Source organism: Halomonas sp. ATBC28 (genome assembly GCF_005937175.1).
Taxonomy (GTDB): Bacteria; Pseudomonadota; Gammaproteobacteria; order Pseudomonadales; family Halomonadaceae; genus Vreelandella; species Vreelandella titanicae.
This window is the reverse complement of sequence record NZ_VCQL01000021.1, coordinates 1-57,671: the sequence shown is the minus strand read 5'-3', so window position 1 is coordinate 57,671 and position 57,671 is coordinate 1. Positions and strand designations below refer to the sequence as shown.

Annotated in this window: 40 protein-coding genes (1 of these 40 running past the window's edge); 34 read left to right on the top strand and 6 right to left on the bottom strand. The window is 55.3% G+C overall.

What is annotated here, in order from left to right; genetic code table 11:
- Positions 1-1,136, bottom strand: the 5' portion of a protein-coding gene (fliF, locus tag E0L35_RS20600; RefSeq protein ID WP_027958753.1) for a flagellar basal-body MS-ring/collar protein FliF. 655 nt of this gene lie to the left of the window's left edge; the window shows 1,136 of its 1,791 coding nt (coding positions 1-1,136); it begins with the start codon at positions 1,134-1,136; its stop codon lies beyond the left edge, outside the window.
- A 255-nt stretch (positions 1,137-1,391) separates the two neighbouring features.
- On the opposite strand from fliF, the gene fliE reads away from it, so the two are divergent.
- Positions 1,392-1,724, top strand: coding sequence for a flagellar hook-basal body complex protein FliE (gene fliE, locus E0L35_RS20595; protein WP_039860567.1), 333 nt, complete (start codon positions 1,392-1,394; stop codon positions 1,722-1,724).
- An 18-nt stretch (positions 1,725-1,742) separates the two neighbouring features.
- Here the strand turns inward: fliE and E0L35_RS20590 are convergent, their stop codons facing one another.
- The gene (locus tag E0L35_RS20590) at positions 1,743-2,108 is read right to left on the bottom strand and encodes a flagellar protein FlaG (RefSeq protein ID WP_039860569.1); all 366 of its coding nucleotides are present in this window, start codon (positions 2,106-2,108) and stop codon (positions 1,743-1,745) included.
- Positions 2,109-2,438: 330 nt separating this feature from the next.
- Here E0L35_RS20590 and E0L35_RS20585 point away from each other — a divergent pair, with 330 nt between their 5' ends.
- From E0L35_RS20585 to E0L35_RS20455, 27 genes are all read left to right on the top strand, one after another.
- A complete protein-coding gene (locus tag E0L35_RS20585) occupies positions 2,439-4,127 on the top strand; it encodes an HD domain-containing phosphohydrolase (RefSeq protein ID WP_041159380.1) in 1,689 nt (562 codons plus the stop codon).
- 199 nt (positions 4,128-4,326) lie between these two features.
- A complete protein-coding gene (gene fliS, locus E0L35_RS20580) occupies positions 4,327-4,743 on the top strand; it encodes a flagellar export chaperone FliS (protein ID WP_027958757.1) in 417 nt (138 codons plus the stop codon).
- A gap of 7 nt (positions 4,744-4,750) precedes the next feature.
- Positions 4,751-5,161, top strand: a complete 411-nt coding sequence (fliT, locus tag E0L35_RS20575) for a flagellar protein FliT (protein ID WP_022520934.1) — start codon at positions 4,751-4,753, stop codon at positions 5,159-5,161.
- Positions 5,158-6,573, top strand: coding sequence for a flagellar hook-length control protein FliK (locus E0L35_RS20570; RefSeq protein ID WP_249362167.1), 1,416 nt, complete (start codon positions 5,158-5,160; stop codon positions 6,571-6,573). Before fliT ends, E0L35_RS20570 begins: the two co-directional genes overlap by 4 nt.
- Positions 6,557-6,850 (top strand): EscU/YscU/HrcU family type III secretion system export apparatus switch protein, encoded by a 294-nt coding sequence (locus tag E0L35_RS20565; protein ID WP_027958760.1) that lies wholly within the window; start codon positions 6,557-6,559, stop codon positions 6,848-6,850. Before E0L35_RS20570 ends, E0L35_RS20565 begins: the two co-directional genes overlap by 17 nt.
- A gap of 106 nt (positions 6,851-6,956) precedes the next feature.
- Complete coding sequence (gene flhD / locus E0L35_RS20560; RefSeq protein ID WP_138801288.1) at positions 6,957-7,289, top strand: flagellar transcriptional regulator FlhD; 333 nt, start codon at positions 6,957-6,959, stop codon at positions 7,287-7,289.
- Positions 7,286-7,828 (top strand): flagellar transcriptional regulator FlhC, encoded by a 543-nt coding sequence (flhC, locus tag E0L35_RS20555; RefSeq protein WP_009288432.1) that lies wholly within the window; start codon positions 7,286-7,288, stop codon positions 7,826-7,828. Before flhD ends, flhC begins: the two co-directional genes overlap by 4 nt.
- A 246-nt stretch (positions 7,829-8,074) precedes the next feature.
- Entirely contained in the window at positions 8,075-8,944 is an 870-nt protein-coding gene (gene motA, locus E0L35_RS20550) for a flagellar motor stator protein MotA (protein WP_027958761.1), read from the top strand.
- Positions 8,941-9,888 carry a flagellar motor protein MotB gene (motB, locus tag E0L35_RS20545; protein ID WP_022520929.1) on the top strand — a complete coding sequence of 316 codons (948 nt, stop codon included), beginning with the start codon at positions 8,941-8,943 and terminating at the stop codon, positions 9,886-9,888. Before motA ends, motB begins: the two co-directional genes overlap by 4 nt.
- A gap of 42 nt (positions 9,889-9,930) precedes the next feature.
- A complete protein-coding gene (gene cheA / locus E0L35_RS20540) occupies positions 9,931-12,027 on the top strand; it encodes a chemotaxis protein CheA (RefSeq protein ID WP_138801287.1) in 2,097 nt (698 codons plus the stop codon).
- The gene (cheW, locus tag E0L35_RS20535) at positions 12,024-12,521 is read left to right on the top strand and encodes a chemotaxis protein CheW (RefSeq protein WP_009288435.1); all 498 of its coding nucleotides are present in this window, start codon (positions 12,024-12,026) and stop codon (positions 12,519-12,521) included. The genes cheA and cheW overlap by 4 nt, the downstream gene beginning before the upstream one ends.
- Positions 12,522-12,653: 132 nt before the next feature.
- Entirely contained in the window at positions 12,654-13,916 is a 1,263-nt protein-coding gene (locus E0L35_RS20530; RefSeq protein ID WP_244317779.1) for a methyl-accepting chemotaxis protein, read from the top strand.
- Between the two features lie 60 nt (positions 13,917-13,976).
- A complete protein-coding gene (locus E0L35_RS20525; RefSeq protein WP_138801286.1) occupies positions 13,977-16,124 on the top strand; it encodes a PAS domain-containing methyl-accepting chemotaxis protein in 2,148 nt (715 codons plus the stop codon).
- The gene (locus E0L35_RS20520) at positions 16,121-16,993 is read left to right on the top strand and encodes a CheR family methyltransferase (RefSeq protein ID WP_022520925.1); all 873 of its coding nucleotides are present in this window, start codon (positions 16,121-16,123) and stop codon (positions 16,991-16,993) included. Before E0L35_RS20525 ends, E0L35_RS20520 begins: the two co-directional genes overlap by 4 nt.
- A gap of 91 nt (positions 16,994-17,084) precedes the next feature.
- Positions 17,085-18,146: a chemotaxis response regulator protein-glutamate methylesterase gene (locus E0L35_RS20515; protein ID WP_009288439.1), complete on the top strand. Its 1,062-nt coding sequence runs from the start codon at positions 17,085-17,087 to the stop codon at positions 18,144-18,146.
- 59 nt (positions 18,147-18,205) lie between these two features.
- On the top strand, positions 18,206-19,903 hold the full coding sequence (locus E0L35_RS20510; protein ID WP_022520924.1) for a methyl-accepting chemotaxis protein: 1,698 nt from the start codon (positions 18,206-18,208) through the stop codon (positions 19,901-19,903).
- A gap of 102 nt (positions 19,904-20,005) precedes the next feature.
- Positions 20,006-20,395: a chemotaxis response regulator CheY gene (cheY, locus tag E0L35_RS20505; RefSeq protein ID WP_022520923.1), complete on the top strand. Its 390-nt coding sequence runs from the start codon at positions 20,006-20,008 to the stop codon at positions 20,393-20,395.
- Positions 20,396-20,436: 41 nt separating this feature from the next.
- The gene (cheZ, locus tag E0L35_RS20500; protein ID WP_009288441.1) at positions 20,437-21,132 is read left to right on the top strand and encodes a protein phosphatase CheZ; all 696 of its coding nucleotides are present in this window, start codon (positions 20,437-20,439) and stop codon (positions 21,130-21,132) included.
- A 104-nt stretch (positions 21,133-21,236) separates the two neighbouring features.
- Entirely contained in the window at positions 21,237-22,403 is a 1,167-nt protein-coding gene (gene flhB, locus E0L35_RS20495) for a flagellar biosynthesis protein FlhB (protein ID WP_022520922.1), read from the top strand.
- Positions 22,400-24,487: a flagellar biosynthesis protein FlhA gene (gene flhA, locus E0L35_RS20490; protein ID WP_022520921.1), complete on the top strand. Its 2,088-nt coding sequence runs from the start codon at positions 22,400-22,402 to the stop codon at positions 24,485-24,487. The genes flhB and flhA overlap by 4 nt, the downstream gene beginning before the upstream one ends.
- 58 nt (positions 24,488-24,545) lie before the next feature.
- Positions 24,546-26,729: a flagellar biosynthesis protein FlhF gene (flhF, locus tag E0L35_RS20485; protein ID WP_022520920.1), complete on the top strand. Its 2,184-nt coding sequence runs from the start codon at positions 24,546-24,548 to the stop codon at positions 26,727-26,729.
- On the top strand, positions 26,726-27,298 hold the full coding sequence (locus E0L35_RS20480) for a hypothetical protein (protein ID WP_138801285.1): 573 nt from the start codon (positions 26,726-26,728) through the stop codon (positions 27,296-27,298). The genes flhF and E0L35_RS20480 overlap by 4 nt, the downstream gene beginning before the upstream one ends.
- A gap of 25 nt (positions 27,299-27,323) precedes the next feature.
- Positions 27,324-27,755 (top strand): flagellar protein FlhE, encoded by a 432-nt coding sequence (locus E0L35_RS20475; RefSeq protein WP_022520918.1) that lies wholly within the window; start codon positions 27,324-27,326, stop codon positions 27,753-27,755.
- Between the two features lie 26 nt (positions 27,756-27,781).
- Positions 27,782-28,483, top strand: a complete 702-nt coding sequence (locus E0L35_RS20470; RefSeq protein WP_009288446.1) for an RNA polymerase sigma factor FliA — start codon at positions 27,782-27,784, stop codon at positions 28,481-28,483.
- A gap of 40 nt (positions 28,484-28,523) precedes the next feature.
- Positions 28,524-29,345 (top strand): MotA/TolQ/ExbB proton channel family protein, encoded by an 822-nt coding sequence (locus E0L35_RS20465; RefSeq protein ID WP_022520917.1) that lies wholly within the window; start codon positions 28,524-28,526, stop codon positions 29,343-29,345.
- A 5-nt stretch (positions 29,346-29,350) separates the two neighbouring features.
- Positions 29,351-30,025 carry an OmpA family protein gene (locus E0L35_RS20460; RefSeq protein ID WP_022520916.1) on the top strand — a complete coding sequence of 225 codons (675 nt, stop codon included), beginning with the start codon at positions 29,351-29,353 and terminating at the stop codon, positions 30,023-30,025.
- Between the two features lie 17 nt (positions 30,026-30,042).
- Positions 30,043-32,055 (top strand): sensor domain-containing diguanylate cyclase, encoded by a 2,013-nt coding sequence (locus E0L35_RS20455; protein WP_138801284.1) that lies wholly within the window; start codon positions 30,043-30,045, stop codon positions 32,053-32,055.
- Between the two features lie 8 nt (positions 32,056-32,063).
- Here the strand turns inward: E0L35_RS20455 and E0L35_RS20450 are convergent, their stop codons facing one another.
- Positions 32,064-32,666 carry a hypothetical protein gene (locus E0L35_RS20450; RefSeq protein WP_009288449.1) on the bottom strand — a complete coding sequence of 201 codons (603 nt, stop codon included), beginning with the start codon at positions 32,664-32,666 and terminating at the stop codon, positions 32,064-32,066.
- Between the two features lie 197 nt (positions 32,667-32,863).
- Between E0L35_RS20450 and E0L35_RS20445 the strand changes: the two genes are divergently transcribed.
- Positions 32,864-34,975 (top strand): adenosylcobalamin-dependent ribonucleoside-diphosphate reductase, encoded by a 2,112-nt coding sequence (locus tag E0L35_RS20445; protein WP_022520914.1) that lies wholly within the window; start codon positions 32,864-32,866, stop codon positions 34,973-34,975.
- 57 nt (positions 34,976-35,032) lie between these two features.
- Positions 35,033-35,827, top strand: a complete 795-nt coding sequence (locus tag E0L35_RS20440; RefSeq protein WP_138801283.1) for a ribonucleoside-diphosphate reductase — start codon at positions 35,033-35,035, stop codon at positions 35,825-35,827.
- A 5-nt stretch (positions 35,828-35,832) separates the two neighbouring features.
- On the opposite strand, the gene E0L35_RS20435 is transcribed toward E0L35_RS20440, so the two are convergent.
- Complete coding sequence (locus E0L35_RS20435; protein WP_022520912.1) at positions 35,833-36,576, bottom strand: Crp/Fnr family transcriptional regulator; 744 nt, start codon at positions 36,574-36,576, stop codon at positions 35,833-35,835.
- Positions 36,577-36,730: 154 nt separating this feature from the next.
- On the bottom strand, positions 36,731-39,577 hold the full coding sequence (uvrA, locus tag E0L35_RS20430) for an excinuclease ABC subunit UvrA (protein ID WP_138801282.1): 2,847 nt from the start codon (positions 39,575-39,577) through the stop codon (positions 36,731-36,733).
- Between the two features lie 193 nt (positions 39,578-39,770).
- On the opposite strand from uvrA, the gene E0L35_RS20425 reads away from it, so the two are divergent.
- Together E0L35_RS20425 and ssb are read left to right on the top strand one after the other, a co-directional pair.
- Positions 39,771-41,150, top strand: a complete 1,380-nt coding sequence (locus tag E0L35_RS20425; RefSeq protein ID WP_009288452.1) for an MFS transporter — start codon at positions 39,771-39,773, stop codon at positions 41,148-41,150.
- Positions 41,151-41,222: 72 nt separating this feature from the next.
- Positions 41,223-41,870: a single-stranded DNA-binding protein gene (ssb, locus tag E0L35_RS20420; protein WP_138801281.1), complete on the top strand. Its 648-nt coding sequence runs from the start codon at positions 41,223-41,225 to the stop codon at positions 41,868-41,870.
- A gap of 89 nt (positions 41,871-41,959) precedes the next feature.
- Here the strand turns inward: ssb and E0L35_RS20415 are convergent, their stop codons facing one another.
- Positions 41,960-55,063: a carbohydrate-binding protein gene (locus tag E0L35_RS20415; RefSeq protein WP_138801280.1), complete on the bottom strand. Its 13,104-nt coding sequence runs from the start codon at positions 55,061-55,063 to the stop codon at positions 41,960-41,962.
- A 696-nt stretch (positions 55,064-55,759) separates the two neighbouring features.
- Between E0L35_RS20415 and E0L35_RS20410 the strand changes: the two genes are divergently transcribed.
- Both E0L35_RS20410 and E0L35_RS20405 read left to right on the top strand, forming a co-directional pair.
- On the top strand, positions 55,760-56,650 hold the full coding sequence (locus E0L35_RS20410) for a sugar nucleotide-binding protein (RefSeq protein WP_022520898.1): 891 nt from the start codon (positions 55,760-55,762) through the stop codon (positions 56,648-56,650).
- A complete protein-coding gene (locus E0L35_RS20405) occupies positions 56,647-57,381 on the top strand; it encodes a lysophospholipid acyltransferase family protein (RefSeq protein WP_022520897.1) in 735 nt (244 codons plus the stop codon). Before E0L35_RS20410 ends, E0L35_RS20405 begins: the two co-directional genes overlap by 4 nt.
- The last annotated feature ends 290 nt before the right edge of the window (positions 57,382-57,671 follow it).

Below are 57,671 nucleotides of genomic sequence, written 5' to 3'. Positions count from 1 at the left end.
AACGCTTCGGGGGGCACATCCTCTTGCTGATTAGCATCCTCTTCCTCGCCCTCCGGCTGGTTGATGGGGGAGGGCAGTGTGCCTGGCGGCGTGTTGCTCAGCGCGCCTGGAATGCCGGTGGCCAATGGGTCTTCACCGTCAAATGTAAGGCTCAACTGGCGGCTACGTACGGCTGCTTCGTTGGGGGGCTGATTGGGCCCGTAGCGTTCAGAGGTCTGCTCGCGTCGAGAGAAGTCGATTTGCGCTGCAACCTGGGCGCGCACATTATCACGACCCAAGATGGGCGTTAGAATATGCTCAATACGCTGCTGGTAAGAGCGCTCAACCTCGACAATATATTCAAGCTGTGAACCATCCAGGTCATTACCGTTGCTTGTCTCGGCAGACAGCAGTCGGCCATCCTGATTAACCACCGTGACATCTTCAGCGGCTAGGTCAGGCACGCTGCCCGAAACCATATGAACGATCGCGCTGACCTGGCCTTCACCTAAAACCCGGCCCGGTAAAAGAGTCATCACAACGGATGCTTTAGCTGGCTCACGGTCGCGAATAAAGACTGATGGCTTGGCCATGGAGAGGTGCACTCTCACGCTTTCCACCGGCCCCAGCGATTCGATTGAGCGCGCAAGCTCACCTTCAAGACCTCGCTGGTAATTAATTTGCTCGGCAAACTGGCTAATCCCAAATGCCTGGCTGTCCATTAGTTCAAGGCCAAGGTTGCCCCCACGGGGTAACCCCTGCTCAGCAAGCTGCAGGCGCAGTGTGTGGACTTGATCACTAGGCACCATTAATGCCTGGCCGCCTTCGCTGAACTGGTAAGGAATGCCGCGGGTATCGAGCTCATTGATGATGCTGCCACCATCAGCTTCGCTTAGGTTGCTATACAGCACGCGGTACTCGGGACTGCTGGCCCACATAAATAGAGCCGCCACAATAGCAATTGAGGCGGCGCCTGCGATAAGCAGTGCGACTAGCGGATTGCCACGCAGCTGTTTCAGCGTACGCTCAAAAGCTGAGCCGCTGGTGTCGCGTTCGGTGTTTCCACTACCGGTGCTTCCACTATTGATATTTCCACTGCGGGGAGCGGCTTGATTCGTACTGTTTTGACGGCCTGCCGTTGCACCGGTTTCGCTCATGCGACCCTCCAGAGGGGCAGGCAAAACTGGTGTCGGCCCAGGCGCATCACCAAAGAAGGCATAGGCTATATCCGTCGATCGCGGTTATCCGCCAAAAAGATGAGGCGGAATTGTGATGACAGTCATTATCCGGTGACTAGTCGAGCATAAAGGAACGATAAGCTTCGCTTTTTATGCGCATTTGTCCGTATGAGGCGGGGCGCTTTGGTGTTAGGCTTTTTGCATTAGATATTTTTTGCGAATTGAGGTGAGCGTATGAGTACTCCCGCAATACAGGCTGCGCTACAGCAGATGCAAGGCATGGCGACCCAAGCGGCATCCACGCAGCCCCTTAGTGGTGCGCAGGCGTCAGCGGCTGTCGGGCAGGGCGGTTTTGGCGGTGAGCTGCAGGCCTCGATTCAGCGCATTAACCGACTTCAGCAGACGGCTAACAGTCAGGCGATGGCTTTTCAGGCGGGTGATCCTGATTTGCAGCTCAATGACGTGATGGTTGACATGCAGAAGGCCAGCGTTGCGTTTCAAATGGGGCTTCAGGTTCGCAATCGTTTGGTATCTGCATATCGTGATGTTATGAACATGCAAGTGTAGGGTTGTCTACGTCACGCATTAGGCTTCAATTGAGATTATTCGTCCCTGCATTTCTTCAAGTCGCTCGGCAATTTTGAGTACTTCTTCTGCTGGGATCTGGCGTATGACGTCGCCAGACTCCCTATCTATGACCCGCGTGATCACGCGTGATGTTACTTCGCTTAATTCGAATTCTAAGCCATGTGGGCGCATTGTCTCGTTAATGCGCTGGATGGGTTTGACGAGCTCTTCGGATGATATTTCCTGCTCATTAATGTCTATGTTTTTAATCTGAGTGTTCGTTGTTGCTAGCTGAGCTAGAGTGTTTTCGAGCCGTTGGCTTGGGTTCAGCTGGGCTAAGCCTGATGACTGCAGCGTTGTTGCTTCGGTGGGTAGTGAGCTCATGGGGCACGTTCCTCCTTTAAGATCAGCTCTGGCAGCCAGTTAGGAGTGCAACAGCGTGGAGCGGCAGCCATAGCTTGGAATTTTGCTTATCAATAAGTGTTTCTATATCAGTATCGGCAGTCAGCTAAAAAACTTTACTCTTGCCGACGTGGCGTTTTGTTTTCTGGTTCTTGGGAGTGTCAGCCATATAGCCTCCTCTCTTTGTTTGCTATGGCTTGCCTAATAATATGAAAATGGTGGCTTTTTGTGCATACGCCATGCTGTGGGCATCTGATATGCTTCTCGAGTTTGCGGTGAACTAATTAACGCATAAGAGTAAGCGAGGCGAGAATGGTGGCGCAGCAGGATGAGTTTGAAACAATAGTAAGTACAACAGTGATCGAGTCTCTGCTGAATACCTTGATCGAAACCGGTGGCGTCTCGCTCTGTCTTGCTGCGACGGGAGCTCGTCCAGAGCCCATTGTCTTGATGGAGCAGCACCAGGGCCAAGCATTGGTGATGGATCTTTCCTCTGTTGACTATTTACTTCACCATTTACAGGGTGGTGCTGCGTTTTACTTGCGCGGGCAGGCGCAGGGGAAAGTGCTGCAAACGCCGCTCCTGCAACTGACGGAGACGCGTCAGGCCGGGGGGCGCTTTTTGTGTTGCAGTGATTATCCTGCATCGTTGGAAGTGCTGCAGCGTCGTGAGTCCTTCCGTGCTGAGCTGCGCATGGGGATGGTGGTGTCGGCAGGTTTGTATGGTGGTGATGCCGAGATAGAGGGTGAGCTGCGGGATTTATCCCAGGACGGCTGCCAGCTTGAATTGCCATTGGCCGCTAGCGGGCTGCTAGCGGGAGCCGCTAGCCCGCTAAAGTTGGCGTTTACCTTCCCCGACGGCACCTACTTTGAAGTGCTTGGAGAGGCTCGTCATCAAAAAACCGACGCTGAGCGCCATCTACTGCGCGTCGGTTTTAACTTCGTTGAGTGTAGTGCGGAGCAAGAGCGGCAAATTTGGTATTTCGTGTGTGAAATAGAGCGCGAAGCGGCACGCTATAAAAAAGAAGAACAAAACGAGCGTCAGCCCTCTCCGCTGTTCGCGCTGCCAAGCAAACGATCCGGTGCAGGAGAGTTGCTTGGGCGGCGTGATGTCAAGCGCTACGCGACCCCTATGGCGCGTCGGCTTGTCAAAGTCGCTGCCTATCTGGATACACAGTTGTTGTCGTTACAACAAGGTAGCGATATCGATGGGCGTCAGCTCTCCCGCTATGCTGATCGCATATTGGGTCTTCATGAAGAGGATCGTGAGGCGCTGCTATTTGCTTCACGTTGCTTATCTCCCGAGCCTTTAATAGTGCGCCACGGTATTGCTGTGGCTGTGCATTTGCTCGATTTTGTGGGTGCCAGCATGCCCCGTGAGTTGCGCAAGGCGATAGTGGCCAGCGGTCTTATTCACGATCTTGGCAAGGCGCTTGTGCCTCAGGTGTTGTTCAAGGCGCCGCACTTTGAAGCTAAGCATCGAGAGGCGATCAGTGAGCATGTCCAGCTGTTGTTAGACCGTTTACATAACTGCCAATGGCTGTCTGCGGGTATTGTCCAGGCGGTGATTGGGGGGGTTAACGAGCGTATGGATGGTAGTGGGTATCCATGCGGGTTAAGTGGGGCTGACCTCAGTGAACTGGCTAAGGCGAGTGCTGTTGTCGACGTAGTAGAAGCTATGCGACGTGACCGTGCAGATCGTCCAGCTAAAACAGCACAGCAAATTTATCGGCATTTATTGCAGCACCCACACCATTTTGATATGCGCTGGATTAAACGCTATATCGATCATTTCAAGGGATTGCCAATAGGTTCGCTGGCGCAGTTCTCTAGCCAGCAGAAGGGGTGGATCTTACGTCTTGATGCTAAAGGCAACCCCACAGAGGTGTTGCTTGCGCCACAGGTCGAGCCGCCAATGCGTGACAATGTGGGGGTGATCGTGGGGAGTAATATCGCTGAGCGACTTGGGCGAACCGTCGGTGAGATCGCCGTGTCTACTTGAGTAAGCAGGAAGTTAATGCGTGATGGCAGTTGGTCGATGTCATGAGCTGCGCTGAAAAAAGCGTTGTAAGCCGTTAAAGTCCCCCAGACTCACGCCGATAGATACTAGTAGTGCCGTTTGTTGTTTATTTTTATCTTTTAATAATCGTGGTCTCTCCTTATCCAGGGTGAGCATAAAACCACGCACAGGAGTTCCGCTTATGACTTACTCTCGCGGTGGCGCCGCCTATGGGCGAGGAGCTAACGCTTATGCGCGTGTTGGCGTAGAAAGCGGAGTGATGTCGGCAGATCCTCATCAGCTTATTGTGATGTTGTTTGACGGCGCCCAGGCCGCTATTCGTGCTGCACGCATCCATATTCAGTCGGGTAATACGGCCGAGAAAGGCAAGTCGATATCGAAAGCGCTGGATATTGTAAATAACGGTCTCGTAGCCGCTCTTGATCAAGAGCAGGGCGGCGAGATTGCCGAACGCTTAGCATCGCTTTATGACTATATTTCGCGCCTACTGTTGGCGGCGAATCTGCGTAACGATGAAGAGAGCTTAAATCAGGCCGAACGCCTGCTCGAAGATATCGCCTCAGCCTGGCGTGATATTGGTCAACAGCAGAGCGCGTGAGGCAATAATGTCAGCTCCTATATCCGCTCGTGATAAAAATGCTCAACAGACGCTGCTCACTAGCTATGAAACGCTATTGAGCCGCGTTGAGCACATGCACGAACTGGCTAATGGCGAACAGTGGGCAGAGCTAATTGATCAGCGTACCAACTATGTAATGTTGGTGGATCAGTTGCGTGAGCTGGATACCACCGTTGTGCTTGATGCCGCTGCTCAGCAGCGTAAGGCAGAACTGCTGGAGCGCATCCTTGAGCACGATGTGGAAATACGGCGTCGTTTGGTGGCGCGCCGTGATGAGCTGGGTAAGCTCATAGGGGTATCCCAGCGTCAGCGGAATTTACATAGGGCCTACGCACCACAGCAAGGGGCTCCGGTAGCTTATGACGCCGATGATGCTGATTCCACGAGGTCATCGTGAGTGGTATTACCCCTCTGATTGATACGCTCTTGCACCAAGTGCTTGGGCGGCAAGGCGAGTTGTCGCTGCAGCGAGCATTGAGTCAGCCTGTGAAGCCCGTTTCACCCGGCGAGGGGCCGCGTGCCGTAATGGGTGATGCCAATCTGGATGGCCGTGCGTCAACATCGCCGCTAGGCGACCTAAAGCGTTTACCGCACCCTCTTGATGGGGGGCGAACGTTGCCCCGAGGTGAGGCGCAGCCTTCGCCTTCAGGTTCAACGCAGACCCATTTTAGTCCTGCAGCACGAACAATCGCCGACGTGCTGCTGCGCTTTCCAGCCCCTCCCTCGGTAATGCGGCCCGAAGCACCTCTTATCACCAGTCAGGAAGCGCCAGCAGCGAGTACAGTAGCAACACGCTTAGAGGCAAGTATTCGCGATAGTGGTTTGTTTTATGAGTCGCATCTAAAGCGCTGGTTTCAAGGTGAGGGAACCCGCCAGCAGCTAATGAACCAACCGCAAATGCAATCCGGCCCTCGCCCGCTTACTCCTCTTTTATCGACAGGCCCGAATGTGTCGCTCCCAGCTGCAGCGCCTTCGACGGCGTCTGCCTTGTCTACAGCTGTCTCAGTTGGGGTGCCACTGACCCCACAAATGCCTACGCAGTCAGCTGGAGCGCCCCTGACAGCACAGGCGCTTACGCAGGTGGGGGCGGGAGCGCCTTTGGCAGCTCCCCCGGTAGGGCAGGGAGGCATGGCTATTTTACCCAACGTGCCGCTAGTGCCTGTTACTCATGAGCAAGGCTTAGCTGTTCGGTTGGCGAGCGCGTCCCATTTTTTAGCAACTGGCTCGACGGCTGCTGCCCCTGCTACCCCCGCTCAAGGGGCTGCTTCGCAGGTGTCGACTAATCCTGCCCAGCCGGCCCCTATGCCTGGCGAGGCGCGCGACAGCCATCAGGCAAGGGCGGAGTATAGCCAGGCTAGGGAGATGAGCGATCTGATGGCCAATCGACCGGCTCGCGAGGTCGTTCACGAAAGCCTGCAGAGCCTGGTGCGCCACCAGCTTGAAATGTTGGTGATGCCGTCTATTCGCTGGGAAGGTGATGTCTGGGCAGGCATTTTTATGGCTTTAGTAATCAATTTGCCTACTCGTGAAGAGGGCCAGGAAGGAAAACAGCAGGGGGGAGAGCCAGACGGTGGATGGCGTTCTGATATGCAGCTCGATGTTCCCAGTTTAGGGGCATTCAGCGCGTCGCTATGGCTCTATCGAAACGTGTTAAGCATCGATTTCACCACCGAAAGTACGCACGTTTATCAGCGTATTGACGCTGGACTGCCCGCGTTAGAGAAGCGCCTTAGCGCCTTGGACTTACAAAAAGTGCAGCTTCGCGCGCGCCATATCGAAGCGGAGGCACCCCATGGCTACGCCGGGTGAGCGACGCCGTCAAGCCGTTGCCCTGGCTTACCAGGATAATGACCGTGCTCCACGGGTAGTGGCGAAAGGCTATGGTGATCTGGCCGAACGTATTATGGCTGAAGCTCATCGCCAGGGTATTTATGTGCACGATGCGCCCGAGTTGGTAGCGCTTTTAATGCAGCTAGATCTGGATGCGGAAATTCCGGCGAGTCTCTATCAAATTGTCGCAGAACTGCTGGTGTGGGTGTTCGAACTATCAGAGGAAGGGCTAACTCATCGTGAAACGCCTGAGTAGCCATTTACAGACATTGTATGCAACCATGAGGGTAGGTAATAAAAAGTCATTAATGGCGCCAGTATAATGGTCACAACACCGCGCCTGAGTCGTTTAATGGGACATTATGAGTCAAACCAACTTTCTCGATGAAATTCAGGAAATTAATTTAGCTTATTTGCTTCTGGCGCAGCGCTTGCTTGATGAAGATCGTGAGGCTGCTATGTTTCGCTTAAAAATAGACAGCGATGTTGCCGAGCTGATTGTCTCGCTTAATGCTCGCCAGCTTACCAAGTTGGCACGAACCAGCCAATTATTGTGCCGGTTTAGCCAAACGAGTGCCGAGCGGCTTCAACAGCTTACAGATAATCCCCGCGATCAGGGGTTGGCAGGGCTTCATGCATCACTGCTGTTGGCAAGCGATGCATTCGAGCCAATGCCATCGGGAGGCGAGAAGTGAGCCAGAAAAGCTTGGTCGATGAAATGCACCAAGTGCAGCTGGCAATCGAATTGATTGAGCTGGGTGCGCGCCTTCAGGTGCTGGAAACAGAAACGGAATTAAGCCGCACGCGTTTGATCAAGCTGTATAAGGAAGTGCGTGGCATGTCACCGCCTAAGGGCATGCTGCCTTTTTCCACCGACTGGTTTATTACTTGGCTTCCCAATGTTCATTCGTCGCTGTTTTACAACATTTATTTAAGCCTGAAGGAGGCGGCAGGCTGTGATCGCATCGATGCCTTTGTCAAAGCATATCGGCTCTATGACGAGCAAATGTCGCTGGAAAAGGTGGAGCCGGTTCTCGGGTTAACCCGTGCGTGGACGCTGATACGCTTTTTCGAGAGTGATTTGCTCCAGCTTAATCAGTGTACGCGTTGCACTGGGCAGTTTGTGGCGCACGCTCATAGTCCCGCTCAACACTATGTGTGCGGTATTTGTCAGCCCCCCTCAAGAGCGGGTAAAACGCGCAAAGCACAGCGGGAGAATAGTGAAAAAATGTAACAATCTCTGCGATTACATCACTGATGGTGTGAAGTAGGGTATAAGACAGTAATGAGTACTAACAAGAAATAAGTGTATTGGCTTAGATAGGCCTAAAAGCCAGTGGTGCTTTTTCATTAAACAGACGTCTGACCCTAGTATAATAGGGCTAAGACATGCTTGGAATGGAACATTGCTTAAACATCAGATCAGGTGGCTAAGTTTTGGTTCCCTAATTTAATACTGAATACCGCAAGGATCCTGCTTGTGCTGATACCTCTAGGTTATGTAATCGTATTGCTATCTGTGTTTGGTGGCTATGTGCTGGCAGGTGGCAGCTTAGGCCCCTTGTATCAACCACTTGAGCTGCTGATTATTGGCGGAGCCGGGGTTGGTGCATTTATCGCAGCGAACAATGGCAAAGCGATTAAAGCGACCTTTAAAATTTTGCCCCGGCTCAAGCGCGCCAAAAAATATAACAAAGAACTTTATATGGAGCTGATGGCGCTGCAGTATAAATTACTCTCCAAAATTCGCCGTGAAGGCATGTTAGGCATTGAACGGGATATTGATAATCCCGAGGAGAGTCCGCTGTTTCAAGAGCATCCTACGGTATTGGCTGATCCTCATATCATGAATTTTCTAACGGACTATCTGCGCTTAATGGTAAGCGGCGGCATGGAACCCATGGAAATTGATGAGCTGATGCTGCACGAGATTGAGGTCTTTGAGCAGGAAGCTCATATTCCTGTCGATGCCATTGCCAAAGTCGGCGATGCCATGCCTGCCTTCGGTATCGTGGCGGCAGTAATGGGGGTCGTTAAAACACTCACCTACGCCGATGCTACGCCGACTCAGATGGGTGTGATGATCGGCCAAGCGCTAGTGGGCACCTTCTTGGGTATTTTGCTGGGCTATGGTTTTGTTAGTCCGCTGGCAAGTTACATCGAACGGCAGGCGAAAGAAGCCGAAAAAATGCTCCAGTGTATTCGCATTACGCTGCTCGCTAGCTTGCACGGTTATGCGCCGCAGTTGGCTGTTGAATTTGGTCGCAAGGCACTGTTTGCCGCCGAGCGTCCTAGTTTTACGGAGCTTGAAGAGTATGTAAGGGATGCAAAAAAGGCCGGTAACGCATGAGTAAGGGTGGTGACAAGCGTCCGATTGTCATTCGACGCAAAAAAGTCGTCCATGCCCATCACGGTGGTGCCTGGAAAATTGCCCTAGCGGATTTTATGACTGCTCTGATGGCCTTTTTTTTGGTGCTATGGCTTTTGAGCGTTTCCAGTGAAGAGACGCGCAAGGGGGTGGCAGAGTACTTTAGCACCCCCCTGGTGACGGCGATAACCGGGGGCGATCGTTCGGGCAGCACCAGCGCGATTCCCGGCGGCGGGCCCGATCCCACGCATAGCGATGGGGAGCGGGCGCGCATTGATAGCCTTCAGCGCACTCGTCCAAGCATGCAGGAACGAAACTTTTTCCGGGATTTACAAGAGCGTATTGAACGGGCCATTGAGCGAGATCCCGAGCTGCGCCAGTTGCGCAATCAAATGCGGTTTGACTTGACCCGCGAAGGGCTGCGCATACAGCTACTCGATACCGACCAGCGCCCCATGTTTGAGCTGGGTAGCGACCAAGTGGCGCCTTATATGCGCAGCTTGTTACGTACCATCGCACCGCTGCTAAATGAGCTTCCCAATGAGCTAAGTATCAGCGGGCATACCGATAGCGTTCCCTATGCGGGAGGCTATCGTGGTTACAGTAACTGGGAGCTTTCCAATGATCGCGCTAATGCGTCGCGCCGCGAGCTTATTGCGGGTGGCTTTGATCCAGGTCAGTTACTTCGCGTGTCGGGCTTTGCAGATCGTGTGTTATTGCCCGAGACTGAGCCAACCGATCCTATCAATCGACGCATAGAGCTGGTGGTGTTGTTTCCGGAAATTGCTGATGCGATTCGCAATCCTACTGTAATGGAGTCGGGAGATGCATCGCCAGAAGCTTCAATCGAAGCACTAGAAGCTTCAGCCGAAGCGCAAATTGAATCAACACAACAAGACGAGCCTCAGGTTCAAGCGCAAGAGTGATCTGAGCCTGTCATAAAAGACGACGTTAAGGTGGAGCGGTGTATGGATATAGCGGATTTTTTTGACACCTTTTTTGAAGAGGCTGAAGAGCTGCTGTCGGATATGGAACAGCATTTACTGGAACTGGATGTTGATGATCCAGACAGTGAGCAGCTCAATGCTATTTTCCGTGCCGCCCACTCGATCAAGGGGGGGGCGGGAACCTTTGGTTTTACCGTGCTACAGAAAACCACGCACATTTTGGAAAACCTCCTCGATTACGCACGTAAAGGCGAACTGACGCTGCGAGCCGACCTCGTGGATACCTTTTTAGAGGCTAAAGACATCATGCATGAGCAACTCGATGCCTACCGCAGCGAAGAGGAGCCTAATCAAGAGGCATTTGAACGTATTTGCCAAACGCTGCAGCAAATTGCCTTGGACGAAATTGGCCAACAGCTCGATGGGCCGACTATTCCTGCTGCTGAGCCCAAGGCTGCGCCGACGCCTGTGCCAAGTGAAAACGACGCGGAAGCAAACAGTAATAATGCAGAGGCGTCCTCGAACGGCCATCTGCTAGTGGCACTGCTCAACGTTGAAGATAAAGACCGCATTTTGCTGGTTGAAGAGTTAGAGCAGCTCGGTGAAGTGCAGTCCCAGTCAGGCGACGCAAAGCGTTACGAGGTAGTGCTCAAAAGCAGCGACAGTGCTGATGATATTGAAGCGGTCATGTGCTTTATTATCGAACCTGATCAGATTGAGATTACGGCTGTTGAGGGCGTCGCTACTGAGCCAGCCCCAGCCGAGCCAGAAGCCTCGACGCCTGCAGCCCCAGCGCCGCAAGCGCCGGCAGAAAGCACGGCCTCTAAGGCAAGCGCGCCAAAGCCTGCTGCCAAAGAGAAGCCCAAAAAAGCTGCCGCCGAGTCTTCGTCAATCCGCGTATCGGTAGATAAAGTCGACCAAATTATCAACTTGGTGGGTGAGCTGATTATCACCCAGTCGATGCTCGATCAAACGGTTAGCGATTTAGAAGATCAGTCGGTGGGCAATGCCTCACTGCAAAATGGCATGAGCCTACTGCAGCGCAACGCCCGTGATCTCCAAGAAGCGGTCATGTCTATTCGCATGATTCCCATGGAGTTTGTATTCAGTCGCTTCCCCCGCGTGGTGCGCGACACCGCCGGTAAGCTGGGTAAAGAGATCGAATTAATTACCGAAGGCAAGTCGACCGAGCTGGATAAGAGTTTGGTCGAACGGATCACTGATCCGTTAACGCACCTGGTGCGCAATAGCCTCGATCATGGCGTGGAAATGCCCGATGTGCGCGAAGCCATTGGCAAGCCGCGTGTTGGCAAATTAACCCTCTCCGCACGTCACCAGGGTGGCAATATCTTGATTGAAGTGCGCGATGATGGTGCCGGCATGGATCGTGAACGCCTGCTAGCCAAGGCGCGCGAAAACGGCCTCAATGTGTCGGACACCATGTCGGACGAAGAGGTCTTCCAGCTCATTTTTGCTCCCGGCTTCTCAACGGCGAATGAAGTGACCGACGTATCTGGGCGTGGCGTGGGCATGGATGTAGTGAAGCGCAACATTCAGAGCATGGGCGGTCGGGTTGAAATCCAGTCGAAGCTAGGTGAAGGCACCAACACCCGTATCGTGTTGCCGCTTACGTTGGCCATTCTGGACGGTATGTCGATCAAGGTCGGCGGCGAGACGTTTATTCTTCCGCTCTCTACCGTACTTGAATCACTGCAGCCCACCAAAGACGATATGTACGCCATGGCCGGTGACGACGTGGTGATCAAAGTCCGCGACGAATATCTGCCCGTGATTGCCATTCACGAAGTGCTGAACGTCGAGAATGCGATTACCGACCCGACCAAAAGCATCGCTGTCATTGTGCAGGGCGAAGGCCGTCGTTACGCCATGTTGGTCGATGAGTTGATCGGACAGCAGCAGGTCGTGGTCAAAAATCTGGAAGACAATTACCGCAAAGTACCAGGGATCTCGGCCGCGACCATCTTAGGTGACGGTAGTGTAGCGTTGATTCTGGATATTACTGGTTTACACCGCCTGAGCCGATATAAAAAAGAGGCAGGCAAAAAAGTAGTAAACAATCAAAACCTTTCATCTTTTAAGGAGGCTGAGCCGTCATGAGTCAAGCCAACAATGGTGCGGTACTAGCCGCAGAAGCCGAAAACCGCGAATTCCTAGTGTTCTCATTAGGCGATGAAGAGTACGCCATTGATATTTTGAAAGTGCAGGAAATTCGTGGCTACGAAAACGTAACCCGGATTGCCAATGCACCTGAATTTATCAAAGGGGTCACTAATCTGCGCGGCGTCATTGTGCCAATCGTAGATCTCCGCATTAAGTTTCACTTTGATAAAGTCGAATACGGTGGCCAAACAGTGGTGATCGTGGTCAATGTTGCAGACCGGGTGGTCGGCATCGTAGTGGACGGCGTTTCCGACGTGATGACACTGACCCCTGATCAGATTAAACCGGCGCCAGAATTTGGTGTCACGCTCTCGTCTGACTTCCTGAGCGGTTTGGGTAGTCTGGATGACCGCATGCTGGTACTCGTGGATATCGATAAGTTGCTCACCAGCGACGAGATGGCACTGGTGGAAAGCACCAGCAACCAGTAAGACTAAAAAACATGGCACAGGGAGCGTGCCAAATCAGTTCTACTCAATGATGCATTCTCGCGCTACGGAAAGTGCCAGCGAGTGCCGGTTGTGCGTGGAGAAAAGGGCGTGACACAGCGAATGCGGCAATTAATGAATAATATGACGGTGCGCTTGAGTTGGGGCTTAGTGCTAGCGACACTTTCGGTGCTTGTTTTAATTGCCAGTGGTATTGGTCTTTATGCCCTGCACCATGGTGCAGCAATCGTGCAGGCCTCTGACGATGTGCAGGCACAACAGGCCGCTTTCAGTGCTTTTGCCGCGACAATTCGCTGGGCACTACTCGGGATAGTCGTAATGACTATCGCCACGGTAATCGTGGTTATCTGGGGGGTGACGGCCAATGTGTTGCGCCCGCTAGATCGCTTGGTGGGCTATTTTGAGCGTATGGCCCAGGGGGATCTAAGCCAGGCCATTACCTCTCCGGGTAATAACGAAATAGGGCGGCTTTATAGCGCCATGGCCCATATGCAGAGCTCACTCTCGCAAACGGTAGGTACCGTGCGCACCAGCGGTACATCGATTTATGAGCGCTCTCAGCAAATAGCCAGCGGCAATAACGACCTTTCTTCGCGCACCGAGCAGCAGGCCACCTCGTTAGAGGAGACGGCTTCCAGCATGGAGCAGTTAGCCTCAACGGTGGGTCATAATGCTGAAAATGCCCGCCAAGCCAGCCAATTGGCCGGGAGCGCGACCCTGACAGCCCGCCGTAGTGGAGAAGAGGTTGGTGAGATCGTCAGCACCATGCAAGACATAAGCGCAAGTTCTCATCAAGTCGCTGATATTATTACCGTTATCGATAATATTGCGTTTCAGACCAATATTCTGGCGCTGAATGCTTCGGTGGAAGCGGCGCGTGCTGGCGAGCATGGCAGAGGGTTCGCCGTGGTGGCACAGGAAGTACGTAGCTTAGCCAGTCGCAGCGCCGCTGCCGCCAAAGAGATTCGCACGCTGATTGATGCATCGCTCAGCAAGGTAGATACCGGCACTCAGCGGGTCAATCAAGCTGGACAAACCATGCAGGATCTCGTGGGTGCTGTGCAGCGCGTCAGCGATATCATGGATGAAATCGCCGCCGCTTCTGAGCAGCAGAGTAGCGGCATTGGCCAAGTGAATCAGGCCGTGGCGCAAATGGATCAGGTTGTGCAACAAAATGCTCAACTGGTGCAGCAAGCCGCGCGCAGCGCCAATGAACTTGAAAGCGAAGCCGCACGCTTACGCGAGGCGGTTGAGCGCTTTCGGGTCACTGAATTATCTGCCCCGTGCACTCCGGCTGTATTGCCAGCGGCAGCGTCAAAACCCGCAACAAGGCGTCCACAGCCAGTAGCAGAAACAGAAGAGTGGTCATCGTTTTAATTTGCTTGGTAGGGCAGGCGCACTCTTTTTGAAAAATAAAACATTAAAAAAAGGCACACCATGCGTAATAACCAACCAGTCTCTCAGCGTGAAATCGAACTAAAAGAAGACGACTTCCTAGTCTCGCGTACCGATACCAAGGGACGCATCACCTATGCCAACCCTGCGTTTATCGATATTAGCGGCTTTGAACACGCAGAGCTGATAGGTGCGCCGCATAACCTGATACGCCACCCGGATATGCCGCCGGCAGCCTTTGAAAACCTCTGGAAAACCGTCAAAACGGGGGAAACGTGGCGAGGGCTGGTCAAAAACCGCTGCAAAAATGGTGACCACTACTGGGTAAATGCCAGCGTTACGCCGATTATTGAAGATGGGCAAGTCGTGGGCTACACCTCGGTACGTGTACAGGCCAGCCGCGCAGCCATTGAGCAGGCCGAGCGGGCCTACGCTGAAATACGCGAAGGCCGCAACAAGCGGCTTTACTTAGATAAAGGCCGGTTACGCCAGAAAGGTGTGATTAAGCGTTTGGCCCGGGTACGCCTCGACACCATTCGTGCCAAATTGGTAGGCATGATTGTCGTTGCAGGGCTGTTGTTATTAATCAGCGGTGGGCTTGGTCTGTATGGTTTGAATGTCTCCGGCGAGCGCTTGGGGCAACTGAATAATGACGGTCTGCGTGATGTTATTCGCCTGCAGAAAATCGATCAAACCATTGCCCAAACCCGCCAGGCGATGATTGAGCCAGAGCGTATGGAACTGATCAATCAACGCTTCGAGATGGGTGAAAGCATTGAGGAGAGCGCCGCAGAGGTTGCTGAGGTGTGGCAGGAGTATTATTCCCGTGAGGTCAATGCGACTGAGCTTGCCACCGAGTTTGACCAGCAGCTACAGACCTTCCTGCAGAACGGCATGGGCCAGGCGGCCAGCGTGCTTCAGGCAGAAGAGACCTACCAAGCCTTTACTGGTCTCGATGCTGTGATTAGCGTCATGACCAGCGAGGGCCGCATCCTGTCAGGCATGGTTAATCAACTGATTTCCCAGAAACAGCAGGCAGCTGAGGCCATGGCCGTTGATGCTCAGCAAGGTCAAACTACGATGCTGAGCGCTCAAGCCATAGTACTTGGAATTGGTTTACTGCTACTTATTTTGATCGGCATGGTTACTCTGAGGGCGATTACCAGGCCGCTAAAAAGTGCTGCAGGTTTTACGCTGCAAATTGCTGGCGGTAATTTGGCCGCTAAAGTCCCCGCCCAGAGACGCGATGAAGTGGGCCAATTGATGGACTCGCTGAATACTATGCGCAAAAGCCTCAGCAGCATCATCGCCGATGTAAAAAGCGGTATTGATGTGGTCACTCCGGCTGCTCAGGACATTGCCAGCGGCAACGAAGAGCTGTCGTCGCGTACTGAACAGCAGGCGGCCTCCTTGCAACAAACCGCCTCCAGCATGGAAGAAATGACTGCCACTGTGCGGCAAAACAGTGAGAACGCTCAAGAAGCCCGCCGTCTAGCCGATAACAATGCTATCCAGGTAACGAATACTGGCGAGTTGATGACACAGTTAGTCGACAACATGCAGCGGATTACCCAAAGCTCCCAGCAGATGGCCGATATTATCAATGTTATCGATTCGATCGCGTTTCAGACCAATATTCTGGCGCTGAATGCATCGGTAGAAGCGGCTCGGGCCGGCGAGCATGGGCGTGGTTTTGCGGTGGTGGCCGAAGAAGTGCGTAACCTGGCTGGCCGTAGCGCTGGTGCCGCCCAAGAAATTCGCGGTTTGATTGATGGCTCTAACCGTGAGGTAAGTGCGGGTGCCAGTATGGTCACCAAAGCCGAAGCTGCGATTAGCGAAGTGGCGGAAGCCGCGCGCAGTGTGACGCAGATCATGCACGAAATTTCAGCCGCCTCCGAAGAGCAGAGCCATGGTATTGCCCAGGTTAACCAAGCAGTAGCAGAGATGGATCAAGGTACCCAGCGTAATGCGGTGCGGGTTCAGGAAACCGCACGCGCGGCGGTCTCGCTTGAGAAGCAGGCGGGGCTATTAGCGCTATCGGTGGAAGCGTTTCGATTAAACAGTCAGGGGGCGCTACGTCCGCCAGCAGTGACAGCGACTAAGCACACTGCTCAGTTGCCTAGCACATCGTCGCCGAATTCGCCCGTTAAACGGCAGGCAGCCTCAGCAGAGGAGTGGGAAGCGTTTTGACCGAACAACGTGAACGGGTGGTAGACGCAGGTCAGTGGACATCGAGCAGTCAGATTGAGCGCGATCTAGTACTGACGGATGCGGATTTTACACGGATTCGCGAGCTGATTTATCAGCGCGCCGGCATTGTGCTGGCTGAGCATAAACGTGAAATGGTCTATAGCCGCCTAGCAAAGCGGCTACGCCACCATGGCATGACGCGCTTTACTGACTACTTGGTGCGCTTGGAGCGTCAGCCAGAAGCCAAGGAGTGGGAGGCGTTTACCAATGCACTGACCACTAACCTCACGGCCTTTTTTCGTGAGGCGCACCATTTTCCGCTGTTGGCTGAGCATATAAAGAACAAACAAGACCCGGTCACTATTTGGTGTTCGGCCGCCTCCACCGGGGAGGAGCCTTACTCGCTGGCAATGACATTGTTAGAAACGTTGGGCGCTAAAGCGTCGCAGGCCAAAGTGATCGCCACCGATATCGATACGGATGCGTTGGCCAGGGCTCGCGCTGGCGTTTATCCCCTGGAACAGGTGCGCAAGATCGATGAGGCACGGGTAAAGCGGTTTTTTCAGAAAGGAACGGGTAACCATGCGGGCTTTGCAAGGATTCGCCCAGAAGTATCCGCACTGGTGGAGTTTTTGCCACTGAACCTGCTAGCGCCGCAATGGCCAATTAAAGGCCCTTTTGATGCCGTGTTCTGCCGAAACATCATGATTTATTTTGATAAAGATACTCAATCAAAAATTCTTAAACGCTTTGCACCACTGATGAAGCCCGATGGCTTGCTGTTTGCAGGCCACTCGGAAAACTTCTCGTATATCAGCGACGCATTCAAGCTGCGTGGTCAAACCGTTTATAACCTGGCCAAAAAATGAATAACTATCGTGTCTTTATAATCGCTTTAGGCGCTGTGGCTCCGGCGGTTGCAATAACACATCAGGCGTCTACAGCAAGAGGAGGCGTGCTTTGAGCGCAGCCAAGATCAAAGTGTTGTGTGTCGATGATTCGGCGCTAATTCGCGATTTGTTAACGGAAATTATTAATTCCCAGCCCGATATGGAAGTCGTTGCGGTAGCGCCTGACCCCATTGCCGCCAGGGATTTGATCAAGCAGCACAATCCTGATGTGCTCACCCTTGATGTGGAAATGCCACGCATGGATGGCTTGGATTTTCTTGAGCGTTTGATGCGCCTGCGTCCTATGCCGGTATTGATGGTGTCGTCGCTCACCCAAAGCGGTTCGGAGATTACCCTGCGTGCGCTAGAGCTTGGCGCGCTGGATTTTGTCGCCAAGCCGAGTCTGGGCATCCGCAATGGGATGATGGAGTACGCTGACGAGATTGCCGAAAAACTGCGCGCCGCTGCGCGCTCGCGGCCTCGTCAGGCGCGGCATAAAAACACTCCGCCACCGGAAGCCCTGAAAGCCCCGTTAGTGTCGAGTGAAAAGCTGATCATTATTGGCGCGTCTACGGGGGGCACCGAAGCGATTCGTGCGGTGCTTGAGCCGCTGCCCGCCAACGCCCCGGCGATTTTGATTACCCAGCATATGCCCGGCGGTTTTACCCGTTCGTTTGCCGAGCGCTTAGACCGGCTGTGCCGGATTACGGTGAAAGAGGCCGCCGACGGCGAGCGGATTCTACCTGGGCACGCTTATATCGCCCCAGGGGATCAACACCTTAAGTTAGCGCGTAGCGGTGCCAACTATGTGGCGCGGTTAGATAGCGGCCCACCGGTTAATCGCCACCGCCCCTCGGTAGACGTGCTGTTCCATTCAGCGGCTCAGCATGCGGGCAAGAACTCCATCGGTGTTATTTTGACCGGCATGGGTAAGGACGGTGCGGCAGGGCTGCTAGAGATGCGCCAGGCGGGTGCGCCCACCATTGCCCAGAATGAGCAGACCTGTGTGGTCTTCGGTATGCCCCGTGAAGCTATTGCTGTCGGGGGGGCTGTGGAAGTGGTGGCGTTAGATGACATTCCCTCGCGAATGATGGCGCTGATCGCCGCCTCCGGCCGCGCCCAGCGTGTGTAGTGCAATTCATAAAAAGTTAGTAATCATAAAAACTAAATAAGCTCGCAAGGGAAATCACAATGAACCGTTTACTGCGCAACTTGAGTATTCACGCCGCCGTGGTCACATCGCTTTGCTGCTTTGTCGTGCTGATTTTAATGATTTCGGGCTTGAGTGTGGTGGCCGATCGCAATTCACAAAATAACTTAGCCACGCTAAGCGGTATCAGCGATGCGCAGTTAAATGAGGTTAACCGTGCCGATTCGTTGCTTAACCAAGCCATGTTGGCTATGGAAACTGCCTCCAACTACCTGATGGTAGGACAGACCCAGCAATCCAATGAGCAGGTTGCCGTTGCCGCTGATCGCATTGAGCGTTCTGAAAAGCGTTTCGAGCGCTTTGCGGCAAACTCATTTTCACCGCAAGGCGAGGCATTGGCGAACACCCTAATTGAAGATTTTAATACCGTAATGGGGCTAGTTAAACAACAGCACGACACCTTTGAATATATGGATTTAACCAGCTACAACAACCTGCGCGATGAGCTGGTAGAGCCGATAAATAGCTTATCTGAAAGTATGACGGCGTTTGTCGCCTACGGCTTCCAGCGGGTAGATACCATTCGCGCTGACGCGGATGCCCAAGGCAATCTGTTTGCCATGATCAATGCTGGAGCGGTGATTTTTGCCTTACTGATGACTTTGGTAATCTACCTAGGTTTACGCCGTACAGTGATTGCGCCGCTAAGAGGCGCAATCCAACGGCTGGATGCGATTGCTGAGGCGGACTTGACTAACCCGCTGCCGGAAGCAGGTAAAAATGAAATTGGCCGTTTGTTTGGTGCTATGGGCACCATGCAGCAAAACCTCACCAATATCGTTGGCCGGGTGCGTGAAGGCAGTAACGAAATTCACCACGGCACCCGTGAGATTGCCAGCGGCAACGCTGATCTCTCCTCACGTACAGAGCAGCAGGCGGCATCGATTCAACAAACCGCGGCCAGCATGGAAGAGATGACCGCGACGGTAAAACAGAACGCCGACAATGCTCGTCAAGCCAGCACCCTGGCAGCAGACGCTTCCACCACGGCTGAGCGCGGTGGACAAGTGGTGGAGCAAGTGGTGCAAACTATGCACGGTATCTCCACCAGCTCGAAAAAAGTCGCCGATATCACCAGCGTTATTGACTCAATTGCTTTTCAAACCAATATTCTGGCTCTCAACGCCTCGGTAGAGGCCGCCCGCGCCGGCGAGCAAGGTCGCGGATTTGCGGTGGTGGCGGGGGAAGTGCGTAATTTGGCCAGCCGCAGTGCGGATGCGGCCAAAGAGATTAAAACCCTGATTGATGCCTCGGTAACACAAATTCAGCAAGGCTCCACTCTGGTCGAGCAGGCCGGTACCACGATGTCGGATGTGGTTACTGCAGTACGCCGTGTTACCGACATTATGGATGAAATCTCCGCTGCCTCCCAAGAGCAGAGTGACGGTATTGAGCAAGTCAGCCAAGCCGTGGGCCAGATGGATCAAGTCACCCAACAAAATGCCGCGCTGGTACAGCAAGCCTCTGCGGCGGCGGCCTCCCTTGAGGAACAGGCCAACCGGTTGGAGCAAGCCGTAGCCGTGTTTAAGCTGTTAGGTATGCAGGGGGCGTCCCATCAGGCGCTGCCTTCCTCATCGCCAGCAACGGACGTTATGCCTGCGCCTAGGGCCGACCAGCAAGCTCGTTGCCCAGCTCCAGCCTCGCAGCGCAGCGACCACGAAGAGTGGGAGGAATTCTGAAGAACCGTTTTGAAAGAGCCGTTTCAAAGTAGCCGTTTTAAACCCCTGACTGTACTTTTCAGTCGCCCTTGTGCCATATACTGATTGATTAGAGGATGACCCATGGCAGATAAGAATATGAGTTTCCTGGTTGTAGACGACTTTCCCACCATGCGTCGGATCGTACGTAGTCTGCTTAAGGAGTTGGGCTTCACCAACGTGGATGAAGCCGAAGATGGACAAGATGCGCTCAATAAGCTGCGTGCCGGCAAGTTTGAGTTCGTCGTTTCCGATTGGAACATGCCGAACCTTGATGGCCTGGAGATGCTCAAGGAGATCCGTCAGGATGACGCCTTGAAAGACCTTCCTGTGTTGATGGTGACCGCAGAAGCGAAGAAAGAGAACATTATAGCGGCTGCTCAGGCGGGCGCTAACGGCTATGTCGTCAAGCCGTTCACTGCCGCTACCCTCGAAGAGAAGCTCAATAAGATCTTCGACAAACTGGGTATGTGAGCAACTGGGCCTATGTGCTTGGTTAACGAGGAGACAACGTTATGAGCCAGAATGAGCAGTCCGATTCTGCCCAATCGTCCGAACAAGCCGCCGAAGACTTAATTCATCGCATCGGTAAGTTGACGCGTATGCTGCGCGAAAACATGCGTGAACTGGGGCTTGATAAAGAGATTGAGAAGGCGGCCGAAGCCATCCCCGATGCACGCGACCGCTTGCACTATGTCGCCACCATGACGGAGCAGGCAGCAGATCGAGCGCTCAATGCCGTTGACCGTGCGCAGCCGCTGCAGGATCAGTTGTCAGACCGGGCGGAAGCGCTGGATAAGCGCTGGGCCGAGTGGTTTGAAGCACCGAAAGAGCTGGATGAGGCGAAAGCGCTCGTTGTCGAGACACGCACTTATCTTAGCGAAGTGCCCGATGTGGTTTCAGCGACTAACAAAGAACTGATGGAAATCATGATGGCTCAGGACTTTCAGGACCTGACCGGCCAAGTGATTAAGAAGATGATGGACGTGATCCATGAGATCGAACATCAGTTGGTGCAAGTGTTGATCGATAACGCGCCGGGCGCCCATGCACGAGAAACGCTGCAGCGCAAGGCCGAGGATCAGTGGAAAAGCGACAGTGCACGGCGTAACGAAGAGCTTTTGAATGGGCCGCAAGTGAAGGATAATGTCCCTGATACCGTCTCTGGGCAAGATCAAGTAGACGACTTATTGGACGAATTAGGCTTCTAAGATGCGTTATTAAACGCCCTCTGGGCACGCAAGTACGCCATTCAGCCGTCCCTATGGACGGCTGAATACGTGATAAGCTTTGCTTCACCTGGCCGGATACCCGTATGGCAGATAACGATAGCGACCAGGAAAAGACCGAAGAGGCCACGCCCAGGCGGAAAGAGAAAGCCCGTGAAGAGGGCCAAGTTGCCCGTTCCCGCGAGTTAAATACGTTTTTACTTTTGCTGGGTGGTGTGATTGGCCTCTATAGCATGGGCAACATGCTCTACGACCAGTTGGGTGCGGTGATGGAACAAGCTTTCTTGTTTGAGCGCCGCCAGGCAATGGAAAGTACGCCGATGCTGGTCAATGCGCTGGATCTTGGTCAGCGCACGCTATTTGCCATGATGCCGCTGTTTTTACTGTTAGCCATCATTGCGTTAGTAGCCCCTGGGCTGATGGGGGGCTGGCTGATATCGGGTAAATCGATGCAGCCCAAGTTTTCCAAGTTAGACCCTATTAAGGGCGTAAAGCGTATCTTCTCCACCCAGGCACTGATCGAATTGGCAAAAGCGATTGCCAAATCGTTTCTGGTGGGGGGCGTGGCTGCGACGTTTTTGTATTTCAACATCGGCAAATTTATGGCGCTAATGGATCAGCCTATCCAGCAAGCGCTGACCAATGCCCTAAGCATGGCGGCTCAGGCAGCTGGGCTAATGGTGTTGGTGTTGATCGTGGTCATTTTGATCGATGTCCCTTTCCAGCTCTGGGACAATGCTAAGAAGCTGCGCATGAGTCAGGAAGAGATTAAGCGTGAGCACAAAGAGTCCGAAGGCGACCCGCATGTGAAGGCGCGCATTCGCCAGCAGCAGCAGGCCATGGCGCGGGGCAGGATGATGAGCAAAGTGCCCGAGGCGGACGTCATCATTACCAACCCCACGCACTATGCGATAGCACTGACTTATCAGGAAGGCAGTATGGGCGCCCCGCGGCTGGTGGCAAAAGGCGCCGACGCAGTGGCTGCACGCATTCGCGAAATCGCTGAAGAGGCAGGCGTGCCACGCTTGCAGGCAGCACCATTGGCGCGGGCCCTGTATCATCACGTCGATCTAGATGCAGAAGTACCTGCCGAACTGTATACCGCGGTGGCGGAAGTAATGGCCTGGGCCTACCGCCTCAAGCAAGTATCACAACAAGGAGGCGAGGTGCCCCCAACCCCCGATAACCTGCCGGTTCCGCCGGAGATGGAAAGCCCCGGGCATGGCGCCGGTGGTAATGAGGCGCAACCATGAAAGGCTTGAGTCAACTAGTAGGTCGGCGCGACTGGATGGGTGATGTGCGCATGAAGCTGCTGGTCGGGCCGCTGCTCATCCTAATGATTTTGGGCATGATGATTGTGCCCTTGCCTCCCTTCGCCCTGGATTTACTCTTCACCTTCAATATCGCTCTGGCCATTATGGTGTTATTGGTCAGCATGTTTACCCAGAAGCCGCTGGACTTTGCGGCATTCCCTGCCGTGTTGCTATTTACTACGCTGCTGCGCCTGTCGCTCAATGTGGCCTCTACCCGTGTGGTGCTCATGGAGGGCCACCAAGGCGGCGCCTCTGCGGGTAAGGTCATTGAAGCGTTCGGGGCGTTCCTGGTCGGCGGCAATTTCGCTGTCGGCCTAGTGGTCTTCCTGATTCTTGTCATCATCAACTTTATGGTTATCACCAAAGGTGCTGGCCGTATTGCCGAAGTGGGTGCGCGCTTTACGTTGGATGCGATGCCGGGTAAGCAGATGGCCATCGATGCCGATCTGAATGCCGGCTTAATCGGCGAAGACGATGCCAAAAAGCGCCGCGCAGAGGTCTCACAAGAGGCTGATTTCTTTGGTTCGATGGACGGCGCGAGTAAATTTGTCCGTGGTGATGCCATTGCCGGTTTGGTGATTATGGTGGTCAATATCATCGGCGGGTTGATGATTGGTATGCTGCAGCACGATATGAGCTTTGGTGCGGCAGGCCAAACCTATATGCTGCTGGCGATTGGTGATGGCCTGGTGGCGCAAATCCCTGCTTTGGTGATCTCCACCGCCGCGGGTGTCACGGTATCCCGGGTCAGCATGGATACGAACGAAGATATTGGCCAGCAAATGCTCAGCCAACTATTCGTTAATCCCCAGGTGCTGATATTAGCCGCCATAGTGATGGGGCTACTGGGCATGGTGCCCGGCATGCCCAATGTCGTATTTCTGCTCTTTACCGCACTATTGGCGGGTTTGGCGTGGTTTATTATGCGCCAAAAAGAACAGGCGTTGGTCAAGGAGGAAATTGCGACTGCGCCTGTACCTGTACAAGAGACACCCGAAGCGAGCTGGGAAGATGTGCAACTGGTCGATACCCTCGGCCTGGAAGTGGGCCATCGCTTAATCCCGCTGGTGGACTCGCGTCAAAAAGGCGAGCTGCTTGGGCGCATTAAGAGCGTGCGTAAGAAGTTTGCCCAAGAAGTGGGTTTCCTGCCGCCAGTGGTGCATATCCGCGATAATTTGGAGCTGCCGCCGAACGCCTATGTGCTCTCCATGAAAGGCGCCGAGATTGGTCGCGCTGAGGCACAGCCGGGCAAATGGCTAGCGATTAACCCTGGGCAGGTATCGGGCGAGCTGCAGGGCACCCATACTCAGGATCCCGCCTTTGGCTTGCCCGCTGTCTGGATTGATAGCAACCAGCGTGAGCATGCCCAGGTGTATGGCTACACCGTTGTGGATGCCAGTACCGTCATAGCGACCCACTTGAACCACCTGTTGCACCGCCATTCACCCGAGATGCTGGGCCGTCAGGAAGTACAGAAGTTGCTGGATAAAATGGGCGATGATCAAAAAGCGTTGGTCGAAGAGGTGATCCCCAAAGCTATTTCCTTGACGGTACTGCAGCGTATCTTGCAAAACCTGCTCGACGAAGATGTCTCTATCCGCGACATGCGCACTATTCTCGATACCCTGGCCGAGTACGCCACACAGCAAAAAGATCCTAATGAGCTGACGGCGCTGGTGCGAGTCTCGCTGGGGCGCGCCATTGTCCAGCAGTGGTTTGCGGGGCAGGAGACACTCAATGTCATGGGGCTGGATGCTCAACTGGAACAAGTGCTGGTACAGGCCATGAATGGCAACGGCGCCATGGAGCCCGGGTTGGCAGAAACGCTGATGACCCAGGCCCAGCAGGCGCTGGAGCGTCACGAAAGTTCCGGCGAGCCGCCGGTGCTGGTCGTGCAACATTCGCTAAGGGCGGTGCTATCGCGCTTCTTACGCCGCCGGTTACGCCATATGTCGGTACTGTCCCAGGCTGAAATTCCCGACGATCGCACATTAAGAGTGACCACAGTGGTCGGCGGACGTTAAAGATGGCACGCCGTGATAGGCTAGCGTCGTCCATTTTCAGAACAGGCAAGGGTAAATCATGAGCGTTAGACGTTTCGTGGGAGCCAATAGTCGTGATGTGATGCGCCAAGTGCGTGAAACGCTCGGTGAAGACGCCTTGATTGTCGCAAATCGGCGTACCGAAGGGGGCGTTGAAATTTTAGCGATGGCGGATGAAGCCATTGACCACTTTGAACCCTCACCAGAACCTGCACCACCCGAAACGCCGACAGCACCTTCAGCGCAAGACCCCATGCAGGCGATGAGCGAGCGCTTACTGCGCGAAATGCAGGATATGCGAGCGCTGCTGGCAAACAGCCAGTCAACCCATACTGCTTCACCATCGCCAGCAGCGCCCACCGGAACGGCTGCACGGCTGCGTCAACTGCTGTGGAATGTGGGTTTTAGCAGCGAAATTGCCGATGAACTGCTGGCTGGGTTGCCTGCATCGCTAACCAGGTTAGACGGCGATAGCGAAGCCCCACTGCAGTGGCTGCGACAGCAGTTAATGGATCGCCTTTACGTACTCAACGATGAAGCAAGCTTTTTCGACCAAACCGGCATTGTTGCCCTGGTGGGGCCAACGGGGGTAGGTAAAACCACCACCACCGCCAAGCTGGCCGCTCGTTTTGTGATGCGCCACGGCACGCGCCCGGTAGCGCTGGTTACCACCGACAGCTTCCGGATCGGTGCCCATGAGCAGTTGCGCATTTATGCGCGCCTGCTGGATACCCCGATGTACGCCTTGGATGCCGAACAGCCCATCGACGATTTGCTGGGCCGCCTGCAGGGCAAGCAGTGGGTAATTATCGACACCGTAGGCATGAGTCAGCGTGACCAGCGGGTGATAGAGCAGATTGCCCACCTGCAAGGCGGACGCTCGCGGGTACGTTTGGTGCTGCTACTCAATGCTGCCAGCCAACCGGAAACCCTCGAAGAAGTGGTGCTGCGCTACCGTCAGGCCGCGCGGGCGGCGGGCGCAGAGTTAGATGACTGTATTATCACCAAACAGGATGAGGCGGGACGTCTGGCTCCAGTGTTAGATATTATTATGCGTCACGGGATGCGCGTACTGTTTGGCTCTAATGGCCAGCAGGTGCCCGAAGATATGGCCCTTGCCGCCCCCGATGCGCTAGTGGATCAAGCGCTGAGTACCGCGACACCTCAGCGTGAACGGGTGCAAAGTGCCGATGCGCCGATGGGAATGCCGCGCTGGTCGCGGGATGTCCTGGGCCAAGGGCGTCGTTTGTCGTCGCTACTGGCGAGGTTGCGCCAACGCGTCACGGGGTTTGCGGAATTAGAAGAGATCTGGAACCTAGCTTCGCTGCCTAGTCGTTTGCAGGAAACACATTTGGATGCATTACTTGCCGGTTATCCAGCGGCAAAGACCACCTTAGGGATGGCGTGGTTTCCGCGGCGCAATGAGCGCGGCTGCGACTGGGCAATGCCGGACATTGGCCTGGACACGGATGGTGCCTGGCTGGCGCTACCCTGGCTGCAGCATCGCCACGCCGCAGGGTGGCAGCCACGCTTAGCCGCTCTGTCGGCATCGAGCGGCGTTGCGGTGCACTTACTACCGCGCTTCCCTGAACCGGATGCACTAGCGTGGCTGGAAGCCGAGCACTTGACCTGGGTCAGCCAAGTGGCCCCCAGTCATCGGTTACGCTTTCACCACGAACGTCAATCTATCCGCCAGCTATTTAGTGACAGTGTGCTAACGCACCATGTGGGCGTGCGTTTTCGTGGCCAATCGGTGCAACTGTGGACTGCCTACGCCGAAGTCGAGGACGCCAGCGGCACGGCGCTACTCGCCTGGTTCGGTGAAGTTCGCGATCCGGAAAGCGCCAAAGTAGTGGCGCGCCGCTACTGGCTTACCCCCGCTCGGCTAGGAGCAGAGGTGCTCTCACTGCTGTTAACCCAGCTGCAAAGCGAAGGCTTGGCCGCCTTGACGCGTCGCGCGTGGCAGCAGTTAAAAGAGGCCGATAGCGGGGATCTAAATGCTGAAGTTCGCCTATTGATGGCCAGCGGTGTGGCATCGGTCGCCGGGCATCTCGATGTTGCTGATGATGAGGAGGCGCAGACGCTGCGTGGCGATCTGCTCAACCTATTAGGCAACAGCCGTCGCCGCCGCGATACCGGCATGCTTGATGCACTGGTCTACGCCTTTATGGCACGAGATGCGATTCGTCAAATGGGCAGTGTTAGTCGAGAGGGCGTGGCGTGAGCGAACAGGATCAAGCATCGGGTCTACGCAAGTGGGCAAACCTGCAGCGCCAACAGCAGCAAGCTGAGGGTACAGTTGATGTTGCGGCGGCAGAACACGTGCCGGAATCTGAACAGCCTAGCTCTCTGTTAAAGCCGACAACTGCAGCGGTGGAAGAGCCAGCAACGGTGGTAGCGCACCGGCCCAAAATTCCGCTTATTGTGGTCGGACTACCGGGTAGTGGTGCAGCCCAGGTGAACAAGGTTAAAGCACGATTAGGGCAGTGGTCGACGTTAGGTCGAAGCTGGGCCGGTGATCCTGAGGATTGGGATATTCATATCGTCATGGCCGAAACGGCCGACCTAGCCCAACTTTGCGATCAATACAGCCGTTGGGCACTGTGGATCAGTAGCGATGCCGATACCTTTGCTTCCATGTTCCGTACCTTGCGTCAACTACATGAGCGTGGCGGGCCGCGCCGTTTGCTGGCGCTCCACGAGCCGCACTTGCCGCGTCAAGGGTTGCTCAATAACTTGCGTGAGGCAGCTGATTACTACTTAAATATGGAGCTGTTGGTACTTGCACGATGAGCGCACTCTGCCGAGGAGACCAAGCATGCTAAGCTGGCTATTAAGAGGGAGACTGCTACTGAGCCCAGTACTGCTGACAGGGTGTCTACTAGCAGGGGTAACGGGAAACGCCCAGGCGACACCCGGTAGCTGGAGCAGCCAGATACCAGGTCTGATGGTAGCGATGAGTGATCGGTCAAGCGCTAGCCAAAACGCTACCCCACCTGCTGCTGCTAACAATGTGGAGTCAGCACAGCTCGGGCGTATTCATTGGCAGTTTCAATATCCCCCTGGTGCGTTATTAAACGCTTGGCTGTGCCATCCTGAGCAGTGCGTTGCGTTAGCTGGCATGCGGGGGACTACCACTGCCCTGGCGGGGTTTGCCGCGGATGCGCCGTTGCATTTTCGCTTCGCTTTACGTCCGGGGCAGCGGCCTGTTCGTGTCCAGGGGCTGCAAATGATTGTGAACTATCAGTGAAGGCTGGATAGACGCGAGGCGAGAGGATGTACACAGCACAAGGCAGGATCAAACAGAGTGAGCTGTTGACGCAATACATGCCACTGGTACGACGTCAGGCCTTGACGCTTCAGGTCCGTTTGCCAGCCAGTATTGAGCTCGACGACCTTATTCAAGCCGGGATGGTAGGGCTGCTGGAAGCGCTGGGGCGCTTCGATGCCACCCAGGGGGCAACGTTCGCGACGTTTGCCAGTCAGCGTATTCGCGGTGCAATGATGGATGAATTACGTACCCGCGACTGGTTGCCCCGCAGCGTGCGCCGCTCAGCGCGAGCGGTTGACAGTGCCGTTCGTCAATTAGAGCAACAGCTCGGACGGGCACCAGAAGAGAACGAAATCGCCCAACACCTTGAAATGCCGTTGAGTGAGTATCAGCAGCTCCTCAACGACACCAACAGTGGTCAACTGTTGCCGTTTGAAGAGCTGGTGGCCGACGGTGGCGAGCCTAGCAATAATGAATTGGCTAATTCACCGTTCGAGCAGTTGCTAGACGGCCAGCAACGACAAACGTTGATTGAGGCAATTGAAGCGCTGCCAGAGCGTGAAAAGCTGCTAATGGCGCTGTACTACCAAGAAGAACTCAACCTTAAGGAAGTAGGGGCTGTGTTGGGCGTCACGGAGTCACGCGTTTCACAACTGCACAGCCAAGCCGTCAGCCGCTTACGCGCGCGTTTACACGACTCGGCATAACACCTCTTTTTACTCACTTGTGACCGGCAAGGAGCCGTGGATGAACCCTTCGACGCTGATAGGCATATTTGCCAGCATACTACTGTTGGTGAGCGTGCTGTTTTTCACCGCAGAGTCCCCTGAAAGTTTTATCAATTTGCCGGGTTTGGCCATTGTGGTGACCGGTACCCTAGCGGCAACCTTTATCAGCTATCCGCTGAAAGAGGTGCTCCGCGTCGTACGGTTGGTGGGCTTGGTATTCCGGCGCGAAAATACCTATATGCGTGACGATATCCGCGAATTGGTGGATATGTCGCGACTCTGGTTTAAGGGCGATGTACGTGCGGTCGAGCGCGAGTTGGAGCATACCCGAAACCCGTTTTTGCGTACCGGGATCCAACTGGTCATTGCCAACACCAAAGAGGATGAAATTTTTGACATGCTGCGTTGGCGCATTGCCCGTCTTAAAGCGCGTGAGCATGCCGAGGCACAAATATTCCGTACCATGGCCACCTACGCACCCGCATTTGGCATGATCGGCACCCTGGTGGGGCTGGTCAATATGCTGGAAGTCATGGACGCAGGCGACCTGCAGGTGATCGGCCCGCGCATGGCGGTGGCCCTGCTCACCACCTTCTACGGCATTTTACTCGCCAACTTGGTGTTTAAGCCGATTGCGGTGAAACTCGAGCGCCGCACCGAAGAGCGGCTGATTACCATGAACATGGTGCTGGAAGGTATTTCGCTGATTACCAAGCGCCGCCTGCCGTCGTTTATTGAAGAGACCCTCAACTCGTTTGTAGCTAACTATCACGATGAGATCCGTGATAACAGCGTCAAACCAAGGCCTGATTCGTCGGTTAGTGCGGCGGCGAAGGGGTAGGCCAGATGCTTGACCGTGATACGCGCCACGCACTGGAAATGACGCCGTCGCCAGGCGATGGTGACGAGGGTTGGCTAACCAGCTATTTGGATGTGCTGACGCTGCTAATCACGCTCTTTGTGCTGCTGCTTTCACTGACACCGCCGGGAGGCGGTGAGGCGGCTGATACTGCTTTCATGCGCTCGGCTAGCGCTGTATCATCATTGCCGCTGGCGTCTCTAGCCACTGGTATTCAGCCCCGCCATTCAGGGGTTCAGCCGCAGTTTGATGGGCTCGACATCCCCGGTGTCAGTGTTTCGCAAGGGAGTGAAGGGGTCACGTTACGTATTGATACCAGCCTTTTATTTCCCAGCGGTCAAGCTGTACTGACTTCCCGTGGGCAAGAGGTGGTAGAAAGCCTTATCGATGTGCTGACCCGTTTTGACGGTCAGATTTCGGTAGAAGGCCACACCGACAGCGTGCCTATTTCAACGGCCCGCTTCCCCTCTAATTGGGAGCTTTCATCAGCGCGGGCTATCGCTGTGGTGAGGCATTTAGAGCGCCAAGGATTCAATATCTCTCGTATGCGGGCCGTCGGTTATGCCGACACCCAACCCATGGAACCGAACGCAACGGCGGAGGGCCGAGCTGCCAACCGTCGCGTAGAGTTGTTGCTAAGGCAGCAGGTCGAGGGTGAATAGATTGCGAGGCCACGTTTGTGTCCATGTACCACCCGCGGTTGCAGTCGTTTGGAGCTCTGCTGGTTTTAGATGCCGATTGTCGCCGCATTCAAGCCAGTAGCACCAACTTAACCCGCTTGACCGGTATTGAGCGCCCTGAAAATGGGCCGCACACTCTTGCCTATGTGTTAGGAAAACGGCTAAGCCAGCGGGTGCGCCGCGAGTTGCAGGGGCAGCAGAAACTCTCCGGCCCGCTGGTGTTTATTCGTTCCAAGCATAGCAACATGCGTTTTCAGCTCTATGCTTACCGAGCAGGTGGGAAGGTCATCGTCGAGATTGAGCCACTCGACCCCCAAGGTAAGCGCCGCCTGCTTGGCACAGTCAATGAGCGGCTGATGCATTTAGCCGACGCAACCCACCAGGAAGAGCTGCTCGACTGCTTGGTTAACGCTATTCAACAGCTCACCGGCCATGATCGCGTCACCGTGTGCCATTTCGACAGTGATTGGCATGGTTTAATGGTTGCCGAAGCGCTGGGCAACCAGCTGCCCTCGCTGTTGGGTCAGCGCTTCCCCTCAAGCGACTTCCCTGTCGCCTTACGCAAAAGTTACCAACATTACCCCGTTCGGTTAATTGAAGACGTCGATGCGCCGCCTGAAACGCTGACTCCCGCCTACTCGGGAGTGAGCCTTAGCGGCAGCTTTTTACGCGCCCCTGCCCCTGAGCGGCAGCGATATTTAAATCGCCTGGGGGTGCGTGGGTCATTCAGTTTGGCCATGCAGGGGGATACTGGCTTATGGGGTCTAGTGTTTTGCCATTCGCCAGCACCGCACTCGGTTGAACCCCCCGTGCGTGATGCCGTTCGCACCCTCGTGCAAATGGCCACCCAGCGCATGCTGTTGCTACGGGCGCGTCAAGAAGCCCGCTACCTACAACGGGTTCAGGATAGCCTCGTGCTCAGTGCGCGAGCGCGCAGCGAGCCGCAAAGTCCCCAACAGTTACTTCATGAGCAGGCGGCTATCTGGATGAAGCTGTTTCGCGCCCATGGCGTGGTGCTGTGGGTGAATGGTGGCGCTTATCAAGCGGGTGTGACGCCGACTCCAGAAGCGATAAGCCAGTTTGTGCTGCGCCTGGAAAGAACTCATGTACATAGCGGCCCTTGGTGCACGCGCGAAATCGGCAAAGAGACGTTAACCGCTTCGCTAGCCATGCCCGAGCAGTGTGGGGCTCTAGCAGTGCCGCTGCCAATGAGTTCGACCCAGCGCGCCTGGCTGATTTTTTTTCGCCCCGAGCAGGTGGAAACGCTGTATTGGGCGATGCAGCCTACAACCAACCCTAAACCGGCCGTGATATTGGCTCCATCGGTTGCTTGGTCTGAAGAGGTAGTCGGCAGAAGTGAAGCGTGGCTGCGGGTAGAGCGCTTAGCGGCGGTAGACTTGGGGGAAGACCTGACGCTGGCGATTTCTGCCTATGAAATTAGCTCACTGAATATGCACCTGGAGCACGAACGCAAAGCCCTTGCCGAAGCCAACCAACGTCTTGAGCAATTAGCCCATTTCGATCCTCTAACCAAGGTGTGGAACCGTTACCGCATCGAAGAAGCGATCAATGCAGAGCTGGTGGCTGCCAGGCGCTATGCGGCCGCTTTTGCCTTGCTACTGTTCGATGTGGATAACTTTAAGCAGATCAACGATGCTCACGGCCATAGCGTGGGTGACGATGTGCTGGTGGCCCTGGCGCGCTTAGTGGAAAGCTCGCTGCGTGGCTGCGACCACCTGGGCCGTTGGGGAGGCGAAGAGTTTATTGTGCTGGCGACTCATTCCGATGTTGATGCCGCCACTGGCCTGGCTGAGCGGCTGCGCTCGCTGGTAGAAGAGCTGCGTATAGAGGGCGTTGAGCAAACGGTTACAGTGAGTATCGGTGTCGCCGTTTGGCAGCCGGGTGACAGCTGTAAAACCCTTATCTCCCGGGCTGATGACGCCATGTACCGCGCTAAGCATGGCGGACGCAACCGCGTTGAAATGGCGCTTGAGCCTGTGGTGCTGATTTAAGCAAACCTTTAGGTGCCACTACCTTCACACTGGGTGAGCATCCGGTTGATCGCCGCATCGGCGCCTTTTAGGCTAAAGGTCATATACCACGGCTCGCGCTCGTCCTGGTCGAAGCCGAGAAATAGCTGCTCCCCCTGGCGCATGTCGGCCATCAGTGATGCCAAGTCACTTAAATAAAAGTGAGCATAAAACCCGTCATCGCCGCGCTCAGTGATAAATTCCGCCATGGTGTCGATAACGGGCCGCTCATCGATGCGCAGCCGAGTGGGCACCAGGTTTACTGTACGGCTCTCTCCCTGCTGCTGCTCAAGGGTGACGCGCATCTCCAGCCAGGGTAAATCGCAAACGCCCGAGGTGGCATTCAAGCTCAGCGTCGCATCCGAGTAGCTGTGGGTTTCTACCGCCCGATAGTGGCGTTCGCCCCCCAGTGAGAGCGTCATTGACTGCCAATGGTCGTGGGTGGCCACATCGTCAGTATTGAAGGTGGTCGCGTTAGCGACGGGCGTAGCGACCATCCACATGGTCGCTATCGCCACAACGGTAAACGTGAGCGTGCAAAGATACTGGGATGGAGAGCGCAGGAAGTGAGTTGCGGACATGATCAAAGCCATTTAACCCAAAACCCCAGTCTATATCGTGTTTGGGATTGGCAAAATAGTAACGCGCTGATTTTCCTATATATGGTAGAAAAAATTAAAAAAAGTGCCTCATATGGTGGGAGGTCACGTCTATACTTCACTTCGATGCTACGTATAATCGCCCTATTTGAGCGCTATAATTCACCCTCGCTGTGAAGGAGTTTTGCGACATGAGCACCGCTGCCAAGGCTATGAAGACCTCTAACGATGTCCCTATGCAGGCCCCCTCGCGGGAAATATGGGACGCCAAATACCGTCTTAAGGATCGTCATAGCCAACCCGTTGATCAGGACGTTGGTGCTACGTTTGAACGGGTTGCTCGTGCCCTGGCAGCGGTGGAGGGAGATAAAGCGGAAGAGTGGTTGCCCAAATTTCGCTGGGCGTTGGAAAACGGCGCCATTCCTGCCGGTCGTATTCTCTCCAACGCGGGGGCTGAGGCCTACAAGCCTGCGGTGAGCCTGATTAACTGCACTGTCTCCCGCACCATTCGTGACTCCATGCGCGATATCCTCGACTCAGTGGTTGATGCGGGTATGACGCTGAAATCCGGGGCGGGTATCGGCTACGACTTCTCGACGCTGCGTCATAAGGGCGCGTTCGTATTCGGCGCTGGCGCGGGCACCAACGGCCCACTGGCGTTTATGGATATCTACGACAAGATGTGCTTCACCGTCGCCTCTGCTGGTGGTCGGCGTGGTGCTCAGATGGGTACTTTCGATGTGGGCCACCCAGATGTGCGCGAGTTTATTCAGGCCAAGCGCGAAGCGGGGCGCCTACGACAGTTTAACCTCAGCTTGCTGATCACCGACGAATTTATGGAAGCGGTCAAGAACAATGCTGACTGGCCGCTGGCTTTTCCGCTGCACCCCGGTGAGAAAGAGGATGTCAAAGCGGAAGACTTGATCTACCGTGACTGGCCGGTAGTTGAAGAGGGCTACACGGTCGATGCCGAAGGCCGCGTCGCCTGCCGCATTGTCGAAGTGATTAAAGCGCGGGAGTTGTGGGACACCATTATGTCCTCCACCTATGACTACGCCGAGCCTGGCTTTATCCTGATCGACCAGGTTAACCGCATGAACAATAACTGGTTCTGCGAAGATATCCGTGCGACGAATCCCTGTGGCGAACAACCCTTGCCGCCAGAAGGCGCCTGCCTGCTAGGTTCTGTCAACCTAACCAAGTTCGTGATCGACCCCTTCGGCGCCGAGCCGCGCTTTGATTGGGAACGCTACCGCAAAGTGGTCGCGATCTTCACGCGTATGCTCGATAACGTGGTCGAGATTGCCGGTTTGCCGCTGCCCCAGCAGCAGCGTGAAATAGAAGCCAAGCGCCGTCACGGTATGGGCTTTTTGGGCTTAGGCTCAACGCTCACCATGCTCAAAATCCCTTACGGTTCTAAGCAGTCGTTGGTGTTCACTGATGAGGTGAGCCGGCACTTAGCGATAGAGGGTTGGAAGCAGGCGCTGGAGCTCTCCCAAGAGAAAGGCATGGCGCCGGTGCTTGAGCAGGAGCACACCATTACTCCCAAAATGTTGCGCGAGCGGCCTCAGTTGGCCAAAGATGGCTACGAAGTGGGCGATCAAGTGCCGGGGCGTATCCTACACGCCCGTTATAGTCAGTACATGGCCCAAGTGGCCGAGCTGGAGCCGGAGCTTGTGTCACAGCTAGCCGAGCACGGTGCGCGCTTCACCCACCACAGCTCGATCGCGCCGACCGGCACGATCAGCCTGTCGATGGGTAACAATGCCTCCAACGGTATCGAACCCTCCTTCTCGCACCGCTATTTCCGCAATATTATTCAGTCGGGCAAGAAGACCAAAGAGCAGGTCGAAGTCGTCTCCTTTGAACTGGCCGCCTACCGTCACTTTATTGCATCTGATGCGGTGGACAGCGACCTGCCTGACTACTTCGTCACCGCCGATGCGATATCTCCCGAACAGCACGTTGCCGTTCAGGCCGCCGCCCAGCACTGGGTGGATTCAGCGATCTCGAAAACGGTCAATGTGCCTACCGAGTTCCCCTTTGAACAGTTCCAGAACCTCTATTTGCAGGCTTATGAAAGCCGCTTAAAAGGCTGCACTACTTTCCGCTTTAATCCCGAAGCTTTCCAGGGCGTGCTCGTGCGGGAAGATGATCTTAAAAACACGACCTACGTATTTGAACTGGAAAACGGTGAAACCCTCGAACTAGCCGGGGATGAGAAGGTGATTTACGACGGTGAAGAGCATAACGCTGCCAACCTCTTTGATGGCTTAAAAGAAGGCACCTACGGCAAATGGTGATGCCGCGTTAAGCGCCATCTGTTTAAAAACGCACACCTTTGCTAAGTGGAGAACACCATGGCTGTAGAAATTACCTCAAAAATTGTTGGTTACCGTATCAAGCAGCAGGAGCAGGCCGTTCCCGTTCCTGAGCTACAAGATGAAGATCCGCTAACGGTACGTATACCTTCCCGTCCGGAAGGCACTTTGGAAGCCGTGTCTGAAAAGATTTCATACGTAGGCGCGGAAGGGCGTAAAAAAGTCTATTTGCTGGTGTCGTTTATGCCAGTGGAAGGCGCGATTGGCAGTAAGCGCGTGGTGATTGAGCGCCCGGTGGAGTTCTTTTTTCCGTCAGGGCAGCTCTCCAGCGAGCACCAGTGGATCACCGCGACCATGCGCAGCCTTTCGCTGGCGGCCCGCGGTGGTTACGTCACCCAAGCGGTGGCGGATCTACGCAAAGTGGCCTGGGACAAAGGCTTGGTACGCTGTGGTATGAACCGTTGGAATAAGCCAATGTTCCACGATTCGGAAGTGGCGGCGATTGCCTGGTCGATTCAGCAGATTCTTTATCGCCGCGGTTTTCTAGATCGGGATGGCAACCAGGTGCCGGTTGAAAAGCTGGTAGAGCGTTATGCTCATCGTATGGCTCACGGCCACGCTTGGCAGCCCGGTGCTGAAGACGAAGCTAATGATGCACCCATTGAAACAGGCGCGGTGGAGTCGATTGGCGGTGATAAGGCAACGAAGGGAAAAAAGCCTGAAGGCAGTGGCCCAGCCATAGTGGGTAACTGCCCCGAGTGCCGCGGTGAGCTGATCATGATGGATGGCTGCCCGACCTGCTATGCTGGCTGCGGCTGGTCAAAGTGTGGTTAGTTTTCTCAGGCGGAATCGCCTAACAGTGGCCGGACATTGTCGGTGAGGTAGCAATCGTCAAATTCACCTTCGGTGCATAGCGCGGATAAGTCTGGAATGGTGACATGGTGGCGGTCGCGAAATACTAGGCCGTCTTCACTAAGCGCCGTAAAGGTGCGGCTAACGTGTACCGGGCTTAGCCCGAGCACATCGGCTAACTGCTCCTGTGAGAGCGGCAGGCGGAACTGGTTGCTAATATCCGGGTTGGTTTGGCGCAGCCTTAAATACATTTCATACAGAAAATGCGCCATTTTCTTACGTGCACTGCGTCTGGCCAGAGTGACGAGGCGCTCAGTGAGCAGCGCCTGCTGACGGCTGCCAATGGCAAACATCACCGAGGTGAGAGGCAGCGACTGGCGAAATATTTCCAGCATACGTTTATGCGGGAAATGGCAAATCACGCCATCATCAATCATGCGCACATTTTCAAGCCGCTGCGAGAAGGCAAACTCGCGCAACCCGATGATATCGCCCGGCAAAAACACTTCGAGAATCTGTCGGTCACCATTCTCTAAGTGACGGTAGGAGTAGGCCCAACCACTTTTTAGCGTGCAAAACTCATTGGCCGCATCGCCCATCTCCCAGAGTAGCGTGCCCGACTTAATATTGGTTGGGCTCTCCTCTAGCGCCATGAGCAATCCCTTCTCATCATCGCTTAATGAGCAGTAGTGATTGAAGTGCTTAATAATACAGCTGTTTTCCTGACCCACGACGTATCCCTCCAGCACAGGATTGGATAATACTGCTAACGATTATCTGCCCGCCACTATAAACGATGTGGCCATCTACTGCGTCGCCCAAATAGGCTAACTAGCGTACCTATTTAGCCTGGGGTGAGCAGCGCTCACCCCTCGAAAACCAGCGTCAACGCTTCGTTGCACGCTTGCCTCGCGCGAGCAGCGGCGCTAAGAAGCGGCCGGTATGCGAAACGTCCTGTTTGGCGAGCTGTTCCGGCGTGCCCTCGGCGATGATCTGTCCGCCACCTGAACCCCCTTCGGGGCCAAGATCGACAATCCAGTCGGCGGTTTTGATCACATCCAGGTTGTGCTCAATCACCACGATGGTATTGCCGTGATCGCGCAGACGGTGAAGTACCGTCAGCAGTTGGCGAATATCCTCAAAGTGCAGGCCGGTGGTGGGCTCATCCAAGATATACAGCGTTTTGCCGGTATCACGCTTGGCCAATTCACGGGCGAGTTTAACCCGCTGCGCTTCGCCACCGGAAAGGGTGGTGGCGCTCTGCCCTAAGCGAATGTAGGAAAGGCCTACATCTAGCAAGGTTTGCAGGCGACGTGCAATGGCGGGCACTGGGCTAAAGAACTCCAGGGCGTCTTCCACCGTCATGGCCAGTACTTCGTGGATGGTTTTACCCTTGTAATGAATGTCCAGGGTTTCGCGGTTGTAGCGTTTGCCCTTACAGACATCGCAGGGCACGTAGATATCCGGCAGAAAGTGCATCTCTACCTTGATCATGCCTTCGCCCTGGCACGCCTCGCAGCGCCCACCCTTGACGTTAAAACTAAAACGACCGGGCTTATAGCCCCGGGAACGCGCTTCTTGGGTGCCCGCAAACAGCTCGCGAATCGGCGTAAAAATACCCGTATAGGTGGCCGGGTTGGAGCGTGGCGTGCGACCAATCGGGCTCTGGTCGATATCGATGACTTTATCAAGCTGGTCGAGCCCCTCGATCTTCTCATAGGGCGCGGCGGTCAATGTTGTCGCACGATTTAATTCGCGCGCCGCAATCGGCATCAAGGTGCCGTTGATCAACGTCGATTTACCTGAGCCAGAAACGCCGGTGATGGCGATAAACAGCCCCAGCGGCAGGCTAAGGGTGACGTTCTGCAGGTTATTGCCGGTAGCGCCGCGCACAATCAGCTGCTTTTCTGGATTGCCGGGTATGCGGTAGGGCGGCACGGCAATTTCCCGGGAGCCAGATAAGTATTGGCCGGTCAGCGAGTTGGGGTTGTCCATCACGTCTTGCGGGGTGCCCTGGGCAACGATTTCACCGCCGTGCACACCCGCACCTGGGCCGATATCCAGCACGTGGTCGGCGGCGCGAATAGCGTCTTCATCGTGCTCTACCACAATCACGGTATTGCCTAAGTCACGCAGTCGCTCAAGGGTTTTCAGCAGTCGGTCGTTGTCGCGCTGATGCAAGCCAATCGACGGCTCATCGAGAATATACATGACCCCGACCAGGCCTGCGCCGATTTGGCTGGCTAAACGGATACGCTGGGCTTCACCGCCGGAAAGGGTATCGGCACTGCGCTCCAGGTTGAGATAGTCCAGCCCCACGTTGACCAGAAACTCTAGCCGGGCGTGAATCTCATGGACGATTTTATCGGCGATCTCACCTTTGCGTCCTGGCAGGCTTAGGTCGGCAAAGTAGCGCCACGCCTCACCAATCGGAAAGCGCACAATCTCGGCGATATTGTGATCATCCACGTAAACATGGCGTGACTCTTTACGCAGGCGCGAGCCATTACAGGTGGCGCAGGGCTGTACGGCGATGTATTTGACCAGGTCATCGCGCACCATATTGGATTCGGTTTCCCGATAGCGGCGCTGCATATTGGGCAGTACGCCTTCGAAAGCGTGTTCGCGGGTCACTTTACGGCCGCGATCACCCACGTACACAAACAGTATCTGTTCGTCGCCGCTGCCGTTTAAGATAACCTCCCGCTCGTGGCGGGCGAGCTCTTGCCAGGGCGTTTCCAGCTCAAAGCCGTAGTGCTTGGCCAGTGCCTGGAGCTGGGTGAAGTAGTAAATATTGCGCCGATCCCAGCCTTTGATCACGCCTTCGGCAAGCGATAGCTCCGGGTGGCTGATGAGCTTGTCCGGGTCGAAGTACTGCTGTACGCCTAGCCCGTCGCAGGTAGGGCAGGCGCCCGCAGGATTGTTGAACGAGAACATGCGTGGCTCAAGTTCCGCCAGCGAGTAGCCGCACACCGGGCAGGCAAAGCGCGATGAAAAGGCAATATCGTCGCGTTCACCGTCCATAAAGTGAATCATGGCGGTGCCGTCGGCGAGGTTCAGCGCGGTTTCAAAGGACTCCGCCAAACGTTGGGCAAGGTCGTCGCGCACTTTGAAGCGGTCAACGACGACGCTGATATCGTGTTTTTTGCGCTTATCCAGTGGTGCGATGTCGTCCAGTTCCAGCACTTGGCCATCGACCAGGGCGCGTACGAAGCCCTGGGCGCGCAGCTCGGCTAATAACTGTAAATGTTCGCCTTTGCGGCCTTTGACTACCGGCGCCAGCAGCATCAGCTTGGTGCCTTCGGCGAGGTTCATGACTTGGTCGACCATTTGCGAGATGGTCTGGGCTTCCAAGTCTTCGCCATGTTCTGGGCAGCGGGGCGTCCCGGCACGGGCAAACAGCAGACGCAGGTAGTCGTAAATTTCGGTGATGGTGCCCACGGTCGAGCGCGGGTTGTGGGAAGTGGACTTCTGCTCAATGGAGATCGCAGGTGACAGCCCTTCGATGTGATCCACATCGGGCTTTTCCATCATCGACAGGAACTGGCGCGCATAAGTGGAGAGCGATTCCACGTAGCGGCGCTGCCCCTCGGCGTAAAGGGTGTCGAATGCTAACGACGATTTACCCGAGCCGGAGAGGCCGGTAATCACAATCAGCTTGTTACGGGGCAGCTCCACATCGATCTGCTTGAGGTTGTGGGTGCGGGCACCCCTGACCAGAATGCTGTCCATCAACACCTCGAATCGCGCGGCAAAAGCGTGATTATACGTTTGTCGGCACCCTCCCGGCAAAACCGCTTTCATAACCCAAGATAATCTGCGGCAACTCGCGACGTTTCCAGCGCCAGCCCAAACCGCTAGAATAGAGGATTGTCACAATCCACACTGACTCACCACATGCTTAACCACCATATAAAAGGGCATTATGCGCAAGGTTTCCGCACTATTGCTGGCCTCTGAACGACGTGCGATCAGTGGTTTGGCCGGGCTTTATGCATCGCGCATGCTGGGTCTGTTTATGGTGCTGCCGGTGTTGGCGCTGTATGCCGACACCCTTGAGGGTTCGACCCCGCTACTCGTGGGCGTGGCGCTGGGGATTTATGGTTTAACCCAGGCAACGCTGCAAATCCCGTTTGGCTTACTCTCTGACCGCATTGGTCGTAAGCGGGTGATTGCCATGGGGCTATTGATATTTGCACTCGGAAGCGTGGTCGCCGCTCTATCCGATACCATTATTGGTGTGATTGCCGGGCGAGCGCTGCAGGGTGGCGGTGCCGTTGCCGCGGCGATTATGGCGCTGCTGGCGGATCAAACCCGTGAAGAAGTGCGCACCGCTGCTATGGCCACCATTGGGCTTTCTATTGGCGTTTCGTTTGCGATTGCGATGGTGCTGGGGCCATGGCTTGCCGCCTGGGCTGGGCTGGCTGGGGTCTTCTGGTTTACCTCGCTACTAACGCTGGTGGGGCTGCTGGTGCTATGGCGCTGGGTGCCTGCCGCGCCGCGGCGGCGACGTCACCGCGATGTGGGCATGGATCGCCAGCAGTTTAAAAGTGTCATCACCCGCCCCGATTTATGGCGGCTGGATATGTCGATTTTTGCCCTGCATTTAGTGCTGATGGCGATATTTGTCGCGGTACCTTTTCGCCTGCTAGACGCCGGTGTAGCGATTGAGTATCACGGGCTGGCATATCTTGGCATTATGGCGCTATCGTTTGTGGCCATGGTGCCGCTGATAATTGTGGCCGAGAAGCAGCAGCGCATGCGTTTGATGTGCTTGGTTGCGATCGGCGCTATTGTGATTAGTTTGGCCGGGCTGGGGTTGCCACTCTCGCCAAGCTACTGGTTGTTTGTATGGCTGTTTGTGTTCTTCACTGGCTTTAACTTGCTGGAAGCGACGCTACCTTCCATGCTCAGTAAGTTGGCCCCGGCGGGCGCCAAAGGTACCGCGATGGGGGTCTACTCCACCAGCCAATTTTTAGGCGCTTTTTTAGGCGGTACGCTAGGCGGTTTACTGGCGCATTACGGTGGCCTCAACGCGGTTTTTATTGGCTGTGCTGGGCTTGCGCTATGCTGGTGGATCGCCATGTGGCGGATGCCCGCACCGCCCCCGCTCTCCAGCGAAGTGGTGGCGCTACACGAGACCCAGGCAGATGCGCTCGACCTGTTGATGGAACACTTAGCCGATGTGGTCGGCGTCGAAGACGTAATGGTGGTGCCAGAAGAGCGTTTGGTCTATTTAAAGGTGAACCGCCAGCAGCTCGATCAGGCGGCGTTGAACAAGCTCATGGCACCCCCCAAATCTTAATCCAGCCGTGCCGATGAAGTGTGGCGGCGGTTGGCAATAAACTCTACATGACAGCTATTAAAGGAGCGCCTTATGGCTCGCGGCATTAACAAAGTCATTCTGATTGGCAACCTCGGGCAGGATCCAGAGGTGCGTTTCACTCCCAGCGGCACCGCTGTGGCCAACCTAAACTTGGCCACCACTGATACCTGGATGGATCGCCAAAGCGGTCAACGCCAAGAGCGCACCGAATGGCACCGCGTGGTGATGTTCAATAAAACCGCTGAGATCGCCCAGCAGTACCTGAAAAAAGGCTCCAAAGTCTATATTGAAGGGCGCCTGCAAACCCGTAAGTGGCAGGATCAGAATGGGCAAGATCGCTACTCGACGGAAATCGTTGCCAACGATATGCAGATGCTTGATGGCCGTAGCGGTGATTACCAGGGCGGTGGCGCTCCGCAAAATAACTATTCCCAGAACGCTCCTCAGAACGCCCCCCAGAATGCGCCGGCTCAAAATAATCCTGCTGCTAATCACCAAGGCGGCTATCCCCCTCAGGGTGGTGCGCCTCAAGGCGGAAATAACTACCCTGGCGGGCAGAACCCACAACAGCCACCACGGCCCGCTCAGCCAGCACCGCACCAGGGCAACCAAGCTCCACCGCCCAACCAGCAGAACAGCAGCTACGGCGCTCCGGATCCGGGTAACTTCGACGACTTCGACGATGAGATCCCGTTCTAAAGACGTAAAACGCCTAAAACGATTAACGAGATCACAATATAGCCCGCTAAAAAGCGGGCTATATTGCGTACCAGGCTTGGTAACCGCGGTTAGAACAACAGCTCACTCGTTGATGGCTCTTGAACTCCCGTCACCCCCAGGGCATCTTCACCGCTATTAAGGCTTAGTGCTGAGGGCTGGTTCTCGCTTTGCTCAATGATGAGTGATTGAAGATCCATTGAGCCACCATTGAAGGTTAACCGTACTACTTGTTCCCCCTCCTGCAAGTTGAGCGTCACCTCCGGCCCTTGGACATAGTTTCCCCAGTCGCCGCTATTGGGAACGCTAAGCGGGGAGGCTTGTGCGTAGAACACGCCATCTTTCTCAGCGGCGACCGTTATGCTGCGGCCAGACCAAGGTGTCGCGGTAATAAATGAGAAGGTGTGTTCGCCAGCTTCAACGACATCGACGGTGTACTCTACCCATTCATTATTGGCGATCCAACCTATGGCCTCACCGTCGCCAACAATATCCACACCTTCGCCGCGAATGCTGGCGTTACCCAGTTGGGTTTCGCTGCTATCGTTGTAGGCTATGCCCGCGCCACCCTGGTCGTAGTTGATAGCGTCGAGAAACAGGCCGTCGTCGTCAATCAACCAGGGGGTGCCCTCCTCGTTAAAGGCTTGCTGTACGTTCTCACGTTCAAGGGTGAATGATTGGAAGTCCATCAAGTCGCTGCCCGCTGACCCGTTGAAGGTTAACCGCAGGGTCTGCTCCCCGGCCTGTAAATCGAGCAACATACCGTCACTGGCAACAGGGTTGCTCCAGGAGCCAGTGTTGGGCAGCGGCGGTGAGCTGGCTTCCAGATAGAACGCCCCATTTTTTTCGATGGCGGCAGTGATGGTGACATCGCTTGAGGGAGTCGAAGCGAGGAACGATAGGCTGTAAGTGCCGGATTGGGCCACGTCGATGGTGTACTCAACCCATTCTCCAACATCAACCCAGCCGATCGCTGTGCCATTACCGACGATATCAACGCCGCCTTCACGGAAATTGCTACCTTCTTGCTGAGGATCGCTATCGCTGTAAGAGATGCCTTCACCGCCGACATCAAATAGTGCGGCATCCAGCGTGAAGCTGTCGCCCACCTCCCAGGGGGTTCCACTGTCATTGAAGGGTATTTGGCTGCCGGTAGTAGTGATCGGGGCGAGTGAGAACGAGGCCAGGTCTTGGGAGCCGCCGTTAAAGGTTAAGCGCAGCACCTGTTCACCGGCTTCCAGTTCTACCTGTACGCTGTCGGTGGGGACAAAGGTCGTCCAACTGCCGCTGTAGTTCACGCTGACCGGCGAGGCGGTGGTGTAAGGGCTATCTCCTTGGGCGAAGGACGCAGTAATGGAGCGTGCGGCACCACCGGTCGACCCCAGCGCCGAGAGGAAGGAGAGCTCGTAAGTGCCTGCCTGAGCCACATTGAGCGTGTACTCGACCCACTCATTGTTTTCGATCCAGCCGATGGCCGAACCGTCACCGACGATGTCCACGCCATCGCCCCGGAAGTTGCTACCTTCCTGATTCTCGCTGCTGTCGTTGTAGGCAACATTCTGGCCGCCGCTATCGTAGTTGACGGCATCCAGCACGAGGCCTTCATCCTCTACCAGCCATGGCGTTTGGTTAGTGTTGAAGGGCTGTTGCTCCTCCTCTCCCAGGTCGATCGCCTCGAAGCTGAACGACTGCAGGTCAAGCTGGCCGCCGTTGAACGTCAGTCGCAACACTTGCTCGCCAGCATCAAGATCGAACTCCAGTGGGCCAACCGTCTGGAAGCTGGTGAAGCTGCCGGTATTGGGCAGGTTGATCGAGGCACTGCTCTGGAAGTTGCCATCCTGCTCAAAAGCGGCGGTGATGGATTTTCCATTTGATGTTGCCGAGGTGAGGAAGCTCAGTGCATAGGTGCCTGCCGTTTCAACATTGAGCGTGTACTCGACCCACTCGCCATCGGCGATATAACCCAAGGCTTCGGTGCCGTTGGAGATATCCACCGCTTCGTCGGAGCGGAACGCTGCACCCTGATGGGCGGTGGTGGTGTCGTTGTAGGCCACGCCCTGGCCACCGTTATCGAACAGCTTGGCTTCCAGCGTCAATCCATCCGCCCCGAGTGTCCACGGCGTTTCGCCTGTATTGTAAGCAGTTTGCTCTACAGGTGCCTGGTCATCCAGGAAGTTCGGAATGCCATCGCCGTCACTGTCGTCATAGAGATCGATGCGGCCGTTGCCATCGGCATCCTCCACCCCGGTGGGGTCATAGGTCTGAACATTCTCGACCAGGAAGATATTGTCGTTGTAGTCGTAGTTCACCCCCGCATAGTCCTGAATCACGATATAGGTATTGGGAATGACGTTGCCTGCTGCGTCTTTCGCTACGTAGACGCGAATCAGGTGGCCGTCGTTTTCGTCCCAGTTCAGGTTGGTGCCGGGGCTGCCGATAGCATCGATGGTGTCTTCGTAGAGGTTGGCATCGGGGTCAGACCAGGAGATGTAGCCTTGGCGACCGGTAATGTCCGCAAAGAAGCCAAAGGGCGCGTCCCGATCCAGAGTGGTGGTGGTCAGCAAGTCGCCACTATTGAGTGCCCGCGGCAGCAGCGTTTGCCCATCCTGCTCGTCGTGGGCCAGTATCTCGTCACGACCCCGGCTATCCACATCGTGGATAAACAGTCGAGCCACATCGCCTTGGGTATGATATGCCGCCAACTGGGTGATCTTGATCGGCGATTGACCGTCGGCACGCTGGAAGTAGGGCGAGAGAATCTCATCCCCGTTCGCTTCCACCAGCCCGCCCTGATTCATCTGCCCCTCGGCTACATTGGTCGAGAAGCCGAAGGCGTCGATGATCTCCTGTACCAGCGGCTCCTGGCCATTCTCCGACTGGCCCTGGGCAATCCCCGCCAGCTGGATCGTTTTGGTTCCCTCATCACCGTCGTTTGAGTTAATGGTCAGCGTGGACTCATACAGCGTACCGTCATCGAAATCCTCGGCGATAAAGCGAACGGTGACATCCAGTGTGCCGCCGGCGGGAATGATCAGGTTTTCGGTGGCTCCCACGATCTCAAATAGGCTCGGATCGGAAATTGCCAGGCTGCTGATCTCCAGGTCGGCGAAGCCATCGTTGGTGATGGTAAAGGTCGATTCGTCGTGGAACACCTGGCTGGCGTTGGCCGGGTTTTCTATTCGGCTCATCACCAGGCGATCATCCGAGGGTACCCCATCCAGGTTGGTGATGGAGATCTCGCCGCCGGAAACCGGTGAGATCCCTTCAATGACAAACATATTGTCGTTGTAGTCATAGTTGATGCCGGTGTAATCCATCACGCCCAGGTAGGTGTTAGGGATTACGTTGCCATTGGCATCCAGTGCCTGGAATACCCGCACGGTATAGCCACGTTCGATGTCTTCCGCCCCTGGCGGTACCGTGCCGCCTCCAGTGGGATTGAGCGACGGGTCGGTTGAGAGATTGGCAACCTCGATACCAAAGATATCGTTACCGATCCAGCCGTCGGGGATTTGGTCGCGAGTGAACGTTGCCGTCGCGAATTGTCCATTGGCCTTGATAGGCAGTAGCGACTGGTTATTGTCGCCTGCATGATCGGAAAGGATAATATCCTGGTTTTTATTGCCGGGATTATGAATCCCCAGTGTTGCTCCACCGTTGCCGTGGTAGGCCGCCAACTGGGTAATCGTGGCCGACTCGAAGCCATCGGCTATCTTCCAGTAACGTGACATCACCTCGTCATCATTGACCGGCCGGTAAAGGTCGAAGTCGTTGAGAACCGAGTTCTCGCCACCACCTACGGTGGTTAGCCCCTGGATGACGTTGCCAAAACCGAACACTTCCCAGACCTCGTTGACGTTGGGCTCCCAGCCGCCTTCGTCACGCGCCTGCCAGAAGCCTGCCAGGTGCACTTCGGCGACGGGGGTGTCCGCATCGTTGGTGACCAGGCGCAGCGTTCCCTCGAAGACGCCGTCGCCGGCATCGTTAGTGGGTGGCGTATAGGCCGCGCGGTCAAACAGCACTTGCACGTCAATCGATTCTCCTGCAGCCAGTGTCAGGCCAGCGAAGATATCGGGATCGACGAGAGTGAAGGGGCCATCAAGATCGGTGTCAATAAAGACCAGCTCATTGGTGCCGGTATTGCTGATGGTGACCGTGGCATCCTCTTTATAGTCACGGTTAGGGTTGGAGGCGCTGTCGTTCTCCAGGTAGCTGAAGTGCAAGCGGTCGGAGTAGTAGGCCGCATCGTTGCTCTGGATACCGATATCCGCATCGGGGTTGCCGGGGGCGGGCGAGATATCGAGGTAGTCGATTTCATCGACGCCATCCGCCGTGGAAACAACCCGCAGGTTGTAGGTGAGTCCCGCCTGAAGCTCGATATAGGCGGACTGCTCGCCGGCCTCGCCAACGCCTGGGAAACTCATCTCATCCACCGGCTGCCCGTTGAGCAGCAGCGTCAACGCACCACCATCCGGTGCGCCCGCATTGGCGGCCAGGTCAAGTTTGTAGGCGCCGTCCTCATTCACCGTGAAGTAGAAGTCGGCGGTACGGTCATTGACAGCCCGGGCACTATCGCCGCTTTCAAGCTCGATACGGCCACTGCCATCAATGTCTGCGTAAACGGGCTCGAAGGTATCCAATGGGGTATCCGCGATGCGCAGCAGGTCGACATTGGGGCCATTGGCCCCCGGGGCTGTGACGGTAATAGTATTGCTGCCTGTGCCCAGGGTTAACTCGGTTGACTGGAAGAACCAGTTATCCTCAGCTTCGTTACTCTGACCTGGGAAATTGAGCGTGCCAATATCGATACCGTTGACGGTGACTACCATTGGACGGTCAGCCTTGGAGGCTGCCAGGGCATAGCGGAAGCCAACGTCGTAGGTGCCAGCCTCATCGACCTCTACTGTCCAGGTAATACTCTGGTCGCTGGTGCCATTGAAATCGACGAACCCTTCACCCGAGGCGTTGCGGTCATCCTCACTGTTGGTGATAATCACCGGCCCATCGAGCTGAGCGTTTTCAGCTTCGTAGTCGGTGTAGCCGGGCGATGTGTCTTCGGGGGCCTGTAGGATCTCCAACTGGTCGATATTGGGGCCCGTATTATTGACGGCCTGGAAGCGTACCGTATTAAGCCCTGATACCAGCGACGCTGGGATATCCAGCGTTAGCCACTCGTTCCAGGCGTCGTCGCCGGTCACACCCGTTGGCGGGCTGAAGTTGAAGGTGCCCACGCTGACATTATTGACGAACACTTCCAGCGGGCGGTTTACGGTGTCGCCGTTACCGTAGCGAACTCGCAGCACTGAATCACCCGCATCGGCCCCTGATAGCTCGAAACTGAAGGTGATAAAGTCGCTATTCGTACTGCCAAAATCGGCATAGCCGCCTAATACGCCATCGGTATCATCATTGTTACCGTCCAAACCGAAGGCGCCAGGGCGCACACCGGTTGGCTGGTTGGCTTCGGGGTTATTCACCGTGCGGATCTGAATCTCAGCACCACCACCTTGAGCAATTGATACGCTGGTACCATCGTTGGGCGTATTGTCTTCTGCCTGAATAGTGAGTAGCGACACCAGCTCATCATCAGGCTCTTCAGGATCGACAATGACGCCACCTGGCGCTGGGTCGAGGCGAATGATCTGGCTCTGACCGTTGTTGCGGTTCAGCGTCAGCAGGTAGAGCTGGCCGGTGGCCGGGTTTTCGATAATATCCAGCGGGTCTATGTAGGTGATAACGTTACCATTCACATCGCGGAGCACTTCGTCCCCAGTGATGTTGCCTGCGGCGTCGAAAGTAATGGAGCGTATATCGTCACCACCAGAATATTCGGTGAACAGCACGCTGCCTTGCAGGTTGCCGCCAAACACGCCGCTGGTGTACTCGGTGACGCCGTTGGGAGAACGGTTCTCGCCTAACGAATAGATTCCCTCGATGTCGTAGTTGGGGTCAGGGTCTTGGCCGGCAGGGTAGTTACCTACCTGGTTGGCATCGTTGCCTGCGGTTGGGTTACCGCCATTGAGGATAAACTCATCGCGCAGGGGGTTGGGATGTCCGTAATAGCTTCCTTCCTTAACCGTAAACAGGTAGTCGTCCTGTTTTTCGACGTTACTTACGTACTCATTTTGCGGCGTCGAGGGGTCATCCGGTACGTTGCCGCCGGCCGCCGAGCCGTTGGTCGGGACGTAGAGGTTGCCATTGGAGTGCCACACCAGGTCATAGGCATTGCGTACGCCGGTGGCAAAAATCTTGACCACAGCGTCATCGGCGAAAGGATCATAATAACTCTCGATCAAGTTACCATCGGAATCCTCTACTGTTGCGGTACCGTTGGCCGCGAAGACCAGAAAACGGTCATCACCCATGGCAATCGGGTCTGCCTTGAAATCAACGCCGTCATCGTCGGTGAAACGGCGGTTGAAGCCATCCTCAGGCAAGGGCTCGGTGGTTACATCAAAGCCACCTGCTGGCGCTTCACGGGTCGGATCTATTTCCATGACAGCGGCACTGAGCAGGCGCTCCGGACGGTTACCCCAAGCACTATCGGGTGCCCCCATCGCCGAGTTCGATCCCTGAAGTAGATACAGCAAGTGGCTCGGTACGTCTGGGTTGGTGTTGGCGTCGAATTCGGGGTTGGCGCGGAATTCGAGGCTATTGGTAACGTGGTCGCCGTTGGAGCGCGGCAGTCCGGTGATATAGGCTTCAGCAGTGGCGTTGAAAGCGTCACCTTCTTCCAGGGTAATCTTGGAAATGCGTCCACTGAAATCGGGGACGCCATTATCACGCCCTTCAAGTGGAATCGGATAGTTATCGCTTACCCACAGGACATTGGGATCGGTAGGGTCGAAGGTTAGGCCGATAATGCCCCGCGATCCTGCCGAATCCCCTGCAAAATAGTCGAGTGCCAACACTTGCTCATTGGAGAGAGCGCCGGTTTGCGGGTTAACGTCGTAACGCTTGATCTCGCCCAGCATATTCGAGATGTACATCTTGCTACCATCAGGTGATAGCTCCAGCGAGGTGAATTGGTAAGCGTTGTCAGCAGCGCCGTTGAGCTCAATGACATCGTTGAACGCTACTTCTCTTGGCACAATTTCAGAGGCTTCACCGGTGACAAAAGTGTTGGTGAATTTCTGAAATTCCCGGGTCGGTGCGTCTGGGTCGTCATTGGCGCCACGATCCTGAAAGCCTTCGATGACCAGGGTGTAGCTGGTGAACTCTTTGAGCATGCTGTTGGGAGAAATCGTCAACGAATCGAAGCCGCCGGTAGTGTTGACGTTGAGAGCTACCTCTTCGCCGCTGACAGTTTCGAAGAGCCGTACGGAGCCGTCACCTAAGCTTTCCAGCAGAGCACCGCCACGGCCATCGACGACCGAGATGCCCACGAAAATATCCGAATCGGGATCGACGCCGGTGGGGGGCGTGCCGTCTTCGGCGTCTAACTCGACCCGAATCTCGTTCTCGCCCACTCCGGCGATAGCACGCGGGTCGGTGAAGAAGGCGTAATCTTCCGGTGCCTCACGGTCATCCTCCGGTGTCAGGTCGGGAATCGACTGGATCTCGATATACTGGACCTCGGTATTATCACCAAGGCCAATCGAATCCAGGGTCAAGCGGCCATCGGTAACCTGTACCACGCGGGTGACCAACTCGGAGCGGAAGCCTTCGGTGTCGTTGCTGGGGCTATTGTCGGCTGGAAAATCATCGGGCCGGAACGGCGTAAAGGGGGTGCTGAATTGCTCACCTTCGGCGTTGATCAGATTGACGCTGTCGTAAGGCCCTGAGGTATCGCCGATAGAAATCGTGACCTCATAATAGCCGTCGTCCAGTTCCATTTCCCATCCGGCGCGTACATAGCCTTCCGCAGGCTGGTCGAAGTGAGCGTAGGTGCCCTGGCGAGGATCAAGCCCGGCAATCTCATCGGTACGGTCGTTGACGGCGACACTGGAGAGGGTATTGATCGCCATCGGTATAGTGCCATTTTCGGTGCCATCGGCGATGGAGGCCTCGGTAACCCAGCCGTACTGGTAAACTTGGCCATCGATCTCGACGGATTGATCGCCAAACGCTAAGCCGGTATCGGCGATATAGCCTTCCGGAGTGGCAAAGCCATCGGGCTCGAAATTAATCTTGACGGCAAAGCGCTCACCTGGCTCGACAACCGGTGGCTCTTGAGTACCCTCTCGGCTGACGCTCAGGCTATCAATATTGGGGCCGGCATTACCGACGTTCTCCAGCCGGATGGTGTTGTTGCCCGCCATCAGTTCCAGCTCAATGGTGGCGTCTTGCCAATTCACCCAGCCGTCGTTGCCTGCGCCAGTGGTGGGGAAGGCCAGTTGGCCCTGGGGGGCGCCACCTACCAGGAGAGTCATCGGTCGGCTAGCCCCGGCGCCATCACCGTTGGCATAGCGCACATTCAGGGTATAAGTGCCCGCTTCTTCGACGGCTACCTCAAAGAAGGCCGCATCACCGGCTTCGTTGCCCATATCGAGGTAGCCGCTGCCGGTAAAACCATCCCATAGGCCGTCCGGGCCAGCGGCTGCATTGGTTTCGGGATTGCTAGCGTCGCGAACCACTGTATCAGGGGTAGGCTCATCATCGTCGATGGTGAGCGCTTCACCCTGAATCTCAAACAGGAAGGGCTCGGTGGGTGTTTCACCGCCGTCGTCCTGCTGGTAGTTGAAGATAATCTGATCGATATTGGGGCCGTTATTGACACCGCCATCGGCCACTGCCGGTATGGCAAATGAGACGCTGTTGGGGCCAGCTTGAAGCTCCATCTCCACTTCAAGCTCTAGCCAGCTATCCCATGGGTCGTTGACGCCATCATTGACTGCCGGCGGAAAAGCCGCTTGGGGAACAGGCGTTCCATTGATCATTAGGTCAAGGGGGCGGGGCCCTGCGCTACCGTTGGCGTAACGAATTACCGCGGTGTAGGTGCCAGCTACCTCGGTTTCAACGTTGAAGATAACTTCGTCGCCGGGGTTTGTGCCAAAGTCCATATAGGCACCACCGACGGCTCCTTCGCGGTAATTAGTGAAGGCATCGGGATTATTAGGATCTACCACCCGCGTGAAATCGGCATTGGAGGGTAGGCCACTATCATTGACGGTGACCAGAGCAGCATCCTCTGCCTGGATAACGATGGGCGCGACAGTGTCTGGAACGGCATCATCCTCGCTTACGCTACCGCTGGCCGTCGCGGCGGCGCTGTCGATGGCGAAGCTGTCACCGGTGGCGCCGATAAGCGCGACCGTGACGGTTTCGCTACCGTTATCTTCGTCGTCGTTGGCGACATCAACCGCTAGGGTGGCGGCACCGTCGATAAAGGTGACCGTGCGGGTATCGGCAACGCCATCAATTTCCAGGGCAAGCTCCACGTCACCGCTAAAAGCGTTTGAGGCGCTCAATGCAAAGCTCAGCGTAGTGACGCCCTCATCGCCACTCTCTACCACCTGGTCGGCATCGGCGATGCCCAGCAGGATAGTCGGCTCCGGCTCGCCGCTGTCCGTGGGCACAAACTCGATATAGTCGATGCGTGCGTACTCCAGCGCCGTCGAGCTGGCGCTGAGCGATAGGGTAGCGTCATCGCCCACGGTCACGTCGGCAAAGGTGGCAGTGCGAAAGTTTTGTGGCTGAACACCGTTGCCGCTGTCAGCGTCGTCATCGAATGTCCAGCTGCCGCTGAAGCTCTCGCCGTCGGCGTTACCGATACTTAGTTGGGCAGTGCTTTCACCGTCGCTCTCGTCGACGTAACCGACGATGACGGTATAGGTACCGGCAGCCACCTTGCCATCAAGGGCGTAATTGGCGGTACCTTCGCTGTTGCCGGGCAGGCGGATAGCCTGACCGCCATCGGCGGCGACGATGTTCTCGATGGTGAAGGTCGTGGCAGTGTCGAACGCTTCCGCCTGTAGGCGAATTGATTCTACGGGGGGCTCTACTTCGTCATCTTCGCTTACGCTACCGCTGGCCGTCGCGGCGGCGCTGTCGATGGCGAAGGTGTCACCGGTGGCGCCGATAAGGGCAACCGTGACGGTTTCGCTACCGTTATCTTCGTCGTCGTTGGCGACATCAACGGCTAGGGTGGCGGCACCGTCGATAAAGCTGACCGTGCGGGTGTCGGCAATACCATCAATTTCCAGGGCTAGCTCCACGTCGCCGCTAAAAGCGTTTGAGGCGCTCAACGCAAAGCTCAGCGTGGTGACGCCTTCATCGCCACTCTCCACCACCGGGTCGGCATCGGCGATGCCCAGCAGGATAGTCGGCTCCGGGTCTACACTGCCCGTGGGCACAAACTCGATATAGTCGATGCGCGCGTACTCCAACGCCGTCGAGCTGGCGCTGAGCGATAGGGTAGCGTCATCGCCCACGGTCACGTCGGCAAAGGTGGTAGTGCGAAAGTTTTGCGGCTGAACACCGTTGCCGCTGTCAGCGTCGTCATCGAAGATCCAATTGCCGCTGAAGCTCTCGCCGGTGGCGTTACCGATACTCAGCTGGGCACTACTTTCACCGTCGCTCTCGTCGACATAGCCGACGATGACGGTATAGGTACCGGCGGCCACCTTGCCCTCCAGGGCGTAGCTGGCGGTGCCTTCGCTGTTTCCGGGCAGGCGAATGGCCTGGCCGCCATCGGCGGCGGCGATGTTCTCGATGGTAAAGGTCGTGGCAGTGTCGAACGCTTCCGCCTGGAGGCGGATGGGATCGGCAGGCACTACCGCTTCGTCATCTTCACTGACGCTACCGCTGGCCGTCGCGGCGGTACTGTCGATGGCGAAGCTGTCATCGGTGGCGCCGATAAGGGCGACCGTGACGGTTTCGCTACCGTTATCTTCGTCGTCGTTGGCGACATCAACCGCTAGGGTGGCGACTCCGTCAGTGAAGGTGACCGTGCGGGTGTCGGCAACGCCATTAATTTCCAGGGTAAGCTCCACGTCACCGCTAAAAGCGTTTGAGGCGCTCAACGCAAAGCTCAGCGTGGTGACGCCCTCATCGCTACTCTCTACCACCGGGTCGGCATCGGCAATGCCCAGCAGGATAGTGGGCTCCGGCTCCACGCTGCCGGTGGGCACAAACTCGATATAGTCGATGCGTGCGTACTCCAGCGCCGTCGAGCTGGCGCTGAGTGACAGGGTAGCGTCATCACCTACGGTCACGTCGGTAAAGGTGGCAGTGCGAAAGTTTTGCGGCTGAACACCGTTGCCGCTGTTGGCATCGTCGTCAAACGTCCAATCGCCGCTGAAGCTTTCGCCTTCGGCGTTGCTGATGCTCAGTTGAGCAGTGCTTTCGCCATCGCTCTCGTCGATATAGCCGACGATGATGGTATAGGTACCGGCAGCCACCTTGCCATCAAGTGCATAGCTGGCCGTGCCTTCGTTGCTGCCGGGTAAGCGAATAGCTTGGCCGCCATCGGCGGCGGCGATGTTCTCGATGGTGAAGATTGTGGCAGTATCGAACGCCTCCGCCTGTAAACGGATGGGATCGGCGGGCTCGGGAGGAGGTGTAACGCTATCTTCAACATCACCAACGGCAATGACGAATGTTTCGCTAACACTCGCACCCGCCGGGTCAGTGGCGGTTATCTCGACGCTGACCGAGGTTGTCGTTTCAAAATCAAGGCTTGTGCCGCTTTTCAAGCGCAATACGCCGCTGACATCTACCTCGAAGCGCTCGTCGCTGACAGTAAAACTATGGGTGTCGTCATCCTGGTCTTCCACAATGAGCTGACCAATAACGGCGCCTTCCTGGTTTTCCAGCACGCTGTTGTTATCTAGCAGCAGGGCGGTGGGTGCGGAAGGCTCTGCCGCCACCAACGCCATCTCAATTTTATCGATATTGGGGCCGTTGGCGCGGCCGCCCAGCCGCAGTAAGTTTTCGCCAGCGGCTAGCGTGAATTCGAGTGTTTCTGTCGTCCAACCTTCCCATTGCGTGGCAGCGGGCGTACTGGTAGTTACGCCGCTGGGTAGATCACCGAGATCATCGGGCATATAAAGGGCGGGCGTTGTTTCTGCAAATGCAAAGGTGCCAATACTCGTTAAGCCGCTGCCTTCGACCAGCGACAAATCAAGCGGCCTGCCGCTGGAACTGGCATAGGTTACGGTCATGGAATAGGTGCCCGCGACGGGGGCTTGATAAACAAATTCCCCATAAGCATCTACATTGCCAAATGCCCAATCCAGGTAGCTAGCCTCTTCGGCACCTACTCGAAAGGTGTCGTTGAGGCTTACGATATTGGCGGTAGTCACCGGGCGATTGGTATCGATGCCATCTGGGGTTAGGTCGGGTTCTGGTGACAAAAAAAGCTCTTCGCCTTGGATCACCTGACTGCCTAGCGCGGGTTTGCGGATCTCGAGATAATCCACATTGGGGCCGCTGAGGCCATTGGACGTAAAGCTGACGCTGTTTTGCCCCTCTTGAAGCTGCACAATAATGGTGCGTTCAGCGAAGGTAGTGAAGTCACTTGCATTATTATTGCCTTCGGGGCTGGTACTGCGTAGGTCAAACATGCGATCAACCAACTGATCATTCACTTCTAGACGCAGAGGGCGGTTACGTTCGCTGGCGACAGCATCGTTGTTTCGACTCAAGGCGTAGCTTACCGCCAGTTCATATTCACCCGCCTCCGGGACATCGATATTGAAGGTAAGAGTTTCACCACTCGGGCCGACAAAATCGGCATAGGCATTGCCATCAGCATTAACGGCATTGGGTTCACCGACGGCGGACGTGGTCACGCCGCCTGTCATAACAGCATAGTTGCTGTCGCCATCTGTATTGTCGGTATCTTCTGCCTGAATACGGATGGGGATGAAAACAGGGGGCACGGGAAGGCTTTCGGTGACTTCAAAGGTGACCGCCTCACTGCCAGCTTCAATTAAGTTGCCTCCACTGTCGAGTGCGCTAATCAGTAGTTGAACGTCACCATTGGTAAGGTTAGGGAGGTTATCGAAGATAAAAGGTGGAGATGTTTTCGTGAGCGTTAGTGACTCACCCTCGCTATTAATGATGGTTAATTCGATTGATTCCGTAAGAGATAACGAATCAAGGGGGGTATTAATGATAGGAATGATACGGATTGCACTATTTTCTATTTCATCTACTGCCACTGTCTGTGCGCTGTTTAAGCCACGCTGGACTTCACCACTCGCTGCATCGACCCAAGAAATAGAGAACATAAGACACCCCTGTGATGTAATTAGCTAATTGCAGGCAACACCTGGCATATTAGTGTTGTTGATATTGAGAAGGTGCTGAGCATCAGATCCCCATGAGCCGTGTAGTGGCCACCTCGGCTCCATGCTCGTTACAATTTTCTACCTTAGTTAACCTCTCATATCTCACAAGGGTTAAATTTCTAATGTTGTTGTGTTGTTTGGTTGGTTTATTAAATATTATTTTTAGAAAGTAGAGGGTTATAGCTCATGTAATATGAGTGTTTGGTAAGTTGTTTAGAAATATGGCTAAAAAAATAATTATCTTATAATGAGGATTTAGTTTTTTGGAGTTGATGATTGATTACTATTTGAACTCTTTTTACTGCCTATATAGTCAATAATGTCATTAGAGAGTTATTAGTTTTTTAAGCAATAGACTGTGGTTGATTCCATCTCGTCACCAGTGTTTAAGGCGCTTTACTCTGATAATATCCATTATGCAGCTATTTAAGATTGGTTTTTCACGCGGTTTATTCTGACCGTAATAGCGGCCAAATTCGTCGGTCACGGCGGTGAGGAGGCTTCCTACGGGGGGCGAGAACCAGTAAAGTGTACCGCTCCTGTCGCCGAGCGGCAGCCATGAGCCTTATCTTGTACGACAGTGCCTAGATCTTGGGTGGTTGGCACTAATGTTTGTAAATTGTGCAGAGGATGGTTGTGAAACTTTTGATATTGGATGCCGGCCACTGCTTAAACTTGGCACTGGCTCGGGAAGCAAGCCGTCGCGCCGATACGGAGTTAGTCATTGAACAGGGTACAATCATTACCGCCTCTCGTCTTGAGGCGATAGCCCCCGACGCCGTGATTATTCCACCGTTGGCCCATCCACTGAATATGGCGCCAGCGGATGTGACGGCGCATGCCGATGCGGTAGATATTTGTCTGGATGCCTGCCAGGCGCAAGACGTAGCGTTGATATGGTGTGTCTCCGATCAGCTCTATGAAGATGGTTTGGATGTCCCCATTGATGAGCATGTGGTGCCCGCGCCACGGGATGATAGCTTGCGCCGTCTGGTGCAGACCGGTGATCGCATCCGTGCGGAGTTTCGGCGTCATTTGATTGTGCGCTTAGGCCCGCTGTTTGCGCTGGAAGGAAGCCATGCGTGGCTAAATGACATCATTGGTGATTTGGTACTCGGGAAGGCAGTGCGCGCTGCGGAGGATGTGATTTTTTGCCCGACCTCCGCGGATGCCGTTGCCATGGCACTGATTGGCATGCTACAGCAGCAGGTCAGCGGTGCTGAGGCTTGGGGGGCTTACCATCTTGCTGGCACCGAGCCGGTCAGCGCCTTTACCTTTACCTCCATGGTGCGTACTCAGCTGTTAACGCACCTTGAGGGGCGCGGTGAGCAGATTACCCTCGGCGAGGTTCAGCCGCTTAAACATCATCATGATGCAAAGCTACGGCGCGTTTTGAACTGCCGGCGTGTGCTGGATGTGTTTGGCGTTCATCAAAAACCGTGGCGGTTAGAGGCTGGGCGTATGTTGGATACGTGGTGTTTAACCCGTGAAAGTAACCGTGTCAGCAATACAGGAGCGTCGGCTTGATAAATGTGGTTCGCAGCTTGGTCTTTTATGCTGGCTACTTTTTGGCCATGCTGATGATCGGCATCCTGTTTCTGCCCATTGCGCCGTTTCTTCCACTGTCTGGCCGCTACCGATTGCTTAACTTGTATAACTACTTTTTGATGGTGTGGTTTCGTATTGCCTGCGGGGTGCGCTACGACATCCAAGGGCGGGAAAACCTGCCCAGTGGCCCGTGTGTGATTCAAGCCAACCACCAGTGTGAGTGGGAAACCGTGTTTCTACAGGTGATGAAGCCACCGGTATGTACCGTGTTAAAGCGCGAATTACTGCGCCTGCCAATCTTTGGCTGGGGGTTGCGTCTGCTTCGCCCGATTAGTCTGGACCGCTCGAAACCAGCACGGGCGATGAAGCAAGTGCTTACTCAAGGCGTCGAGCGTTTGGGAACGGGGCTTTCAGTACTGATTTTTCCTGAAGGGACACGGGTAGATCCAGGCATCCGCAAACGCTATAACAAAAGTGGTAGCGTGGTGGCGTGTCGGGCAGGGGTGCCGGTATTGCCGGTGGCTCATAATGCGGGTGAACGCTGGCCAGGCCGCCACTGGGTTAAGCGGCCAGGCGTACTGCGTGTGCGCATTGGTAAGCCGATTGAAACAGCCGGGCGTATGCCCGATGAAGTGCTCGCAGACGTCGAGGCGTGGATTGAAGCGCAGTTACAGGAAATTTCAGACGTGCCACGGCCTACCTCTCGGTAACCGTCTTTTGCGTATACGTTACGCCTGTACATAAAAGCCTGAGCATAAAAACGGCGCCCAATGTGAACTGCACCCCAAAAGTTGGACGCTCATCCAACGATTGGGGTGTTTTTCATGACGAAACATAATGAAGCGTTCAAGTTACTAGTAGTGCAACGCTACGCAGAAGGACAGCAGGGTTACAAGAGTCTGGCCAGACAGTACGGTCTTGGCCCTACAACCGTCAGGCGTTGGGTTAAACACTTTGAACAGCATGGTCTAAGTGGCTTGCAGAAAAAGTTCACCCACTA

Coding starts and splice junctions, on each gene's coding strand:
- fliE (WP_039860567.1), top strand. CDS start 1,392: ATGAGTACTCCCGCAATACAGGCTGCGCTACAGCAGATGCAAGGCATG.
- E0L35_RS20590 (WP_039860569.1), bottom strand. CDS start 2,108: ATGAGCTCACTACCCACCGAAGCAACAACGCTGCAGTCATCAGGCTTA.
- E0L35_RS20585 (WP_041159380.1), top strand. CDS start 2,439: ATGGTGGCGCAGCAGGATGAGTTTGAAACAATAGTAAGTACAACAGTG.
- fliS (WP_027958757.1), top strand. CDS start 4,327: ATGACTTACTCTCGCGGTGGCGCCGCCTATGGGCGAGGAGCTAACGCT.
- fliT (WP_022520934.1), top strand. CDS start 4,751: ATGTCAGCTCCTATATCCGCTCGTGATAAAAATGCTCAACAGACGCTG.
- E0L35_RS20565 (WP_027958760.1), top strand. CDS start 6,557: ATGGCTACGCCGGGTGAGCGACGCCGTCAAGCCGTTGCCCTGGCTTAC.
- flhD (WP_138801288.1), top strand. CDS start 6,957: ATGAGTCAAACCAACTTTCTCGATGAAATTCAGGAAATTAATTTAGCT.
- motB (WP_022520929.1), top strand. CDS start 8,941: ATGAGTAAGGGTGGTGACAAGCGTCCGATTGTCATTCGACGCAAAAAA.
- cheA (WP_138801287.1), top strand. CDS start 9,931: ATGGATATAGCGGATTTTTTTGACACCTTTTTTGAAGAGGCTGAAGAG.
- cheW (WP_009288435.1), top strand. CDS start 12,024: ATGAGTCAAGCCAACAATGGTGCGGTACTAGCCGCAGAAGCCGAAAAC.
- E0L35_RS20530 (WP_244317779.1), top strand. CDS start 12,654: ATGAATAATATGACGGTGCGCTTGAGTTGGGGCTTAGTGCTAGCGACA.
- E0L35_RS20525 (WP_138801286.1), top strand. CDS start 13,977: ATGCGTAATAACCAACCAGTCTCTCAGCGTGAAATCGAACTAAAAGAA.
- E0L35_RS20510 (WP_022520924.1), top strand. CDS start 18,206: ATGAACCGTTTACTGCGCAACTTGAGTATTCACGCCGCCGTGGTCACA.
- cheY (WP_022520923.1), top strand. CDS start 20,006: ATGGCAGATAAGAATATGAGTTTCCTGGTTGTAGACGACTTTCCCACC.
- cheZ (WP_009288441.1), top strand. CDS start 20,437: ATGAGCCAGAATGAGCAGTCCGATTCTGCCCAATCGTCCGAACAAGCC.
- flhB (WP_022520922.1), top strand. CDS start 21,237: ATGGCAGATAACGATAGCGACCAGGAAAAGACCGAAGAGGCCACGCCC.
- flhA (WP_022520921.1), top strand. CDS start 22,400: ATGAAAGGCTTGAGTCAACTAGTAGGTCGGCGCGACTGGATGGGTGAT.
- flhF (WP_022520920.1), top strand. CDS start 24,546: ATGAGCGTTAGACGTTTCGTGGGAGCCAATAGTCGTGATGTGATGCGC.
- E0L35_RS20475 (WP_022520918.1), top strand. CDS start 27,324: ATGCTAAGCTGGCTATTAAGAGGGAGACTGCTACTGAGCCCAGTACTG.
- E0L35_RS20470 (WP_009288446.1), top strand. CDS start 27,782: ATGTACACAGCACAAGGCAGGATCAAACAGAGTGAGCTGTTGACGCAA.
- E0L35_RS20465 (WP_022520917.1), top strand. CDS start 28,524: ATGAACCCTTCGACGCTGATAGGCATATTTGCCAGCATACTACTGTTG.
- E0L35_RS20460 (WP_022520916.1), top strand. CDS start 29,351: ATGCTTGACCGTGATACGCGCCACGCACTGGAAATGACGCCGTCGCCA.
- E0L35_RS20450 (WP_009288449.1), bottom strand. CDS start 32,666: ATGGCTTTGATCATGTCCGCAACTCACTTCCTGCGCTCTCCATCCCAG.
- E0L35_RS20445 (WP_022520914.1), top strand. CDS start 32,864: ATGAGCACCGCTGCCAAGGCTATGAAGACCTCTAACGATGTCCCTATG.
- E0L35_RS20440 (WP_138801283.1), top strand. CDS start 35,033: ATGGCTGTAGAAATTACCTCAAAAATTGTTGGTTACCGTATCAAGCAG.
- uvrA (WP_138801282.1), bottom strand. CDS start 39,577: ATGGACAGCATTCTGGTCAGGGGTGCCCGCACCCACAACCTCAAGCAG.
- E0L35_RS20425 (WP_009288452.1), top strand. CDS start 39,771: ATGCGCAAGGTTTCCGCACTATTGCTGGCCTCTGAACGACGTGCGATC.
- ssb (WP_138801281.1), top strand. CDS start 41,223: ATGGCTCGCGGCATTAACAAAGTCATTCTGATTGGCAACCTCGGGCAG.
- E0L35_RS20415 (WP_138801280.1), bottom strand. CDS start 55,063: ATGTTCTCTATTTCTTGGGTCGATGCAGCGAGTGGTGAAGTCCAGCGT.